This window comes from Arthrobacter sp. BGA-UO-ETr-C19, from assembly GCF_059568005.1.
In genome coordinates this window covers 111,498-168,084 of record NZ_JCAQPC010000008.1, presented here as the reverse complement: position 1 = coordinate 168,084, position 56,587 = coordinate 111,498, and the positions used below count along the sequence as shown (strand labels likewise).

Genomic DNA, 56,587 nt, shown 5'->3' with positions numbered 1-56,587 from the left:
GGCATTCCTGCGCAGACAGTTGCTTTGGTCACGCCGGCCGGCCCCTTTTGCGCGGGAGCCCGGCTTCCCGCAGCCCTTGTCTGGCGGCAGGCCCGGCCATATTGTTTGGACTAACTCCCGGCGGTCAGGCCGTACATTCGTGGGAGGCAAGATGCGCATTGGACTGATATCGGCACCATGGATCCCGGTTCCGCCGCCCGGGTACGGCGGCACCGAACGGGTGGTGGACAGCCTTGCGCGCGGGTTCGCCGCGGCCGGGCATGACGTCCTGCTGGCAGCCCCGGCCGACAGCACCTGTCCCGTTCCCCTGGCTCCGCGGATGCGTCCCTCGGAACCGGCGGATATGGGTTTCGCATTGTCGGAGCTGAGCCACATCATCAGGGCTTACGACGGCATGGCAGGCGTCGACATCATCCACGACCACACCATGAGCGGACCGCTGTATGCCCACCGGCCGGCCGGCGTCCCGGTGGTCACCACCATCCACATCCGCCTGGCGCCGCAGGCTGTGGACCTGTACAGCGCCATCGGCAAGACCACCGGCATCATAGCCATCTCCCGTGACCAGGTCAGCCGGTCGCCGGAAGTCCCGGTGACGAAGGTGATCCACCATGGCATGGATGTGGCGTCCGTTCCGGTGGGCCAGGGGAACGGCGGATACCTGTGCTTCGTCGGACGGATGTCCCCGGACAAGGGCATCCTCGAAGCAATCCACATCGCGCGTGCCGCGGTAATCCCCCTGCGCATCAGCGCCAGGATCCAGGGGCCCGAGGAGCAGGGCTATTTCGACGACGTCGTCAAGCCGGCGCTGGGGCCCGATGTGGAGTTCACGGGGCCGCTGTCCGACGCCGAAAAGTACGAACTGGTGGGCGGCGCGCTCGCGTTCCTGAACCCGATCCAGTGGCCGGAACCGTTCGGACTCGTGATGATTGAGGCAATGGCCACCGGAACGCCGGTTGTGGGGACTCCCTCCGGTGCGGCTCCTGAAATCGTGGAGCACGGCATCACGGGGTACCTGGGCAGCGTTGAACAGCTCGCCGGATTCGCCGCCCAAGCCGCAGGCCTCAGCCGGGAGGCCTGCCGCGCCTCGGTGGAGCAGCGCTTCAGCTCGGCCCGCATGGTGGCGGACCACTTGGCGCTCTATGAACAGATGGTGGGCGGACAGGCTCCGGGGCAGCGGGCTCAGGCCACTTAGCCAGCGGCCGTTGGGAGATACTCGACAGTTTCAGTCAGTGGGTCCCATCGGCGTCGTACTTGAGACCGATCTGGCGGCGGATCTCGTCCATCGCGGCCATGACAGCCACGGTCTCGCTCGGGGGTAGAACAGTGCCCGCGGTGGCGCCTTCGCTGACCAGGCGTTCCATTTCGGCGGCCTGGAACTGCATCCCCCGGCTGGTCACCGGCTGATCGAACTTCTCCAGGACGTTCCCCTGAACGTCGAACACTGTGAAGGGCGTGGGGTTGTACCAGGTGGACTCGATGTCGATCCACCCCTCTGTTCCAATAACCGCTGCCCGGTTGTTTGACGCGGTGTCCAGGGCGCAGTCCACGAGTGCCTGCTGTCCCTGCGCGTATTCGAAGATCGCCGCGGTCTGACGGTCCACGCCCGTTGCCGTCATGGAAGCACTGGCCCGGATCTTCTCCGGAGTGCCGAAGACGTCGATGGCGAAGGAGACCGGGTAGACGCCGAGGTCCAGCAGCGCCCCGCCGCCCAGGGCAGGATCATTCAGCCGGTGGGCAGGGTCCTTGGGGAGGTCCTGGTTGTGGCTGGCCGTGACCTTCCGGATCTCGCCGAGCGTGCCGTCCTGGAGGATCTCGCGGAGCCGGATCATGTGGGGGAGGAAACGGCTCCACATGGCCTCCAGTGCCACGAGCCCCTTGGCCTCAGCAAGGGCAAAGATTTCCTTCGCTTCCCGGGCATTGATGGTGAACGGCTTCTCCACCAGCACGTGCTTTCCAGCGTTCAGGGCGAGTAGCGCGTGGGCATGGTGGTACGTGTGCGGCGAGGCAATGTAAATGACGTCGACGTCCGGGTCCGCAACCAGTGCTTCGTAACTTGCGTGTGCGGTGGGAATGGCGAACTTTTCACTGAACGCCTTGCTCGATTCTGGGTTGCGGGAACCGACGGCCTGCACCGTGAAGCCGTTTTCGGCCAGGTCCTGCGTTTGCAGGCCGGCGATGAACCCGGTGCCGAGGATGCCCCAGCGGATGTGCCCGTCGGAGGTGCCGTTGGGGTGGTTGGTCACGTGCTTAGTCCTTTGCGGGGTCGGAGTTGGCGAGCGGGTAGGCGACGTACGCGAACCGGGTGGAATCGGGCGCCCAGCTGTTGACGTTCAGGGTCCCCTGCCCGCCGAAGAGGGCCCAGGTGTGCAGCGGCGCGTCCCAATTATCCGTGGAGACAAGTACGACGTCGACAGGCAGGTCCGCCGGGTGGCCGTGTGTGCCGCCGGGGAACCGGATGTAGCTGGCCAGCCGGCCGTCGGGGGAGAGATGGGGGAACCAGTCCACGGAGTCGCTCTTGAGAAGCTGCTCCGGTGTGCTGCCGCTGGAGGTGTTCAGCCTGGCGAGCTGGGCGTGGCCTGGCTGTCTGGTGAAGGCCTCCGTATTGAAGTACAGCCATTCGCCATCCGGAGAGTACTCGGGCCCGTCGCAGTGGCCTTCGACGTTCAGCCCGGTACAGGCGCCGCCGCTGGCCGGAACGGTCATCAGCCTGCCCGGCCGGGTGAAATCGCCGGCCTCGATACCGACGTAGGCCAACTCCTGGCCGTCCGGGCTGACGCCGTGCAGGAAGTGGAAGGAACCGTCGTCCTTGGTGATGCGCGTGGCCGGTCCGCCAGCCAGAGCGGCGCGGTAGATGTGGCCGTCGTTGGCGGAGAGGAAGATGTGCTCGCCGTCGGGGTCCAGGACGTGGTCGTTGTTGAGGTCCGGGATTCCGGTGATCGGGACCGGGCTAAGGCTCCGGCTGGCAACGTCGAAGGTCCACAGCTTCCCGTCGCCGTTGAGGACCAAGGCCGCGCCGTCGAGCGTCCAGTTGGGTGCCTCCAGGAGCACGTCCTCGCTGGTGAAGACAAGCTCGCGTTCGCCGGTGACGGCGGCCACCCAGACCTCGCACCGCTGGCCGGGCTGAAGGGTTCGGATCATTGAGCGCTCCTCTCGGATTGCGGTGGTCGGTGGAGTTTTTGTACAGATATCGGCCCCAAAAGGCACTGTTGCTCGCGATATCTGTACAAAAACTCCAAGGGAGAGGCGTGGGGCGTTTGGGCCGGCGGGGTCAGTCCTTGCTGCTGAACGCGGCGTCGAAACTGGTCTGCGACGCGGGGAAGTCGTACTTCTTCAGGGCGGCGAGGGCTTCGGGGGCGCCGTGCAGGCGGTCCATGCCGGCGTCTTCCCATTCCACTGAGATGGGGCCGGTGTAGCCGATCGCGGTGAGTGCCCGGAAGGACGCTTCCCAGGGCACGTCGCCGCGGCCGGCGGAGACGAAGTCCCAGCCGCGGCGCGGGTCGCCCCAGGGCAGGTGGGAACCCATGACGGTGTTCCTGCCGGTAAATCGCAGCTTGGTGTCCTTGCAGTCCACGTGGTAAATCCGGTCCTTGAAGTCCCAGATGAAGGACACAGGGTCGATGCCCTGCCACATGAAGTGGGAGGGGTCCCAGTTCAGACCGAACGCGGGGCGGTGTCCGATCGCTTCGAGGGTGCGGACGGTGGTCCAGTAGTCGTAGGCGATCTCACTCGGATGGACCTCGTGGGCGAAGCGGACCCCGCATTCGTCGAAGACGTCCAGGATGGGGTTCCAGCGGTCGGCGAAGTCCTGGTAGCCGGCCTCGATGACCTTCTCCGGCACGGGCGGGAACATGGCCACGTACTGCCAGATGGAGGAGCCGGTGAACCCGACGACGGTATCCACGCCGAGGGCCTTGGCGAGCCGGGCGGTGTGCTTCATTTCCTCGGCGGCGCGGGTGCGGACGCCTTCGGGGTCGCCGTCGCCCCAGACCCTGGACCCGACGATCGCCTCGTGGCGGAAGTCGATCGGGTCATCGCACACGGCCTGGCCCTTGAGATGGTTGGAGATCGCCCAGACCTTCAGGTTGTACTTTTCCAGCACGGCGAGTTTGGACTCGACATAGCCGGGTTCGTCCCAGCGCCAGGCGTCCAGGTGGTCGCCGGAGACGGCGATTTCCAGGCCGTCGTAGCCCCAGCCGGACGCGAGCCTGGCGACTTCCTCGAACGGGAGATCGGCCCACTGGCCGGTGAACAGGGTGTACGGGCGGGGCATGGTCAGGCTCCTTCGGTTGGGGAGGTGCTGAGTTGGATCAGTGAGCTTTTCGCTGCCGCCGACTCCTCGACGGCGGCGAGGACGCGCTGGACGGCAAGGCCCTCCTCGAACGACGGCGACGGCGCCTCGCCGCTGCCGATCGCGGCCAGGAAATCGCGGATCTCATGCGTGAACGTGTGCTCCCAGCCGATGATGTGGCCCTGCGGCCACCACGCGTCCAGGTAGGGGTGTTCGGGTTCATTGACCAGGATCCGGCGGAAGCCCTGCTCCCGCACGGGAACCGTGGCGTCCAGGAAGCCGAGTTCGTTCAGGTTCTCCAGGTCGAAGAGGATGGTGCCCTTCTCACCGTAGATCTCCAGCTTCAGGGAGTTCTTCTGGCCGGTGGCCACCCTGGAGACCTCGACCGAGGCGATGGCCCCGGAGGCGAGGGTCAGCGTTGCCCAGGCGGCGTCGTCGACCGTCACCTCCTCCGGCCCCTGCTTTCCGGGCCGGACGGAAGTGAAGGTGTGCAGCCGGCCGGAGACCTCGGTGACGGCGTCGCCGAGGAGGAACAGGACCTGGTCGATGGCGTGGGACGCGATATCCCCGAGCGCCCCGGACCCGGCGGTTTCCTTGTTCAGCCGCCAGGTCATCGGTGATCCGGCATCGGCGAGCCAGTCCTGCAGGTAAGCGGCCCGGACATGCCGGACCGTGCCGAGCCGGCCCTCCGCGATCAGCTCCCGGGCGAGTGCCAGCGCAGGGACGCGGCGGTAGTTGAACCCGACCATGGATTGCACACCCCGGGCCCGCGCCGCCTGGGCCGCGGCGGTCATGGCCTCGGCCTCGGCGAGGGTGTTGGCCAGCGGCTTCTCCACGAGAACGTGCTTTCCGGCTTCGAGTGCGGCGATGGCGATTTCGGCGTGCATCCAGCCCGGGGCGCAGATATCGACGATGTCGATGTCGTCCCGTTCCAGGACAGCGCGCCAGTCCGTCGCCGACTCGGTCCAGCCATACTTGGCTGCGGCCGCGGCGACCTGACCGGCGTTCCGGCCTACGAGCACTTTCTGCTCGAAGGCGGGGACATCGAAGTAGGACGCGACGTTCCGCCAGGCGTTCGAGTGGGCCTTGCCCATGAATGCGTAGCCGATCATCGCCACACCCAAGGGGCGTTTGGCTCCCGGCGGCGTGCCGGGTGATTCGTGGGAAGTCATTGGTATTCCTAGAGAGTGAGGGCGGTGGGGTTCCAGTCCTCGGGGAGGGCTGAGGACGCGGGGGCGGTGCTTTCGACGTCGATGAACGTTCCCGATTCCATGGACTCGGAGATTGAGACCATGGTGTCAAGGACGTGGTAGGCGAGGTTGCCGGTGGCGCGGTGCGGGACGCCGGCCCGGATGGAGCGTGCCATGTCCAGGACACCCATGCCACGGCCGTTGGCGGGGCCGGTGGCCGGAATGACCGTCCAGTCCTCATCGCCGGCGCGCCAGAGCCGGACGTCGCCGTCGAAGAAGTTGGGGTCCGGGAGCGAGATGGTGGCCTCGGTGCCGGTGATCTCCACGAAGCCCATCCGCTGGCGCGGCGACTCGAACGAAAAAACGCTGTGCGACGAGGCGCCGCTTTCGAACTGGGCCATGGCCGAGACGTGGGTGGGAACGTCCACGGTGAATTCCTCGCCGGCCTTGGGACCGGAGCCGATGACGCGGACTTCCTTGGCCTTGGACCCGACGGCGGCCACCTTGCGGACAGACCCGAAGGTCTGGACCAGGGCCGTGAGGTAGTACGGGCCCATGTCGAACAGCGGGCCGGCGCCGTACTGGAACAGGAATGCCGGGTTCGGGTGCCATGACTCCGGTCCGGGGGTCTGGAACGTGGTCATGGCGGTGAGCGGCGTGCCGATGTCCCCGCGTTCGATGAGCCGGCGCGCGGTCTGCAGGCCGGCGCCGAGGAACGTGTCCGGTGCGGTGCCGAGGCGGATGCCCGCGGCGTCGGCCGTCTTCAGCAGCCCCAGCCCTGATTCGCGGTCCAGCGAGAAAGGCTTCTCGGTCCAGACGTGCTTGCCGGCGTTGACGGCGGCGGTGGCCACCTCCACGTGGGCGGCCGGGATGGTCAGGTTGACGATGATTTCGACGTCGGGATGGTTCAGTGCGGCGTCCACGCCGCCCCATTCCGGGATGCCGTATTCCTTTGCGCGCGCCTCGGCCGCCTCTTCGAAGAGGTCGGCGATGACGTGGACCTTCAGGTCCGGGAAGACGGTGAGGTTGTCCAGGTACTGCTTGCTGATGTTGCCGGCGCCGATGACGCCGACGCCGACCGGCCCCCGGAGGGAAGACGGCGTGGATGCGGCGCCGCTCATGCCTGCGCTCCTTCGGTGGCCTTTGCGGAGTTCAGGAAGGCAAGCGACTGGGTGATGCCCTCAAAGATGTCCCCGGAGTAGTCGTCGAATTCCACGACGCCGACTTCCAGCGACTTTGCCGCGCCGATGACATCCCAGACCGGGATCTTGCCCTGGCCTGCCGGCTGCTGGGCCTTGGTGTCGGTGTTCAGCGGGCCGTCCTTGATGTGGATGAACTTCACCCGGTCGCCCAGTTTGGTCAGGATCTCCACCGGGTCCTGGCCGCCCACGGCGACCCAGTAGGTGTCCACTTCGAGGACCAACTCGGGGTCCAGCAGCCCTTCAAAGTACTCCAGGGCGGTCTGGCCCTCGATGGTGGACTCCAGCTCCCAGGCGTGGTTGTGGTAGCCGACGCGGATGCCGTATTCGGAGCCTTTCTTGGCGGCGGCGTTGAGCTTGGCTGCGGTGGCCTGGATGTCCTCGGCCTTCTGCCAGTGCTCGGCCGGCAGGTACGGGTCGATGACGGTGGTGATGCCGAGTTCCCTGGCGGCGGCGAAGATTTCGTCCTGGTCCTGGCTCAGCAGCGGCGCGTGGCCGGAGGGGGCGGTCAGGCCGTTCTCCTTCAGGGCGGCGCCGAGCACCTTGGCCGTGGCCACGAAGTTGTAGGGCTCCACCTGCGTGAAACCGATCTCCGCCACCTTCCGGATGGTGCCCGGCAGGTCCTCCTGGATCGCGTTGCGGAGGGTGTACAGCTGGAGTGAGTAAGACATTTCGTTCCTTTGCGGGAGTTGGGTGTTCTCGAAAATGGTTCGGAGTCAGTGGCGGCCTCAGCGGCCGGCGAGGGATCCGCCGATGCCGCCGACGCTGAAGTATTTGTTCAGGGTGGCGAAGACGATGACGGGCGGGAGCATCATGACCACGGCGAGGGCCATGACGGACGACCAGTCCGTCGCGTTCTGCTGGAAGAAGGACTGCACGCCCATCGGGAGGGTGAAGATTTCGTTGGAGCGCAGGAAGACGATGGCTACGAGGTAGTCGTTCCAGGCCAGCAGAAAGGCGAAGATTGCAGTGGATAGGATGCCGGGCAGCGAGTTCCTGAGGACCACCTTGGTGAAAGAGCCGAAGACGGAGCAGCCGTCGATCCAGGATGCTTCCTCGAGGCTGATGGGGATGGAGTCGAAGTAGGCGGCCATCATCCACGTGGCCACGGTCATGGTGGAGCCGACGTAGATGATGGTGATGCCCAGCAGGTTGTCCACCAGGCCCATGCCGGCGAAAAGGATGAACAGCGGGACCACGGAGGTGATGATGGGCAGGGACTGCATCACGAACAGCAGCAGGGAGTAGCCCGAGACTGCCTTGCTGCGGCCGCGGGAGAGGACGTAGCCGGCCGGTGCGGCCACGGCCACGGACACCACCACTGTGGAAAGGGTGGTGACGAGGCTGTTCTGCAGCCACGTCGCGGCGAGGGTCCCGGAGAACACGTTGGCCAGGTTCTCGAAGGTCAGTCCCGTGGCGGTACTGGTCGGTCCGGGGGTGAAGGCCAGGAGCACGGTGACCATGATGGGTACCAGGACGATCGCGGTGATGATGAGGATCAGGGTGAACCGCCACCAGCGGCCGCGCTGGCCCGCATCTGAGAGGGCGCGGCGTTTCGGGTCAGTGTCAGTGACTCCCAGAACCGGGCCGGATTGGGGATGGGCGTGGACTGCTGCGCTCATTATTCAACACTCGACTTTCGGATCTGGCGGTAGAGGAGAACGGAGATGACCACCAGGGTCATGGTCATGAGGAAAGCGATGGCCACGCCGGGGCCGGTGGCGAAGTCCTGGAAGACGGTGCGGTAGGCCAGGACCACCAGTGAGGTGGTGGCGCTTACCGGTCCGCCTCCGGTGAGGAGGTAGATGGTGGGGAAGTCGTTGACGCAGAAGATCGTCATCAGGATCCAGGAGATGTAGGTGGACCGGGCGATCAGCGGAAGAGTGATCTGGCTGAACTGCTGGAAGCGGGTGGCGCCGTCCATGCTCGCAGCTTCGTACACCGTGGTGTCTACCGAGGCCAGGGCTGCGGAGATCATCATCATCATGAACGGGAAGCTGACCCAGACCTTGAAGACCATCACGGTAATGGCGGCGAGGTTGGGGTCCGCCAGGAACAGCGGCGTTCCCAGGCCAAGGTTACGGAACAGCGAGGGGATCAGGCTGTCCGGGGTGGCCACCAGCCAGTTCCACGCGGTGGAGGACACCACGATGGGCACCACCCAGGGCAGGAGCAGCAGGACCTTGAAGGTCCCGCCGGCCGGGATTTTGGTCCTCAGCAGGAGTGCGAGTCCCAGCCCCACCAGCCACGAGCCGAAAACGCCCACGATGGTGAACCAAAGCGTGAACTGCGCCGCTTTCCAGAAAGCCGGGGAGGACAGGACGGTGGCGAAGTTCTCCCCGCCAACGAAGTTGCCTGTTTCGATCAGGTTGCCGTCGTGGGTGGCCTGGACACCGGCATGAATGAGGGGGTAGCCGTGGATGAGGACGAGCAGAATGACCGAGGGCAGCAGGAGCCAGAAGAACGTCCTGGTGGTTTGTGCTGAGAGCTTGCTCTTGCGTTTTCCAGGGGCGGCACCGGAGCCGCCGGGGGAAATTCCCCGGCGGGCCCGGCTGAGGCCGGTTTGAGCTGTAGTGAGTGCCATGGAAGGGACCGCTTACTTCTTAAGGACGGATTCGAGGCCGGACTGGAAAGTCTGCAGCGCGGTCTTGGCATCAGCCTTTCCGGTGATGATGGTCTGGCTGAACTGGTTCAGCGCCTGTCCGCCGTCAAGTGCGGCGAGGTTGGCGTTCAGGGTGTTGCCCTGGGAAGCGAAGGTCTTGGCGATGGGCTGCCAGTCCTTCACGATCTTGACGTTGTTCGGGTCGTTCGCGAACTCGGGGATTTCGGTGATCGATTTGAAGACGGGCAGGGCGGACATCAGCTTCTTCTGCCACAGCTGCTTGAGCTGGCCCAGGTAGTACACGAGGAACTCCTCGGAAGCGTCCTGGGAGGGCGTGTTGGTGTACATCATGATGTTGTTCGGGAAGACGATGGTCGCCTTGTCCCCGTGCGGGCCGGTGATGGGGTCGGCCACCAGGAGGTCGCCGGAGGTGTCGCCCACCCGCTGTGGGACGTTCACCTGGAACAGGCCGAAGCCTGCTTTGCCGTCCTTCCACTGCGCTGACATATTGTCGGTGGTGTAGCTGACGGCGGCAGGATCGACGATGCCGTTGGAAACCAGTTCCAGGACGAACTCCATGGCCTCGACGTTGCGGTCGTTGAGAAGGTCCAGTTCGCCGTCCTTGTTGAACACGCCGCCGCCATTGTTGACCATCATCATGATCATGGAGTGGTTGGCGTAGTTGTTGCCGGCGCCAGCACCGGTGGTGAACCCGAAAGCGCCGACCTTCTTCAGTGCCTTGCCCGCTTCCAAGAGGGACGGCCAGTCCGTCGGCAGGGCAACGTTCGCCTTCTCGAACAGGGACTTCCGGTACCAGAAGACGCGCATGTCCAGCTGCCACGGGACGGCCACGTAGCCCTTGTCCGATTTGAACGGATCCAGGACGCCCGGCAGGAAGTCGTCGAACTGGCCGTTGGCCTTCAGCTTTTCGATCACCTTGTCGGCGTAGGCGATCTGGCCCTGCTGCTCAAACTGGAACGCCTGGAAGCCGCCGCCCGTGGACACGGCGGGACCGGTCTTGGAGGCGATGGCCGAGGAGAAGGTCTGGTAGAAGTTGTTCCACTGGATGATCTGGTAGCTGGCCTTGCTGCCGCTGGCACCGGAGAACCCCTCGGCAATGCCCTTGGCGGCGTCGTTGTATGCCGGGGTGGCCCAAGGCATATCCCAGAACTTGACAGTCCCGCTGGCCCCGCCCCCACCCTGTGATGCGGATCCGCCGCCGCACGCGGCCAGGAGGGGAGCGGAAGCGGCAGCGGCGGCGAAGCCGAGGAATCCCCGGCGGGAAAAGGCGGAGGATGCGATGGAGGGTTTAGCAGACACGATGGTTTCCTTTCAGGATGCGGACTGACAGCGTCCGGACCCTTCTCGACAATGAGTGGATTGTGGCTCTGAAACGGGAATTGCTGTGGTGCTCTCTAGCGGTTGAGTTGGTCAAGGAGGGCAGTGACGGCGGCGAACCGCGCCAGGTCATTGGCCGTTGTTCCGGTGGCGATGTGGGCATGGGCCCTGGACCAGCTGGTCCGGTGCGACGATTCGAACAGTGTGGGAAGCGTCGTCGCTCCCGTTGACGTTACGGCGCGCACTTCTGCCGGCCAGGCAGCTGCGGGGTCCGGCAGGACGACGTCGGCGCGGCCGGCGGAGGTCAGAATCGTGATGCTGGCAGTTGCGGGGAGTGCCGAGGAGAGGATGCCCTGCAGCGCGACGGGCGCGCCACCAGGCAACGTACCTGCCAGGGTGTAGCCGTTGGCGTTGCGCTGGACGGTCCGCAGGTCCTGCGGTTCAATGCCGCATTGCAGCAGGACGGACAGCTGCTCCGTCAGCAGGTGCAGGGGATCCGTGCCTGGAGCGGCGATGGCGACGGAATCGAGCAGGACGGCGTCGGCCAGTGCATCGGCAAAGACGGTGTGGAAGCTGGCTCCGGCGAGGGCGGCGTTTCCTGCCCACGGCTGGTCGAGCACGACCGTGGTGCCGGCGTTGTCCGCCGTGCCCGCGAGTGCGGACACGTCTTCCGCCACGGGGGCCGACACAATGACGCCCCTGGCGCCGTTCCGGATGGCCTCGGACGCCCGTCCCGTCCAGCCGGCGTGACCCGGGACGGCGATGACGTCCGGAGCGGCTGCAGCAGGACCAAAGGAGAGGGGAAGGGAAGCGACTACGGCGGAGACCGCGCCGGCCGCTTCGGCCTTCGGGTCCGCGAATACTGACAGCTGCGTGGTCATGCGTTGACCTCCTGGTCTGCGGCGGAGCTGGCGGCACTGCCAGCATCAACCGGGCTTGTGTCGACCTCTGTGTCAACAAGGCCGACGGCGGCGTCGGCGATGGACAAAGCGAACTCCAAATCGTGAATGAGTGTTTCGGCCGACGGCGGCTGTCCCGTTCCGCGGGCCAGTTCCGCGAGCTTGCGCCATTCGCCCTCGTAGCCGTTATGGCCGAACGGGCCCAGAACCGTCGTCTGCCCGGCTTTCCGGATTCGGGCGACCGCAGAACCGGCGTGGACATAGGACGGAGTGAAGTCGATCTTCAGCGCGGCATCGTTGCCGATTGCTTCGAACACCCAGGACGGTTCCCAGGTGCCGTTCATAGCCGCACGCAGCTCGATGGCCACAGTTCCTGCCCGCAGGGAGATGACGTACCCGAAAGGGCGCAGGATCTCGGCGTGCAGGACCTCCACAGAGGCAAAATCGGGCGTAAAGCGCCGCACCAGGGGAAGATCGTGGATAGCCAGGCCCATTACGCCGCCGCGGAGCATGGCCCTGATGACGTCGGGGTCGGTGAGGTCCTGGGACGGGACGGGAACCCGGCCTACGATCTCGGTGGCGAAGTCCTCAAAGCGCGGGTTGGGCGGCAGGACGATGGAGGAGCGGATGGTGTGGACCTGCTCCGGCAGATCCTCCCAGGCCGCCTCCGCCGCAAGCCAGCCCGGATCGAAGGTGTGCATCGCTCCGACAATGATGGGGACACCGGTTTCGGCCGAGACGGCGGAGATGCCGGCCGCTTCCTCCCCGGTCATCGCGAACGGCTTCTCGCACAGGACCGCCTTCTTGCCCGCCCGGCAGCTGGCGATCACCTGGGCGGCATGGAACTGGTGCGGGCTGCAGATGGCGACGATGTCCACACCGGCATCGGCCAGCAGTTCCTCCATGCTGGTGCTGAAGCGTGCCCCCACCCGGCCGGCGACGGATTCGGCCACGGCCGGATCCACGTCCATGATGTGGCGCACCTCCAGGATGTCGGTGAGCCTGGCCAGGGACGGAAGATGGATTGCCTGTGTAACAGGTCCCGCGCCCAGGATGCCGACGCCAAGGGGCGCCGCTGATTGGTGCTGGCTCGACAAGGTCATTACCTCTTTGTAATCGCCGGAAAAAAGCTCTGCCCGCCGCCCTGTTTCGTCGTGGTGCGGCTCACAGCTCAACCTAGAACCACTTTTGCCGACCGTCAAGCAAAAGTTAGAAAGTTATCGACATTCTTTTTGTCCTGTGACACTCAGAAGCATTCGTGCTATCACTGAAGCCATGAGTCCACGAACGGATAATGGCCAGACTGCGGAGCCGGTTTACGCCGACGGCGCGGGCAGTCTGTCCCGTGCCGGTGACCTGTTTCAGCTGCTCCGCGACGGCAAGGCCCGGACCCGGGCCGAACTGGCGCTGACAACGGGACTTGCCCGCTCCACGGTGGCCTCCCGCATTGATGCACTGATTGCCTCCGGACTGGTCGGCCCCGCAGGTGAGGCAACCTCGAGCGGCGGCAGGCCGCCGTCGCGCTTTGCTTTCAAGCCGGCCGCCCGGGCAGTGCTGGCGGTCGACGTCGGTGCCACCCACGTGATCATCGCGGTCACCGACCTGGGCGGAAACATCCTCAGTGAGCGGCGACTGGCCCAGGACGTTGCAGAGGGGCCGGAAGCAGTGCTCGGACGGATCGTCACCGATGCGACGTCCCTGCTGGCGGAGACGGGACGGACCACGGAAGACCTCGCCGGCGTCGGGATCGGCCTGCCGGGACCCGTGGAGCACGCAACCGGCAGACCGGTGAAGCCGCCCATCATGCCGGGCTGGGACGGGTTCGACGTGGTCAGCTACGTCCAGCGCTCGTTCCCGGTCCCGGTGCTGGTGGACAACGACGTGAACATCATGGCGCTGGGTGAACGTACGGCACACTGGCCGGAGCACGAGAACTTCCTGTTTATCAAGGTTGCCACGGGCATCGGCGCGGGCATCATCAGCAACGGCGAACTGCAGCGCGGCGCCAACGGCACCGCCGGCGACCTGGGCCACGTCCGGGTGCCCCGCGGCGACGACGTCCTGTGCCGGTGCGGCAACTACGGCTGCCTCGAGGCGCTCGCGTCGGGCCCGGCCGTGGCGCACGCGCTGGCGGTGCAGGGCGTTCAGGCAGAGAGCGGCGCGGACGTCCTTCGCCTGGTCGCCGGAGGCAACCTGCAGGCCATCCAGGCCCTGCGCCAGGCCGGCCGGGACGTGGGTGATGTGCTCGCCACCGTGGTGAACCTGCTGAATCCTTCCGTCATTGTGGTGGGCGGAAGCCTGGGACAAGCCGGCGAACACCTCATGGCCGGCGTGCGCGAAGTGGTCTACCGCAGGTCGCTTCCCCTCGCCACCACGCATCTGCGAATCGGCCTGTCCATGGCGGGCGGCCAGGCGGCTGTGCTCGGTGCGAGCCAGATGGTCACCCAGCACGTCCTGTCCCCGACGGTCATCGAAGCCACGCTCCAGGCCACGGGCTAGCCTGCGCAGGCTCCCCGCATGCCAGGTTGGCGGCCGCAGGAAACAAACTTTCACATCCAAGCGAAAACGGAGTGTTGAACATTGAGCATGCAGAAAAACGCACCCCTGAGGGTCGGTGTCGTCGGGATCGGCTGGGCCGGGCGGCAGCACATCGAGGCCTACAAGAACATCGACGGCGTGGAGTTGGTTGCGGTCGCCGCGATGGAAGAGGATCTGCTTAAGAACATCAAGGACGAGTACAGCGTCCCCCATACGTTTGCCCGCTGGGAGGAACTGATTGAGCTGGACGGGCTCGACGCCGTCAGCGTGGCAGTGCCCACCTTCCTGCACGCCCCGATTGCCATCGCCGCCCTGGAACGCGGGCTGCACGTCCTGAGCGAAAAGCCCCTGGCGCGCAACGGCGCGGAAGGTCTGCAGATGGTGGAAGCCGCGCGGAAGGCCGGACGCGTCCTGGACGTGGCCTTCAACCACCGCCGCCGCGGCGACATCCAAAAGCTGAAAGGCATCATCGACGACGGCGAGCTCGGCCGGCCGTACTACGCCAAGGCTTCGTGGCTCCGCCGGCAGGGGATTCCCATGCTGGGCAGCTGGTTCACCAACCCTGCCCTGGCAGGCGGCGGGCCGCTGGCCGACATCGGCGTCCACGTCCTGGACTATGCCCTGCACCTGCTGGGCGAACCCCGGGTCCTTTCCGTCTCGGCGTCGACGCATTCCGAGCTGGGCCCCCGCGGACTGGGCGGCAACGCCCGGTACACCGCCATGAAGTCCTCCCACAAGTTTGAGGTGGAGGACTTCGCCTCGGCGTTCATCCGGCTTGAAGGCGGCGGCACGCTGATCCTCGAAGCCGGCTGGGCAGCCTACCGGGACGAGGAGGACCTGATGGATTTCACCGTCTACGGCACCGACGGCGGCGCGGAACTCCGCGCCGTGGGGGCCTCCAACGTCCCGGTCGCAGACGTCCGGGTCTTCAAGGAAAAGGATGGCGAGAACGCCGACTACGTGGTGGTCGCGGAGCCCGGCCGGGCGCACCAGGCCGTGGTGGAGGACTTCGTGGAAGCCGTCCGCGGCGGTGAGACTGTATGGGGAGCCCACGACGGGTCACTCGCCCTGACCCGTGCCCTGGTGCTCGACGCCTGCTACAAATCCGCCCTCGAACAGCGCGAAGTGAGGCTCTGACATGACCGACAAACTTAACATCCTGGTCTGGAACGAAGGCGTCCATGAGGCGAACAACCAGCCGGAAACCATGGCCGAGATGTACCCCAAGGGCATGCACGGCGCCATCGCGGATGGACTCAACGGTTTCTACCCGGACTCCGGCATCACCACCGCCACGCTGGCGGACCCGGACCACGGCCTGTCCGAGGAGACCCTCGCCGCCACGGACGTGCTCCTGTGGTGGGGGCACGTAGCCCACGGCGAGGTCAGCGACGAAGTGGTGGAGCGGGTCCAGCGCCACGTCCTGGGAGGCATGGGCCTGATCGTGCTGCACTCCGGGCACTTCGCCAAGATCTTCACGAAACTGCTCGGCACCACGTGCTCCCTGAAGTGGCGCAATGAGGGCGAGCGGGAACTCGTGTGGACCGTCCAGCCCTCGCACCCGATCACCGCCGGCGTGGAAAGCCCCATCGTGATCCCGAAGCAGGAGATGTACGGCGAGCTCTTCGACATTCCCGAGCCCGACGACCTCATCTTCATCAGCTCCTTCGAAGGCGGCGAGGTGTTCCGCTCGGGTGTGACGTTCACGCGCGGCAAGGGCCGGATCTTCTACTTCAGCCCGGGCGACCAGGAATACCCGGTGTACCACCAGCCACAGATCCAGCAGGTGATTGCCAACGGCGTGGGGTGGGTGGCGCAGCCCGGCAGGTTCCGCGAGGCACCGGGCGTCAGCAACGCCCCGCGGGACTGGTTCCTGCAGGCACCCTAAAAGAACCCCCGGTTCAGCGCGAACGGACACTTAAGCCCTGCGGGGCCCGCCGATTTTCCGCCGTTAGGGGCGCCGCATGATAGCAATGGGAGTGATGAAACCCTTTTCCCGCTCCCAGCACGCTGACGTCCGCGCCCTATGAGGGACAACATCGGAGCGAAGGTTCCCCGCAGCTGGATCCTGCTCGCGTGCATCGGATTCATTGCCCTCAACATGCGGGGCCCGTTCGTGGCGGTGGCACCGGTACTGGGCCCGATGCAGCAGGAGCTGGGTTTTTCACCCGTTGAGCTGGGCCTGCTGACCGGGATTCCGGTCCTGTGCTTCTCGCTCGCGGCGCCACTCGCCTCGCTGGCCGGGCGCCGGCTCGGCGCGGAACTGGCCATCACCCTCACACTGGCGGGCGTCCTCGCCGGCGTGGCGGTCCGCTCGGCCGGCGGCGGGGCCATGGTGATGGCCGGTACGGTCATCCTGGGCCTGGCCATCACCGTGGGCAACATCGCGGTGCCTCTGATCATCCGGCGGGATTTCTCGCCGCGGCGCCAAGGAGCCGCCATGGGCATCTATACGGCTGCCCTGAACGTCGGCTCGTTTACTACGTCCGTGGTCACGGCGCCGCTGGCCGAGCTGGCCGGCTGGCGGGCTGCCATTGCCGGCTCTGCGGCCTTCGCCATCGCGGCCGTCGGCTTCTGGGTTTTCGCCTCCGGACGCCGGGCCTTCGTCCCCGCGGCCGACGACCGCACCGGCGGCCCGCCTGCGGCCGGCCGCCCGGCGTCGCGATGGATCACGGTGGGTTTGACGGTCGGTTTCGCGGGCCAGGCCATCTCCTACTACGGCGTGACCGCCTGGCTGCCTACCCTGCTTTCCGATGAACTCGGCATGACGCCGGCAGCCGCTGGGGCAGGCTCCTCCCTGTTCCAGATCATGGCCATCGCGGGCAGCCTGGGTGTGCCGCTTGCGGCCCGGTTCATGAGTACGACGGCGGTTGCGGTCACCTTGGGTGCCACGTGGCTGACCGTTCCGCTGGGGCTGCTGTTCGTTCCCCAGCTGTGGTGGCTGTGGTCCTCGCTCGGGGGAGTGGCGCAGGGCGGCGGCATCACCCTCATCTTCATCGCCATCATCAAGCTCGCCCGGGACCAGGCGTCCGCGGGCAGAATGTCGGCGATCGTCCAGGGTGTGGGCTACGGCGTAGCGGCGCTGGCTCCGACCGTGGTGGGCTACGTCCACAGCGCCTCGGGCACCTGGTCCATGCCCCTCCTGGTGATCCTCGGGTCCGTGTTGGCGTTCGTCATTTCAACAACGTTGTCCGTACGGAAGGTGCCCCGCCAGCGCTAGCTGCGCTCCCGCCGTCGTACATTCCCTAAAACTCAAAGCGCGAACTGGCAGCTAACGCCCTCAAACGTGTGTTTTCGGGTCATTAGCTGCCAGTTCGCGCTTCAAGGTGGTTCCGCTGCCGGGCCGCCTCCCCGGATTTCGGGGGTGCTGTTGCGAAGGCGTGACGGCCCGGCGGGCGGAAGTCTGAGCCGGTTCAGACGGCGATGCCTAGGCGGCGACGAGCTCGTCCTCGATGGCCTCGGCTGTGGCGTCGATGCCCTCGCGGGCTTCGTGCAGGTACCGGGCGTAGGCGGGAACCGTGAGGAAGCTGGGGAACTTGTCGCTCAGCGTGACCTCCTCGAAGATGTCGCGGGCATCGGCAAAGCGGTCACCGTCGAAGCGCTCCAGCCGGGCGAACTCCTCGTCCAGCATCTCCTCCACCCATTCCCGGCTGATGATCTCGCCGTGGTCGGTGATGGCGCGGGAGTAGATCCACTGCCACAGCTGGGAGCGGGAGATCTCAGCGGTGGCGGCGTCCTCCATCAGGTTGTGGATGGCGACTGCGCCGTTGCCGCGCAGCCAGGACTCGATGTAGCGGATGCCCACTTCGATGTTGTTCCGGATGCCCTGTTCGGTGATGGTGCCTTGTGTCGCGGCCACGTTGATGAGGGCCCGGTCGTCCGGGGTGACATCCTCGCGGAGGCGGTCCAGCTGGTTGGGCTTATCGCCGAGGACGCCGTCGAACACCTCGCGGCACACGGGCACGAGGTCCGGGTGCGCCACCCAGGAGCCGTCGAAGCCGTCGGCTGCCTCGCGGGTCTTGTCGGCGCGGACCTTTTCGAAGGCATTGGCGTTGGCGGCCTCGTCCTTGCGGTTGGGAACGGCGGCGGCCATGCCCCCAATTGCCATGGCGCCGCGCTTGTGGCAGGCCCGGACCAGCTGCTCGGTGTAGGCCCGCATGAACGGGGCGGTCATGGTCACCTGGCCGCGGTCCGGCAGGACGAAGCGGGGTCCGCGGGTGCGGAAGTTCTTGATGAGGGAGAAAATGTAGTCCCAGCGGCCGGCGTTCAAGCCCGATGCGTGGTCCCGCAGCTCGAACAGGATCTCCTCCATCTCGAACGCGGCGGTGATGGTCTCGATCAGCACGGTGGAGCGGATGGTGCCCTGCGGGATGCCGAGCAGGTCCTGGGCCAGGATGAAGATGTCGTTCCAGAGCCGGGCCTCGAGGTGGTTTTCGATCTTCGGCAGGTAGAAGTACGGTCCCTTGCCCTGGGCCAGGAGGCGGCGGGCGTTGTGGAAGAAGTACAGGCCGAAGTCCACGATGCCGCCCGCGATCGGTTCTCCGTTGATCAGCATGTGCTTCTCGGGCAGGTGCCAGCCGCGGGGCCGGACCACGATGGTGGGCAGCTCCTCGGCGGCTTTGAGCTTGTATTCCTTGCCCTCGGGCGAGGTGAAGTCGATCCGGCGCTCCAGTGCGTCCGTGAGGTTCAGCTGGCCCTGGATGACATTGCGCCACGACGGCGTGGAGGAGTCTTCCATGTCCGCCAGCCACACCTTGGCGCCGGAGTTCAGCGCGTTGATGGTCATCTTCCGGTCCACCGGCCCGGTGATTTCCACCCGGCGGTCCTCCAGCCCGGGCGCCGGGGGAGCGACCCGCCAGTTCGGATCGTTCCGGACGGACTCGGTCTCCCGCAGGAACCGGGGGTCCTGGCCCCGGGCGATGTCCTCACGCCGGGCCCGCCGAGCCCGCAGCAGCCCTTCCCGCCGACCGGCAGTGGCCTTGTGCAGCTGCGCAACGAAGGCCAGCGCATCCGGAGTAAGCACCTCGCCCTGCCGGCAGATGGGCTGGGCGGTGAGTGTTATGCCATTGATCGTGAAGTTGTCGGTGAAGCTGTTCATTTCAAATCTCTCCTCAGAAGAAGCAAGTTCGACGGCGGTGGGGCAACTGGTGCTGGAGGCCGAAAAAGGCAATCCTCCGCGTGCTATTCCCCATGCCCGGCAAGGGCCTCGCAAAGCTCGGCCAAGCCGGGGCATAGGGCCCCTTTTACGCACGCTTCCGGATTGCCTTTCCCTGCCCGAGGCTTGGGCACCTGGGTGCCGGCCGCCGTCGTGCCTTCCGGTGAGTGATAACGACAGCTCACCTTTGGGCTGGAATGGGGTCTAGTGGAACTGGCCCTCTTCGGTCGATCCGACCAGGGCGAGGGTGGATGCGTTCGGGTTGAGCGCAGTGGAGATGTCGTCGAAGTAGCCGGTGCCGACTTCGCGCTGGTGCTTGGTTGCGGTGTAGCCGCGGGACTCGGAGGCGAATTCCTTTTCCTGCAGTTCGACGTAGGCGCTCATGCCTTCGCGGGCGTAGCCGTGGGCGAGGTCGAACATCGAGTAGTTCAGGGCGTGGAATCCGGCCAGGGTGATGAACTGGAACGTGAAGCCCATGGCGCCGAGTTCACGCTGGAACTTGGCGATGGTGGCGTCGTCCAGGTGCTTGCGCCAGTTGAACGAGGGCGAGCAGTTGTAGGAGAGCATCTGGTCCGGGAACTCGGCCTTGACGGATTCGGCGAACTTGCGGGCCAGCTCCAGGTCCGGGGTGCCGGTCTCCATCCAGATGAGGTCGGAGTACGGGGCGTAGGCCTTGGCGCGGGCGATGCACGGTTCGATCCCGTTGCGGACCTTGTAGAAGCCTTCCGGGGTGCGTTCGCCAGTGATGAACTCCTGATCCCGTTCGTCGACGTCGGAGGTGATCAGGGTGGCTGCCTCGGCGTCGGTGCGGGCGATGACGACGGACGGGGTGCCGGCGACGTCGGCGGCCAGGCGGGCCGCGTTCAGCGTGCGGACGTGCTGCTGGGTCGGGATGAGGACCTTGCCGCCGAGGTGGCCGCACTTCTTCTCCGAGGCGAGCTGGTCTTCCCAGTGAACGCCCGAGGCGCCGGCCTGGATCATGGACTTCATCAGCTCGTAGGCGTTGAGCGGTCCGCCGAAGCCGGCCTCGGCGTCGGCGACGATCGGCACCAGCCAGTCCTCGACGGTCTGGATGCCCTCGGAGAACTCGATCTGGTCGGCGCGGAGCAGGGCGTTGTTGATGCGGCGGACCACCGTGGGAACCGAATTCGCCGGGTACAGCGACTGGTCCGGGTAGGTGTGGCCGGAGTTGTTGGCATCGGCGGCGACCTGCCAGCCCGAAAGGTAGATGGCACGGAGGCCGGCCTTGACCTGCTGCACGGCCTGGTTGCCGGTCAGCGCGCCCAGTGCGTTGGTGTAGCCGCCGGTCTTGTGCTCTTCGGTGAGCTGCTTCCACAGCTTCTCGGAGCCGCGGCGGGCCAGCGTGTGTTCTTCGGAGACCCGGCCGCGGAGACGGACGACGTCGGCGGCTGAGTAGTCCCGAGTGACGCCTTCCCAGCGCGGGTTGGCAGCCCACTCGAGCTCCAGTGCGGCGGCCTGCTGCTCGGGCGTCTGCTGGTTGGGCTCAAATGCTGCAGTCATCGTTGATCTCCTTGTTAGCTCCCGGGCCATTCCGGGAAGTTTTTCCGGCCGGCCGTCCCTGCGCCTTTGCAGGTCCGGCCAGTTTCCGGAGGGGTTTTCCTTCGTGACACCTACTTTTCTGCACTTTCAAAGCGCTTTCTAGAGGAAAAAGCTGGAAAGAAATGCACTTCTTCACGTATTCTTCAGAAATGTCGCCTTCAAGCTGGAACCGGGAAGTTTCGCAGCCGCCGTCGTCGCCGCCGTCGGCCGAACTGGACGTCATTGCGCTGGGCCGCCGGGTTCGCCACCTGCGCAAACAGGCGGGCCTGACGCTCGATGACCTGAGTGCCGCCGTCGGGACCGCACCGAGCCAGCTCAGCCTCATTGAGAACGGCAAGCGGGAACCAAAACTCGGGCTGCTGCAGCACCTGGCCGGGGCGTTCGGCGTCGGAATTGACCAGCTGCTGGGAGCCGAGCCGCCCAGCCGCCGGGCAGGCCTGGAAATCGAGCTCGAACGGTACCAGCGCGGACCGCTGTACGAGTCCCTGAACCTGCCCAAAATCCGCATCAGCTCGCGGTTGCCGATGGATGTCCTGGAGGCCCAGGTGGGGCTGCTTCAGGAGCTCGAACGCAAGATGAACGAACAGGTGGCGACGCCCGAGGAAGCCCGCCGCGCAAACGGCGAGCTGCGGGCCATGATGCGTGAACGCGGCAACTACTTTCCCGAGTACGAAGCCGAGGCACAGAAGGTGCTCAAGGAGGTCGGTTACACGACCGGGCCGCTGAGCCAGCACGTCATCGCAGACATCGCAGAGCACCTCGGATTCACCCTCCACCACGTGGGTGACCTGCCGCATTCCACCCGTTCGGTGACCGATTTGAAGAACCGCAAAATTTACCTGACACAGAGTGAGCGGCAGGACCACGACCCCCGCTCTGTGCTGCTGCAGGCCCTGGGGCACTACGTCCTGGGACATGAGACGCCACGGAACTACGGTGATTTCCTGGCCCAGCGGGTGGCGACGAACTATTTCGCGGCGGCGCTCCTGCTGCCGGAGCAGGCCACCGTGGAATTTTTGCAAAAAGCCAAGTCGGCGAAGGAGATCGCGGTGGAGGACATCCGCGACGCCTTCGCCGTGTCGTACGAGACCGCCGCCCACCGTTTCACCAACCTGGCCACCAAGCACCTGGGCATCACCACGCATTTCCAGAAGACCCACCAGAGCGGGATCATTTACAAGGCCTACGAGAACGACGGCGTGAACTTCCCGCAGGACCACACCGGGGCTATCGAGGGGCAGCCGTCCTGCAAGGCCTGGACCTCCCGCGCCGTGTTCGACGTGCCGGACAAGTTCAGCGCCTACAGCCAGTACACGGACACGCCGTCGGGCACGTACTGGTGCACGGCGCGCACGGACCGGTCGGCCAGCGGGCAGTTCTCGCTGAGCATCGGGGTCCCGTACCAGCACGTGAAGTGGTTCCGCGGACGGGAAACGACGGCCCGGGCAACGTCCAACTGCCCCGACCCCAACTGCTGCAAACGGCCGCCGGCGGCGCTGACATCCGAGTGGGCGGGCAATGCCTGGCCGTCCGCCCGGGCCCACTCCCACCTGCTGGCTGCGATGCCCCCCGGTGCCTTCCCCGGCGTGGACGAGACCGAGGTGTACACGTTCCTGCAGGCCCACTCGGGCAGCTGACGGACGCTTCCTTACCCGTGGAGTGACCGGTATGCCCCGGCCGCTGCGGGGTGCAGCGGGATGCCGGCAGTGTTGATGAGGGTCTCGGTGCTGAGGAACTGCACACCAAGGCTGGACTCCGGTATCAGTTCTCCGGCGTAGTGCACCAGCAGGTCCACGGTCCGCTTCACCGTGTCGTGGTCCAGGTCCTCGCGGCAGAGCAGGAGGTTGGCGGCTCCCACCGTCCACACCGCGGGAACCCCGGGGTAGCTGCCCGCGGGAATGAGGACCCGGTCATAGTAGGCGCCGTATTGCTGACGCAGCCGTGGCAGCAGGGCTGACAGGTCCAGCAGCGCCAGCGGCACGTCCTGTTGAGCGGCGGCAATGGCGGCCGTGGGCACGCCGCCCGACCAGAACAGTGCATCCACCGACCCTGCCTTCAGCGCGGCAAGGCCGTCATTCAGCCCAAGGCTCATGACGACGACGGCCCCCGCCGAGGGTCCCGCACCTTCCGCAGATGTGTTCAGGCCGGCCGCTTCGATGAGCCGGGGAGTGGTCAGCGACGTTCCGGATCCGGGCTGCCCCACGGCGACCCGGCGGCCGGCGAGCTGCGAAAAGCTGCGGATCCCGCTGTCTTTCCGCACCACGCAGTGCACGTAGTTTTCGTAGACCTTCCCGAGCGCCGCCACCTTTACCGGCCTATCCGGCAGGCTGTTCCGCTGGGCGGTGGAATCGGCAAGAGCCACTGCAAAGGTGGCTCTGCCAGCCAGCACCTCAGCCAGGTTATCCAGGCTGCCGCCGGTGGGGAGCGCCTTGGCGTGGTCGGCCACCCCGTGCCGTTCCAGCGACGCTGCGAGGAGGGTGGAAAATTCCAGGTAGAACCCGCCCGACTCGCCGCCAGCGACGGTCAGCAGGCCGGGACGGTTCTTGCCGGTGCATGAACTCAGGGCAGGCGGCAGGAGCGCCAGAAATCCACTCGTGAGGCTGGCCTTTAGGACAGCCCGCCGCGGCAGAGTCGCCGGCAGCCCAGCAGCCTCAGGCATCGGGACAGTCCTTCCCGGGGGCTGGCGCGTGAGCAGGGGCACGGAATTCGATCCGGGCCGCCAGGCCCCGGGGTTCGGCTTCAGTCAACACCAGCCGGCCACCGTTGGCAGCAGCGAGCTTGCCCACAATGGTCATTCCCAGGCCGGTGCCGCGGACTGTGGAATGCCGCTGCGCCCGCCAGAACCTGGTGGTTGCGGCGGCGCGTTCTTCGGCGGAAAGCCCTGGGCCGTCGTCGGAAATCTCCACTGTCACGGTGTCCGGATGTACTCGGACCGCTGCCCTCACTGTTGCCGCGGGGGCGTACTTAATCGCGTTGTTGAGGAGTTCTGCAACCATTTGCCCCAGCTCCGCGGGGTGGCAGGCCACCAACACAGGGGGCTGGGGCGGTTCTGCCAGGACGAGCCGTGAACCGGCTCGCCGTGCGGCGGCCCCTGCCCGCTCCACTTCCCCCTGCAGGACGGGATAGGGGTCCACCGGCCCGGGAGGTTTTCCGGAGGGGGAACTGCTGAACGGCCGGGCTGAGTCTTCAGATACCCGGTGTTCGGCCGCAGCCAGTTTCAGCACGCCGTCCAGGATCTCCTCCACGCGTTCCAGTTCTGCCAGGGCGCTGGCCGCGGCGTCATGCTCCCGGGCCGTCTTCAGCTCAAGCTGGAGAACGTCCAGGCGCAGCCGCAGGGCCGCTATCGGGTTGCGCAGCTGGTGGGATGTGTCGGCTATCAGCTGGCGCTGCGATTCGATGCTGGCACTCATGGTCTGCGCCATTGCAGTGAACGACCTGCTCAGTTCCCGCAGCTCCGGCGGCCCCTCCTCCGGCAGCCGTCCGGCCCGCCCAGTTTCCTCAAGCTCGGTGACGGCTGCGTTCAGCCGGTGCACGGGGCGCAGCACCCATCCCGTTAGGCGGGCGGCAGCAAGCAGCAGTACGGCCGCGAGGACAGCCGCGGCAGCAGCCACCACCACCCACCGTTCCAGCAGCTTCTGCCGCGCCGTATGGAGGTCCACGTCCAGGACCACGGCGCCCAGAACCTGGCTGGCACTGCCGAAGGAGCGGGAAATGACTTCTGAGCCGGAGCTGAAGGGCTGCAGCGTGGCGAGGGATGTGTCATTGAGGTTGAGCTGCGCCCGGGTCAGCGCCTCCTGTACATCAGCCCGGTCTTCACTGAGTCCGCCCGAGCGCGCGGTGCCCTGCTGGAGCCGGACCACAATGCCTTCTCCGTACAGTGCGGAGTAAGTGTCCATCTCTCGCTGCAGCCGCGACGTGTCACCGTCCCCGGCCGCGTCATAGGCCACCTGCGCCAGCCGGTTCAGTGAGGCCACCCGGTTTATCTGGAGTTCCTGGGTGAGTTCCCTGGCAGCGGAGGTCAGTATGGTGCCGGACACCAGGAATACCAGCAGCAGACAGAGCACGCTGAGGATGCCGAGAACACGGAGCCTCACTCCGGATCCGCTTCGATCCGGTAGCCCACGCCGCGGACATTGATGATTAAGCCGGGTTTTTGCAGTTTCGCCCGCAGCCCCGTCAGGTGCACGTCAAGTGACCGTGAGGAAGCCAGAAAAGCATCGCCCCACAGGGCGTCAAGGATCTGCTCTCGGGTGACCACGGACCCTGCATGGCGGGCCAGAAGGGCCAGGAGCTCGAACTCGGTGGCGGTCAGCGGCACCGTTTCCCCCGCCCTGCTGGCTGCCCGCCGGTCCAGGTCGATTTCCAGGTCGTCCACCACGACGGTGTGCGGCGTGCTCCCGCTGCTGCGCCGGGCACGCCTGGTGACAGCTTCGATCCGCGCCAGCAGTTCCACGAGCTTGACCGGCTTGACCAGATAGTCATCAGCACCGGAGCGCAGCCCGAGCACCACGCTGCGCTCGTCGTCGCGCGCAGTGAGGATCAGGATGGGGCAGCCGGTGACCTGACGAAGTTTTCGCAGCACATCCAGCCCGTCCATGTCGGGCAACCCCAGGTCCAGGAGGATCACCTCGAACCTGCGGTGGGTCAGGAGCGCATCAGCTCCGCGGGACACTCGCGTGGTCTTATGTCCGGCGGTTGCGACGGCTGCGGTCAGGGCTCCGGCCATGGCGTCGTCGTCCTCGACGATGAGCACTTCCATGGGCATGTCCTTGTACGTTGATGCAAAGCCTGGCTGCTGAATCCGAGCGATCAGTCCCGCGGCAAGACCCGGCCGGTGCGCCCGGCCGCATAGTCCCTTCTGGAGATTACCGCTTTGCCGGCTTTTTCGCCCGCCGCAGGAGCAGACCCGCGTGCGGCAACCGCAAACCAGCCCCGAAACTTAAGGAAGTGTTAGGAAATCCCGTTTCGCGTTGGTAGTGCGCTGGATCACCCCTAGTTTGGATAGGGTCCTCCGCGCTTCCGGGAGGCCGTTCTTGCTAAGGAAGGTTCATTGATGAGCACCCAGCACGCCGCGCCGCTGAATGAGGCAGCACAAACCCGTCGAGCCGTCGGCAACATCCTCAAAGGCTCCGCCGGAAACCTCGTGGAGTGGTACGACCTCTACGTCTACACCGTCTTCGCCGCTTACTTCCAGGCCCACTTCTTCAACTCCAAGGATGAACTCCAAGCTGGCCTGGAAGCGATGGCGGTGTTCTCGACGTCGTTCCTGATGCGTCCCATCGGCGCTTGGTTCTTCGGCCGGTACGCCGACCGCAACGGCCGGAAAGCGGCCCTGACCCTCAGCGTGACGCTGATGTCCGCCGGATCCTTCGCCATCGCCGTGCTGCCCACCCAGGACGTCATCGGCATCTGGGCCATGGTCCTGCTGGTTCTGATCCGGGTTCTTCAGGGATTCTCGGTGGGCGGCGAATACGGTACCAGCGCCACCTACATGTCGGAGGCGGCCACCTCCAAGCGCCGTGGCTTCTTCTCCAGCTTCCAGTACGTGACACTGGTGGGCGGCCAGATGCTGGCACTCCTGGTCCTCGTGATCCTGCAGAACGTCCTGGGCAAAGACATGCTCAACGAGTGGGGCTGGCGTATTCCGTTCGCCATCGGCGGCGTGGCTGCACTCGTCGTCCTCTGGCTCCGCCGGTCCATGGAGGAGACAGTTTCCGAGGAGCAGGTCCAGGCAGCCAAGGCTCCCGCCGCAGCCGGCGAAGCCCAGCCGGGCACCCTGCGGCTGCTGTTCACCCAGCACTGGAAGCCTCTGCTGGTCTGCATCGGCATCACTCTAGGCGGCACGGTTGCGTTCTACACCTACACCAACTTCATCCTGAAGTTCATGAACGATACATCCGGCATCGCCAAGACGGACACGTCCGTGATCAACTTCTGGGCGCTGTTCATCTTCATGCTGCTCCAGCCCGTCTACGGCATCATTTCCGACAAAGTGGGCCGCAAGCCGCTGCTCCTCTGGTTCGGCATCACCGGTGTGCTCTTCACCTGGCCGCTGCTCTCCTCCCTGGCCGGTACCAAGGATCCCTTTACCGCCTTCCTGCTGATGATGGGCGGCCTGCTGATCGTGGGCGGTTACACGTCCATCAACGCGCTCGTGAAGGCCGAGCTGTTCCCGGCCTCCATCCGCGCGCTCGGCGTCGGTCTGGGCTACGCCGTGGCCAACTCGCTGTTCGGCGGCACCGTCCCGCTGATCGGCGCCGCACTGCAGAAGTCCGGCCAAGTGGACCTCTTCTTCACCTACGTCACCGTGGCCATCGCCATCTCGCTGGCGGTTTACGTCTTCTGCCTGCGGAACAAGAAGTCCACCCACTTGGACCACGAACAGGGTCACGCCTGGTCGCCGGACCGCAAGGACGACGATAAGGACCTGGTGGACGCCTAGCGTCCAGGCGCCAAGCTCCCAGGAGAGTACGACGGCGGGTGGCCGGCAACGCGGTTCCGTACGGGGCCGGGCCGGGCCCCGCCGTCGTCGTCTGTCCGGCCCGCGTTCAGGCTGCCCGACTATATTGGGCCCTGTCAGTTGATCAACCTGTCAGCTGTCCCAGACGTTCGCGGGAGTGTGCACTCATGGCCAAGGAACTCGCAGTCCAGCTCATTGAACAACTCCACGCTGCCGGTGTGCAGCGGATCTACGGGATTGTGGGGGACAGCCTGAATCCCATCGTCGACGCCGTCCGACAGACCGGCGGCTCACAGCAGGGCGGCATTGACTGGATCCATGTCAGGCATGAAGAGGCGGCAGCTTTCGCCGCCGCTGCCGAAGCCCAGCTGACAGGGAAGCTTGCCGTATGTGCCGGCTCCTGCGGCCCCGGCAACCTGCACCTGATCAACGGCCTGTACGACGCGAACCGTTCCGGCGCACCAGTACTGGCCATCGCCTCTCACATCCCGAGCAAGCAGATCGGCAGCGGCTTCTTCCAGGAAACCCATCCGGACCGGATCTTCAACGAATGCTCCGTCTACTCGGAGCTCATCAGCACGGCGGAACAGGCGCCGCGGGTGATGCACAGCGCGATCCAGCACGCCGTTGCGTTGGGCGGCGTCGCCGTCGTCACCCTTCCCGGCGATATCGCCGGGCTGGAGGCTACCGGGGAAACCCCGCTGCCCGCAAAGTTCCGGCCCGCCACGCTGACACCGGCACCGGAAAGTGTCCAGGAACTCGCCGAGGCCATCAACGCCGCGGGCAAGGTCGCCATCTTCGCCGGCGCAGGCACGAAGGGAGCCCATGACGAGGTCGTTGCGCTCGCGGAACTGATTGGCGCCCCGGTCGGCCACACGCTGCGGGGCAAGGACTTCCTGCAGTACGACAATCCCTACGACATCGGCATGACCGGGCTGCTGGGTTACGGTGCCGCGGCCGAGGGGATCGAGGACGCGGACCTGCTGATCCTGCTGGGCACGGACTTTCCGTATGACCAGTTCCTCCCCGGCACCCGGACCGCCCAAGTGGACCGCGCCGCCCACCGGCTGGGCCGGCGAACCGACGTCGACATCGCCGTCCACGGCGACGTGCTGCCCACGCTCACGGCCCTGATCCCCCTGCTGGAACGCAAAAAGAACCGCCGCTTCCTCAACCAGATGCTCAAGAAGCATGACCGGCTCATGAACAAGGCCGTGGGCGCCTACACCCGCAAAGTGGAAAAGAAGCAGCCGATCCACCCGGAATACGCGGCCTCGCTGCTGGACCAGGTGGCGGCCGAGGACGCCATCTTCACGGCGGACACCGGCATGTGCAACGTCTGGATCGCCCGCTATATCAACCCGCTGGGCACCCGCCGGCTGATCGGCTCCTACCTGCACGGCTCCATGGCCAATGCACTGCCGCACGCGGTTGGGGCGCAGCTGGCGTACCCCGGACGCCAGGTCATTTCGGTCTCGGGCGACGGCGGCCTGTCCATGCTCCTCGGCGAGCTCATCACTGTGGCCGCGCACCGGTTGCCGGTCAACGTGGTGCTCTTCAACAACTCCACCCTGGGCATGGTCAAACTGGAGATGCTGGTGGACGGCCTGCCGGACTTCGGCGTGGACGTGCCCGACGCCGACTATGCCGCCGTGGCCCGTGCCCTCGGCTTCCATGCCGTCCGGGTCACGGATCCCGCCCGGATCGAGGACGCGTACCGTGAGGCCTTCGCCCATCCGGGGCCGTCGCTGGTGGAGCTCATCACGGATCCGAAGGCATTGTCGATTCCGCCGAAAATCACCGGCTCCCAGGTCCTTGGGTTCGCCACCGCTATGTCGAAGGTGGTCCTGAACCGTGGCGCCGGTGAGGCCGTGAGCATGGCGCGCAGCAACCTGCGGAATATCCCGCGGCGGTAGTGTGCGGGGCGGTAGTGTGCGGGGCGTTAGGTGCGCCGGGCGGCAGGTTCCAGCGGACGACGGCGGGCCGGCCCGCCGTCGTCCGCTCCCCGCCGCCGTAACCAGATCAACGGCAGGGTGACCGGCGCGCCACCCCGGCCTGAGCACACCATCGACTTCAACCGGCCATTCCATTACCAGATCGTGCACGTTGAAACCGGGTTGCCACTTTTCATGTGAACCGTGGCCGACCCCCGCCCCTGACCAAAACCCTTCCTCAGGTCCTGCAGCGAAACCCGGAACCCTCCCTCATGAGCTGAGGATGGGTTTCCGGTTTTGCTGCGAAAGGTGAGGAAGGGTCCCGGCCAAGGCCTAGCGCGGGCCGCCCTGCCAGAGGGCGTCGAACGGGGCGCCGGAGGCCACACGGTTGCGGATGCCTGCGGTCACGAAGTCCTTCGCCGTCCGGGCCGCCTCCAGCGGTGAAGCGCCCTTGGCCAGCTCCGCCGTAACAGCCGCGGCGAGCGAGCAGCCGGCTCCGGAGACTGCCACCTCGCCCACCTTCGGCGCCGTCAGGACCTCGAGGGTTTCGCCATCGTAGAAAACGTCGACGGCGTCGGGACCGGACAGCCGCACGCCGCCCTTGGCCAGCACCGCGGCGCCGCTCAGCTCGTGGATGCGGACTGCGGCGGCCTTGAGGGACTCGACGTCGGTAATCTCCAGGCCGGACAGCGACTCGGCCTCGAAGTGGTTGGGCGTGACGAACGTGGCCAGCGGCAGGATCTCTGCCTTGAGTGCCTGGTCCGTGTCGAGGGCATGGCCGGGCTCCTGGCCCTTGCAGATCAGCACCGGGTCCAGGACAACGTTGCTGAACGAACCCGAAGCCAGTGCGGCGGCCACTGTCGAAATGGTGGCCGGGCTGCCCAGCATGCCGATCTTCACGGTATCCAGCACGGAAGGCGCGCCAGAAGCGGCACCGTAGGCCGCCGTCGTCACCTCCAACTGGTGCGCGATGACTTCCTGGTCCACGGGCACGAAGCGGTGGTTCCAGTCATTCTTCGGGTCGAACGAGACGATGCACGTGAGGTTGGCGATGCCAAAAACGCCGAGTTCCTGGAACGTCTTCAGGTCGGCCTGGGCTCCGGCGCCGCCGGTCGCCTCCGAGCCCGCGATGGTCAGGACGATGGCGGGAGCGGCGGTGGTGCCGGAAACGGCGTCGGGCGCGGTATCGGACGCCAAAGCGGTGGAGTCAAACGCGGTAGAAGTCATGCCCCCATCCTGCCACCGGCCGCGCGCCGCCGGCATTGTGCTCATGAACAGTTTGACCACGACGGCGGGTGGCCGGGCCCGCGGTGACCCTTGGGTCCCCCGGAACGGCAGCCCGCCGTCGTCGTCCCCGGGATTTGGCCGTACGTGTGTCACCCTTCCCGGTGCCGGCCATGGTGGGAGAATGAAGGGCGGTTTCGGCGGCCAGCCGGCGGGACCTGTCCAGTGCTAATACAGCCGGCTTCCATCTCTCTTCGCAGGGACGCAGGCAGCCGAGCGAACCACTACGAATGGAACACCCCATGACCACCGCCCAGTCCTCCATGCCGAAAGCAGCGCCGAAATTCGCCTCGGTAGGTTCCCCCTACTTCGGCATCATGCTTGCGGTCATGGCCGTGGTGCTGATCCTGTCCAACATCGGGGCCTCCAAGGGCGTGGCGCTGGGTCCAATCGTCACGGACGGCGGCTTCTTCCTGTTCCCGCTGGCGTACATCCTGGGTGACGTTATCAGCGAGGTCTACGGCTTCAAGGTGGCCCGGAAAGCCATCGTCACCACGTTTGCCCTGTCGGTCTTCGCCGCGCTTTGCTACTGGGTGATCATCGCCCTTCCTGGCTTCGACGACGACTTCGGCACCGCCAAACAGGCCGCCCTCGAAGGCGCAATCGGCCCCGTTCCGCAGATCGTGCTCGCCTCGCTGCTTGCATTCTTCGCCGGACAGACCATCAATTCCTGGATCCTGGTCCGGATGAAGGCCCGGGCAGGGGAGAAGTCGCTGTGGGCCCGCATCATGAGCTCGTCGGTGGCCGGGGAATTCGTGGACACGCTGATTTTCTGCAGCATCGCGGCCTCGGTGATCGGCATCAGCGATTTTGGCACGTTTGCGAACTACGTGCTGGTCGGCTTCCTCTACAAGACCCTCGTGGAGTTCCTCTTCGTTCCCGTGACCACCCTGGCCATCGGCTGGGTCAAGAAGCGCGAACCCAGCTACGGGGCGTAGGCTCTGCGCCGGCCCGGCATCCTCGAAGCCGCCGGAACCGTGCGAGTTCGCCGGAAGGTTGCGGCGAGTTCGACGGTTTCCGGCGAACTCGCTGCCCGCGAACCCGGGCTCAGAACTTGCGGGGGCGGCTAGCCAGGGCGCGGAGCACACGGTTCTTGAACTGTGCCTCGTTGAACAGGTCCTTCCACTCGACCCGTACGAAGAGCCATCCTTCCTCCGTCAGGGCCTTTTCGCGGAGACGTTCCTGGAAGAACACCTCGTTGGTGGGTTGGAAGTCGAAGTATTTAGCCTTGCCATCAAACTCGAGGGCCACCTTCTCCTCCTTCCAAGCGAAGTCCAGACGGTGCCTCCCGACTCGGCTCAGCACCTCAACCTGCGGCGTAGGCGGCCTGATCTTCAGGCGGAGGATCAGCTCCCGTGTCAGCGTCTCGCCGGGGGATTCCGAACGGGGGTCCGCTGTGGCCAGTGCTCGGCGGAAGGTACGGACGCCCCGCTGCCCGTCCAATGAATCTGCCATGTCCTGCAGTAGGAAGCGGTGGGCACCGAGGCGCAGCGAGTGGTCCATCACGATCAGCGCCTGCCTGTAGTTGAGCATCATGGCGCAATCTGCTGCCGTCCTTTCCAGCGAGGTAACCCGCAGGCCGCCCACCACGGTCACCTCGTGGTCGGAGAACGGGCGAGTATGGCACCTCACATCCTTGCCATGGCGCTCACTGGACGGCTGCACCCGCTGCAGAATGTGGATTGCGTCGTCCACGTTCCAGAGAAAGAGGCGGTGCAGGCGGGCGGCGGAAGTGTGGCTGTAGACGAAGGCGCCGGTCGACGTCGTGCGGGTTCCATGCGCATGCGCGTAAATCAGCTGGCGGCTCCGGACGCGGGCGGACTGGGCATCCCACACGCTTGCACGGAGATAGCAGCCGTAGCGCAGCCGCACAAGGGACCCCGAATCCAGCAAGGACTTGATCGACCGGGAGCCAAAGCCGAGACTGATGAGCTGGTCAGTGCGCCAGAGGTTTCCGGTGGGCGGGAGCACGGGAGCGTTGTTCTTTGGCATGCAACCAGCTTCCGGTGCCGCCGACGATCCGGCGAGGCGCCGCCGTCGCTATGTGGACAACGAGAGATCGCCGGAAAGGTGCGGGATCGCCGTAACCTTCCGGCGATCTGGCTCGTTTCCGGCGAGTTCGACGGCGGCGGCGCGTGGGCGGGTTGGAAACGGCGCGGCGAGGGCGGCGCGGGCCTAGGAGTAGTACCGGCCCAGGGTCTCGGCTTTGAACTCGAAGAAGTCGCCGGAGTCGATCGCCAGCCGGGCGTCGTCCACCATCTTCACCACGAAGCGCTCGTTGTGGATGGAGATGAGCGTGGCGGAGAGCATTTCCTTGGCCTTGAACAGGTGGTGGATGTAGGCCCTCGAATAGTTCAGGCACGCGTAGCAGTCGCAGCCGTCCTGCAGCGGACCGAAGTCGCGCTTGTACTTGGCACCGGAGAGGTTGAAGCGGCCGTCGGGCGTGTAGAACGCCGAGTTGCGGGCCACTCGGGTGGGGGAAACGCAGTCGAAGGTGTCGGCGCCGTTCTCGATGGCCGTGAAGATGTCGTCCGGTTCGGAAATGCCCAGCAGGTGCCGCGGCTTGTTCTCGGGCAGCTCCTCGTTGCACCAGCGCACGATGGTGCCCAGGTTCTCCTTCTCGAGCGCCCCGCCGATCCCGTAGCCGTCGAAGGCCATGGCGCCGAGGTCGCGGCAGGCCTTGCGGCGCAGGTCCTCGTACTGGGCGCCCTGGATCACGCCGAACAGGGCCTGGTACGGCTTGCCCGCGCGCCCGGCCGTGAGCCGGAAGTGTTCCTCAAGGCAGCGGACCGCCCACAGCCGCGTTCGCTCCAGCGACTCCTCCTGGTATCCCCGGGAGTTCTGCAGCGTGGTGAGTTCGTCGAACGCGAACATGATGTCCGCGCCGATCTGGTGCTGGACCTGCATGGAGATCTCGGGGGAGAAACGGTGGCGGTCCCCGTTGAGGTGGCTCTTGAACCACACACCGTCGTCGTCCACGTGGGCCAGGCGCTCCTTGCCGGCGGCCACGGCGTCATCCGGCAGGGGCTGGTCTGGGGATGGCGCAGTCTTCATGTCGATGACCTTCTTGAACCCCGAGCCCAGGCTCATCACCTGGAAGCCGCCGGAATCGGTGAAGGTGGGGCCTCGCCAGTTCATGAACGCGCCGAGGCCGCCGGCTTCGTCCAGGATCTCGGGACCGGGCTGCAGGTACAGGTGGTACGCGTTGGCCAGCAGGGCCTGGGCGCCGAGTTCGGCCATGGACTCCGGAAGGACGGACTTCACCGTGGCCTTGGTGCCGACGGCGATGAATGCGGGCGTCTGGATCTCGCCGTGCGGCGTGGTGATGGTGCCGGTCCGGCCCAGGAACCCGCCTCCGTTGGCGGTCAGCTGCCCGGGGGCAGGGCTGCACGTTTCAGTGAGGCGCTTGCCCACCCGGAAGGAGAACTCCGACTGGCGGGCGGCCGGCACCGGTACAGAAGGGGAAGCTGGTTCAGGATTGGCTGGCACGGTTCAAGTGTGCCAGCTACCAGCGGTGAACCCTCACTGGATGGGTTCTGATGTGGGGTAGTTCTCAGAGCGCCAGTCGTCCCAGAGGGAGCGGATCGTTTCCATGCTGTGGGCGCCGAGATCGTACAGCGAGAGGACCACCATCGAGCCGCCGTCGGGCCTTTTGTCGGGGATCACGGGCTGGTCAGCCACAATCAGCAGGCCCTCTCCGTGCTCCGCGTAGCTGTGTACGGTGAGCCCCACCTGGTGGTTGGTCTTGTGCCAGACCCTGCCCGAGACCTCCTCGCCGGTGCCCAAGGTCAGCGAATACTCCTCGCCGGCGGCAGGGATGTCCTTGAGCCCGAGTTTCTCGATGGCGGAGCCGTCCGCGCCGGGGACGGAGAAGTAGCAGGTGCGGCGCTTGCCGTGGGGATGGCGCTCCAGCGCGAACCGCAGCTGCTGCAGGAAGATCAGCCACCCCTGGGTGATGTCCTCATCCCAGGCAGCCCATTCGGAGTTGTGGTCCACACCGGCGCGGGTGACACTGACCTCAGTTCCCGTGGGCACGGGCTTCAGCGTGAAGACGTCGCCATTGTTGACCGTCAGCGTGGTGTGGTCCGGTCCTTCAACCACGGATTTGCTGAAGTAGATCTCATTGATTTCGCCTGCCAGCTCGTCGGCTTCCCAGCCATGCCATTGCGCGACCTTCGAGGGTTCACGCAGCATCGTCCAAACCTGTGGCGCGTCCGAATTGATCACAACGCTGAGATTGTTCGTCATGGCCTGAATCTACAACTTGGGCGCAACCCGGGCTAGAGGAATTTCCGGTGGAGAACGCGGCAGCCGTACCGCATGGCCGCCTAGCCCCGCACAGACTCCAGTTCGTTGGCAATGCGCCGCTCCAGCTCCGGCGCGCTGATGGTCTGCGATCCGCCGTGGGCGCGCAGGAACAGCAGCGATTCCAGCCGCAGCAGCCGCCACTCGCGCTCGGCCTCGTGGTTGGAGTTGTCGATGGAACGGAAAATCTCTTTGTCGTACAGGTTCGGCTCGTTCAGTGAGCGCTGCCGGACCCGGGCCTGCATCCGCGCCTTGAATGGGTCTGTCTCCTGGTTCTCCGGCGCCCGAAGCAGCTTCTCATACACGGCGGCGCGGTCCTTGTGCCCCGTCTGCCGGCACACGTAGCTGGACAGCGCGAGCGAGGCCTCCACCGACGCCCAGCGACCCGGGTTGCCGTCGAAGGGCAGCACGTTCAGCAGATCGGCCACCGTCAGCGACGCCTCGGCGTCCTTGAGCATGACGAACAGCTCATGCGCGAGGTCGCTGAGGTCCTTCAGGCAGCTGCCGGACTTGGTGTTGATGCCTTTGACCAGCTTGTCGGCCAGCAGTTGCACCCCGACGGAGTCCGGATGGGCCTCCGCCACGGCTTCCACCACGGATTCGGGCGTCCCGGAGGGCTCCGGGATCAGGGCCAGGTCGTCCGCGCTGGGGCCGACCACCGCCGGGGTGGTGGACGGCAGGGGAGGAACGACGACGGCGGCAGGCGCCGTCCGCGCAGGCTCCCCAGCTGTTTCGTTCCCCACTACGGAAAGGGGAGTGCCGGCGTCGGACGCCTGGGCGTCCGCCCTTTCCGCGTCAGCGTCCGTCCCTTGCGCGTCACCGTCCGCCGTTCCGGCACCGTCTGCGATGGCAGCGTCTTCGACGACGGCAGTGTTTCCAGCGGCATTGTCCGCGGTTTCCGGGGAGGGGGAGTCGTCAACCGCGGGTTCTGGGATCCGGACGGACGAGCCGGCAGCGATGCGCAGCGTGCCGCCGCCGGTGAGGGTCGCAAGGATGATGGCAGGGCTGCCGAAATCATCCGTTTCGACTTCCACCGAGTGGATTTCCGCGGACCGCTCGCCGTCCGGCAGGAGAAGGTGGTCGCCCGCCCGCAGAGAGCCCGCCTGCTGTTCACGGTAGGTCTTGGCAGCTGCAGGGTGGTTCATCGGGAGTCCTTAAGTTCTCTTGCGGTCCGCCCAACAGTCTACAAAGGAGAGGGTGCGAAGTCGGGGAGGCACGGGCGCCCGGGCGTCAACTGCCGACGCCGGCGTAGGCCAGGGCCTGCCGCACCAGGGCGCCGCGGCCGCCGCTGAACTCCAGCTGCACGCCGTCGCTGAGCACTTCCTGGGGCGTCATCCAGGTCAGCTCGAGCGCGTCCTGGCGGGGTTCGCATTCGCCGGTCACGGGGATGATGTAGGCCAGTGATACGGCGTGCTGGCGGTCATCGGTGAACCCTGTGTGGGAGGGGGCTGGGAAATATTCGGCCACGGTGAACGGCACCGGGCTGATGGGGAGCTGGGGGAATGCCAGCGGGCCGAGGTCCTTTTCCATGTGGCGCAGCAGGGCAGCGCGGATGGTCTCACGGTAGAGCACCCGGCCGGAGACGAGGGACCGGACCATGGTGCCGTCCTCGTCCGCCTGCAGGAGCGTGCCCACCTCGTTCACAAACCCAAGTGGATCCAGCCGGACCGGCACCGCCTCCACGTAGACCATCGGGAGCCTGCCTCTGGCTTCGAAGAGATCCTCGTCCGAGAGCCAGCCGGGGTTGGGGTCAGGGGTGCGCACGTTCATGAATCATTTTTACCCCATCGCCACCGGTCCGGCCGCCGAGGCGTGAGATCCCGACGCTTGGCGGCGGGCAAAGCGACGAGATCCCGCCAGTCGATTTGCCGCTCTGCGCCGCGTGGACGCTACGAAGGGCGCCGGGCGGAGATCCAGAGCGGAGCCCGCTGTGCCGCCGCGCCGTCACTGTCCGGGTGCGGCACATGGAGGGTGCGCCCGAACGCCTCCTCGGTCAGCGTCACGTCGTGTCCCGCGACTGTGAGGCGGTCCCGCAGGGCGTCAAGGTCCCCGGCGTACTCGAACCCCAGTCCCGCGTGCGCCGCGCCGGTGCCCGGCCGTGCCATCAGCACACCGCCGTTCTTGGCCGTGAAATCGGCTGTTTCGTCGTCGTCCGGGACGGGGCGGAATCGCGCGCCGATGTCCCGCAGCGCCTGGGCGGCGGCTGTCACGTCCTCGCTGAACCAGACTTCCACCACGGCCAGCGCTGGATCCGCATCCGCACAGACGGCCCCGTGGGCGCCCTTGTCGGCGAAGAAGCTAAAACCGTCCGCGCCCGTGATCCGGCAGGAGTCGCCGTGGTCCGCGCGGACAAGCTCAGCGGAGGAGGTCTCCGATTCCGCGCCGGACTGGTTGGTGCGCCGGGCAAACTCCTCAAGGTCGCCGACCTCCACGCCGAAGTGCGTGACGCCGTCCTCGGCAGCGCCCGGTTCGGCCTGGTGCAGCGCCAGCCGGCCCGCTCCGGCGTCGTACTCCCGCCAGGAGCCCTCGTCGGTGGTCTTTATCATCCCCAGGTCGGTGAGGAGCCGCTCCCAGGGCTCAACCCGGGACGTGAAGTGGATGGGGCGGACACGAAGCATGCTCTCTCCTCGAACTCGAAACACCTGGATTCCGCAAACGGCGCCGACATGGCCATGATGCCACGTCTTGAACCGCGCGGCACCGGGTTGAATCACGCACCGCTGGGGGCAGAATAGGCGCATGGCCGTTGAACTCGAGGAACTGCTGGTGCCCGACGCCGCCGCGTGGCGGGCATGGCTGGAATCCCACCACAGCGACAGCCCCGGCGTGTGGCTGGTCCTGCACAAGAAGGGCGGCAACGTCACTGAACTCGATTACGACGCTGCCCTGGACGAGGCGCTCTGCTTCGGCTGGATCGACGGCCAGGTCAAGAAGCGCGACGGTGACAGCTACCTCCAGCGCATGACCCGCCGGGGGGCCAGGAGCGCCTGGTCGGAACGGAACGTGGGCCATGTGGCCCGGCTTGAGACGGAAGGGAAGATGACAGTCCAGGGCCGTGCCGCCGTCGACGCTGCCAAGGCAGACGGCCGCTGGGAGGCCGCCTATTCAGGACCGGCGACGGCGGAGGTTCCGGCGGATCTGGCCGCCGCCATCGCCGCTGTGCCCGAGGCGCAGGCCATGTTCGATGTGCTGACCTCGGTGAATCGCTACGCGCTGATCTACCGCACCAATTCGGTCAAGCAGGCCTCCACCCGGGAGCGGAAGATCGCCGGATTTGTCGAGATGCTGGCCCGCGGCGAGACGCCATATCCGCAGAAGAAGCGCCCGGTGCAGAATTCGGGTGGGTGACCGGCCGAAACCAGGTGTGCGTGGCCCAGGGCATCCTGCTGCGGGGCATCGAAAAGGCCGTCCGCGCTAAAATTGGGAGCAACTCCCAACACGAACGGCGAACATGCAGCGGTACTCCCTACGCACGCTCGGCCCCCGCGGCCGGTGGATTGCGGTGGCGGTGGCCCTGGCTCTGGTGCTCGCCGCGGCCGCGGTGATCGGCCTGGCAGGGCGTTCGGGCGACGGTGGAACGCAGGGCGGTGCCGGCCCCCAGAGCGGTGCCGGACCCCAGAGCGGTGGCACCCAAGGCAGCGGCACCCAGAGTGCAGCTCCGGCGCCCCCGAAGTCGTTCAGCCGGCCGGAGGGCGCCTCGCAGTTCAGGCCGTCCTATCACCTCACTCCGGCCAAGGAGTGGATGAACGATCCGCAGCGGCCGTTCCTGCTGGACGGGGTGTGGCACTATTACTACCTCTACAACGCGGACCACCCCGAGGGGAACGGCACCGAATGGTTCCACGTCACCAGCACCGATCTGGTGCACTGGAAGGACGAAGGCGTTGCCATCGAGAAGTTCAAGAACGGCCTCGGGGACATCGAGACCGGCAGCGCCGTGGTGGACCAGGACAACACCGCCGGCTTCGGCAAGGGCGCCGTCGTCGCCGTCATGACCCAGCAGGACAAGGGCGTGCAGCGGCAGTCACTGTTCTACTCCACGGACAAGGGCTACACGTTCAAGGCCGCCAACGGGAATCCGGTCATGGACAACCCCGGCGCGCAGCACTGGCGTGATCCGAAGATCATCCGCGACGAGGCCCGGGGACAGTGGGTCATGGCTTTGGCCGAGGGCGAAAAGATCGGCCTGTACACCTCAAAGGACCTCAAGGGCTGGCGCTACGTGTCGGGCTTCGAGCGGAAAGGCCTGGGGATCCTCGAGTGCCCCGACCTCTTCCAGCTGGATGCCGATGGCGACCCCGCCAAGCGCACCTGGGTCCTGGCTGCCAGCGCGAACGGCACCGCGGAAGGCCGCACCACCGGGGTGGCCTACTGGACCGGGACCTTTGACGGGACCACGTTCACCCCGGCGGATGACAAACACCAGTGGCTCGACGCCGGCGCCGACTTCTATGCCGCCGTCACGTGGGACGATCCCCGGCTGCCGGAAAACGAACGGATGGCGTCCCGGCACGCGATCGGCTGGATGAACAACTGGACGTATGCCCGGCAGTTGCCCACGACCGACTGGCAGGGCGGTGCCGACTCCATCGTCCGGGACATCCGGCTGAAAACCGTGCACGGCCGGCCCACGCTCGTCTCCACCCCCACTCCCGCCTTGTCCGCGCTGGACGGAGAAGCCAAGACTGCAGACGGCAGGGCGCTGACACCGGAGGGCGCCGGCGGGCTTCCCGCGCCTTCAGGTGGCGCCTACCGGCTCGATGTGACCCTGGAACGTGCACCGGGCGATGACGGCACGGAGGCCCTGCTGAAACTGGGCAACGGCGGCTCGGACTACGCCACAGTGGGCTACAACTTCGAGGCAGGCACGGCATGGGTGAGCCGGGCAGCAGTGGTGCCCGGCGCTGATGCCCTCGGACCTGTGTTCACGGACCGGAGGAGCGCGCAGAGCCCGCCCCGCAACGGCAGCGCGACGGGGAGGGGCAGCGTGGACCTGACCATTTTCGTGGACTATTCCTCGGTGGAGGTGTTTGTGAACGGCGGCGAGCAGACCCTGACGTCGGTGGTGCTGCCCAAGTCGGGCCAGCCGTCAGTCAGTGCAGCCACCGCCGGCGGCAAGCTGACGCTGAAGTCGTTCAAGTACACCCCGCTGGCCACCGTGCTGACGGCGCGCTAGCCACCGCGGCACGGTAGGCCCAGCGGCGCACCAGACGCGGCGCAAAAGGCACGTCAGGCAGGAACGCCGGCGAAACGTCAGGCGGACTCGAGCGGGAACGCCACGGCTTCCCCCACCACGCGCAGGCACAGTTCCGTGCCTGGCTGCGCGATGGATGCGTTCCAGTGCCGGATGGTGATCACTTCACCGCCGCCGGGATAACGGTGGTCGGGCATGGCGCCGGCCAGCTTGGGCGGCACGGCGAGCTTGAGCCGCACGGTGGTTTCGGGGCCGAAGTAGTCGGTGTCCACCACCACGCCGCGGATGGGCCCGTCCTCGGCGATCCGGATCTGCTCGGGGCGCAGCATGAGCTGGACGCGGCCCTGCGCGGGCGGACGCCGGACGGGGATTCCGCCCAGCGAACAGGTGGCCAGTGAGCCCTCCATCCAGGCATCGAGGATCACCGCGTCGCCCAGGAACTCGGCCGTGGCACGGTCCGCCGGCCGGGTGTACACCACAAACGGGTTGCCGATCTGTGCCAGCTTGCCGCCCCGCATGACAGCCACCTGGTCCGCGAAGGAGAGTGCTTCGGCCTGGTCGTGGGTGACGAGGATGGTGGTCACGCCGGCCTCGTTGAGGACCTTGGCCACCGCCCGCCGGGTGGCGACGCGCAGCCCGGCGTCCAGGGCGGAGAACGGCTCGTCCAGCAGCATGAGTTCGGGTTCGCGGGCGAGTGCCCGTGCCAGGGCGACGCGCTGCTGCTGGCCGCCGGAGAGCTGGTGCGGCCGGCGCTTGGCCATGGCCGTGTCCAGCGACACCATCTCGAGGAGTTCGTTGACGCGCGCGTTAACCGCGCGCCGGCCGCCGTCGAGCTTTGCGGCACTGAGTCCGAACGCGATGTTCTGCCCGACAGTCAGGTGCGGGAACAGGGCGCCGTCCTGCGCCACATAGCCGACGTGGCGCTTGTGCGCCGGCTTCCACACGCCGTCGCCCGCCACCGGAGAGCCGTTCAGGGAGATACTGCCGGTGCCCGGGTGTTCAAAGCCTGCGATGAGCCGGAGCAGCGTGGTCTTGCCCGAACCCGAGGGGCCGACGATCGCGGTGGTACCACCCTTGGCCACGGACAGGTTTACGCCCTTGAGGACGGCCTGCGAGCCGAAGTTCTTGGTGACGGCCTCGACCTCCAGGTGGCTGTTGGTGCTTGGCGCCACGGATGGTGAGATCCGCGGTTCCGGAAGCCTGGACGGGGATTGTTCGGTCACTGTCCCGCTACTTTCTTGGACTGCTGGAAGAGCAAATAGGTCATGGGCGCCGAGATCACGATCATGAGCAGGGCGTAGGGCGCCGCGCCGGCATAGTCGATTTCGCTGCTCTTGCTCCAGAATTCGGTGGCCAGCGTCCGGGTCCCGTTGGGGGAGAGGAGCAGCGTGGCGGTCAGCTCGTTGGCGATGCCGAGGAAGACCAGCGCCGCGCCGCCGGCGGCAGCCGGGGCGGTGAGCCGCAGCGTCACACGGATGAAGGACAGCAGCGGAGGGGTTCCCAGGGCCTGCGCCGCCTCGTCAAGTTCCTTGGGCGCCTGGGCCAGGCCGGCGCGGATGTTCACCAGCGCGCGCGGCACGAAGAGGAGGACGTAGGCGGCCACCAGGACGCCCGCCGTCTGGTAAACGCCCGGGACCAGCCGGATGCTGACGGTGACGAAGGCCAGGGCCACCACGATGCCTGGCATGGAGCTGGTGACGTAATTGGAGAGTTCAAGGGCCTTGCTGAACCAGTTGGCGTGCCGGACGGCCAGGTACGCCATGGGGAAGGCGACGACGGTGGTAGCTGCGGCTCCGGCCAGCCCAAAGACGAGGGTCTGCCACAGTGCCGGAACGAATTCGTCAGCGGCCCAGATTTCCTCCCCTCCGGCAATGATCCAGCGCAGCACGAAGAGCAGCGGCAGCCCGAAGGCAAGCAGGGTCAGGGCGAGGAGGGCCAGCTGGGCCGGCACTTGGTAGACGTGCAGGGGCAGGCGCAGGGCCTTGGCCTGGACACCGGATCCCACCCGGGCGTACCGGGCCGTGCCGCGGCTGCGCACCTCGACCAGGAGCAGAAGGAGGCAGAAGAACACCAGCACGCTGGCCAGCATGGTGCCGGCCGTACCGTTGAACGTGGACTGATACTGCACCATGATGGCGGTGGTGAACGTGTCGAAGCGGATCATCGCGAAGGCGCCGTACTCGGCCAGCAGGTGCAGTGCCACCAGCAGCGCGCCGCCCGTCATCGCGATCCGCAGTTGCGGCAGGACCACCCGGAAAAAGGACCGCCAGGCGCCCAGGCCCAGGGACGCAGCCGACTGTTCCACGGCAGGATCCAGCCGGCTCAGCGTCGCCGCGGCCGGGATGTAGACCAGCGGGAAGTAGGACAGGGTGGCAATGAGCACGCCCGAAAACAAGCCATGCAGTGACGGCACGGCGGAAACCCACGCATAGCTGTTGACGAACGCCGGGATGGCCAGCGGGGCCGCGAGCAGCACGGCCCAGACCTTCTTCCCGCGCAGGGCGGTCCGTTCCACAAGCCATGCTCCGCCCACACCCAGGATGAGGCAGAGCGGCACCGTGAGCAGAATCAGGAGCACGGTGTTGAGCAGGAGCTCGCCGACCCGGGGGCGGACAATCAGTTCAAGGGCGGTGTCCCAGCCCGTGGCCACGGTCATGAACACGACGTAGCCCAGCGGAAGGAGGGAAAACAGGGCGATCAGCACGGCCAGGATGGCCACTGTAGAAACGCCGAAAGGCGGGCGGGGGCGCTTGCCCCGGCCCGCCGTCGTCGTGCTTCCGGATGTCTCCGGCGCCGATACTTGCGTGATCACAGAATTAGAGCAGTCCTGCCTTGGTCATCAGCTCGGTGACCTTCTTGGAGTTGAGCTTGGCCGGATCCACGGTGGGGGCCTGAAGTTCCTTGACGGGAACGAGCTTTTCGTTGGCCGGAACGCCGGAAGCGATGGCGTACTCGAAGGACGTGCCCTTCTGCAGGACTTCCTGGCCCTTCTTGCCAGTGATGAACTTCAGGAAAGCCTGGGCCTTCTCAGCGTTCTTCGACGACTTCAGGACGCCGCCACCCGAGACGGAGAGGAACGCGCCCGGGTCCTGGTTCTTGAAGTAGTACGGTATGACGTTCTTGGAGTTCTCGCCGGTCTTGGCCTGGTCGCCGTAGTAGTAGTAGTGATAGATCAGCGCGGCATCAACCTCGCCGGCGTTCACTGCCTTCATGGCGGTGTTGTTGCCCTTGTAGGCCGTGAAGTTTTCCTTCATGCCCTTCAGCCATGCCTCGGCAGCGGCCTCGCCCTTGAGCTCAACCAGGGCGGAGACGATGGCCTGGAAGTCGGCGCCGCTGGGGGAAGCGGCCCACTTGCCCTTCCACTCCGGCTTGGCCAGGTCCAGCATGGACTTGGGCAGCTTGTCCTCGGAGATCTTGTTCTTGTCGTAGACCAGGACGGTGGAGCGGGCGGCGATGCCGGTCCACTTGTTCGTGCTGGGGCGGAACTCCGCCGGAACCTGGGCCACCGTGTCCTTGTCGACGTCGGCGAACAGGCCGGCGTTCTCCACCTGCGCCATTGCGGGGGAGTTTTCGGTGAGGAAGACGTCCGCCGGCGAGGCTGCGCCTTCCTGGACGATCTGGTTGGACATCTCGGTGTCGTCACCCTGGCGCAGCGTCACCTTGATGCCGGTTTCCGCCGTGAACGCGTCCGCCCATTCCTTCGTGAGGCTTTCGTGCTGGGCGTTGTAGACCGTGATCTCGCCCTTGGCGGGGTCGGCGGAGGACGTGCCAGCGGGCGAGGTGCTGGAGCCGCAGGCGGAGAGGCCGAGGGCTGCGGTGGCGGCGATCGCGATGCCGGCCAGCGCGTTGATGCGGATCTTCATCAGAGTGCTTCTTTCTGCAAAAGTCTCGTGGGCGAGGCCCGTCGTGAGCTGGGGAAGTTAGGTGGAGCTCACTCGAAAAACTGTAGGTTAGCCAAACCTAAGCACCAAGCCATAGCAGGGTTTAAGTGATGAGGATCACATCAATTACGGCACTGTTGCGTGTCCTAATTGCTTGGTTGCGGCGCGTTCGCTGCCGCGGCTGCCGCGGCCTCCAGGGCCATCCAGGCCTGAAGCTGGGTGGAAAGTTCGACGGCGGTACCGGCCGGATATGTGCCGCCCGCCGGCCGCTTCGGCTCGAAAGAGAAGATGGGCTCCCCGGCGCGGCCGTGCCTGGCCAGCGGTTCCCCTGCGGCAATCAGCCGCCGGCCGGACCAGAGGGCGCCGGCCGTGCAGGTGACCAGCTCGGCGGCGGTGGTCCGGACGTCCCGCGGCAGCCGCTGGTCGTTGGCGGCCAGCGCCAGGTAGCGGGTGAGGATGCCGGTGAACAGCCCGCCGTCGCCGGTGCCGTCGCAGCGGAGAACCATGGGGCTGGCGGGGCTGGCGGGGCTGCCGGGGCTGGCGGCGGCAGCGCCCGGCAGCGTGAGGTGTGTTGCCACCGCGCGGACCACGGTTGATGCGCGTTCCAGGTTGGCGGTGCCGCCGAGCTCCAGCAGGGCGCCCAGTACGGGCCCCTGGTTGTAGGTGTAGATTGCATCCTCCAGCACGGTCTCCCCGGTGTTGCGGACCCGGATCCCGTCCAGGTAGAGCCCACGGGCGGGGTCGAACAGCCGGGCATCCAGCCAGTCGAGCAGGGCCTGCGCCTTGGCGGTGTTGCCCGTGCGTGCATAGTAAAGCGCCACCGGTGCCGTGGCCGGGGTGTTCTTGAAGTCCCGCTTGGTGCTCCAGAATGTGCCGCCGCCCAGGTCGTCGGTGGATGCCGAGTCGAACTGCAGCGTCAGGCTCTTGCGGATTCTCTCCTGCCGCCGCGGGCTGGGCCTGCGGCTCTCTTCGGCCAACCGCTCCAGCCGGAGTGTGGACAGGGCCAGCCAGGCCATGTCGTCGTAGTAGTGGTTGACGAACGTGAGGAAATTCCGCAGCCGGATCCCGGTGACCAGCCGCGACGCGAGCTGGCCTGCGCTGGGGCGCGTATCGCCGTCGAACTTTTCCGGCGGCCGCCCCGCCCTTCCAAGTTCGCGGAAACCGGCGTCCACCAGGCAATCCAGGTAATGCGCCTGCCACCAGTAGTGCCAGGGGCGGCGGAGGTTCTCGATCCGGCCGGAGGGACGGGCGGTGGCCGCGAGGTGTGTCCCGGGCAGGAAAAACAACCGCTGGCCGAACAGGTGGGTCACCGACCGTGCAGCCTCGTCGGCCCGCTCGGCCCAGGCTGCCGCGGAGGCGGGGATGGCATCCGGGGTGGCGTCGGCATCTGGCTGGGTCATGCGGCCAGCCTAGCGAACTGCCAGCCCGGCCGGCGTGCGGCAGAGGGCGGCGCGGGGTGCCGCCAGGCTGTGAACCCTGCGCCGGGCGAACCGTGCGCCGCGGGATGCATCCGCCGCCCATTTCAGTTAACATTCACTAACTAACGTTCGCGGCCGGGATCCGGATCCGCATCGACCGGTTCCGCATCAAGGAGGATGTATGGAAATCGAGGGTTCCGTCGCGCTCATCACGGGCGGTGCATCCGGCCTGGGCGCCGCCACGGCCCGGCGGCTGTTCGACGCCGGCGCTTCCGTGGTGCTCGCTGACCTGGCCTCCTCAGCCGGTGCCGCGTACGCCGACGAACTGAACGCGGCTGGTCCGCAGAACCTTGCGGGCCATTCTTCGGCTGCCCCCAAGGCGGTTTTCGTTCCCGCGGATGTGACCAGCGAGGAGCAGGTGCAGGCCGCCGTCGACGCCGCCGTCGGCCTGGGACCGCTGCGGATCGCGGTGAACTGCGCCGGCATCGCCACCCCGGGCAAGGTTCTGGGGCGCGACGGCGTGCTGCCGCTGGAGACCTTCCAGCGCGCCATCCAGATCAACCTGGTAGGGACCTTCAACGTGGTCCGGCTGGCCGCCGCCGCGATGGCAGCCACCGAGCCTGCAGCGACCGAGCTCGGCGGGGAGGAGCGCGGAGTCATCATCAACACCGCCTCGGTGGCCGCGTTCGATGGGCAGATCGGCCAGCCTGCCTATGCCGCGTCCAAGGGCGGCGTGGCCGCCATGACCCTGCCGCTGGCCCGCGAACTGGCCCGGTCCCTCATTCGTGTGGTGACGATCGCGCCCGGGATTTTCGAGACCCCCATGATGGCCGGACTGCCCCAGGATGCCCAGGAGTCACTGGGCCGGCAGGTGCCGCACCCGTCCCGCCTGGGCCGGCCCGCGGAGTACGCCAACCTCGCCGCGCACATTGTGGAGAACGCCATGCTCAACGGCGAAACCATCCGCCTCGACGGCGCCATCCGGATGGGCCCGAAGTGAGCCGGACCCAACTGAGCAGTCCCGGGCAGGCGATGCCCGCCGTCGACCCCCTGCCCACCGCTGACTTTTTCGGCTACGAGTCCCTGCTCAGCGCACCCGAGCAGCGGAAGCTGGGCGAGCTGCGGGAGTTCCTGGCCGCGGAGATCGCGCCGTACGCGGGGGACTGGTGGAACAAGGCCGAATTTCCGGAGCACATCCTCCCCAAGCTGGCCGCCCTGGAGCTGAGCACTCCGGCCCAGCGCGGCTACAGCCACCTGTTCGCCGGGCTGGTGATTGCGGAGATGACACGCGTGGACACCTCTATCGCCACGTTTTTCCTGGTCCACCACGACCTCTTCGTCGAGTCGCTCTACCGTTTCGGCTCCGAGGACCAGCGCCGCCGGTACCTCGACGACGCCTCGAACCTCAGGACGACGGGCGCGTTTGCACTGACCGAACCGGATCACGGCTCGGACGTCGCCGGCGGCATGGAGACGCGGGCACGCCGGATATCGAGCCGTACCGGAGAGGCCGACGCCGGCGGGGACTGCTGGGTGCTGAACGGCGCCAAGCGGTGGATCGGCAACGGGACGTTCTGCGACTACCTGCTGGTGTGGGCGCGGGACGAGGCCGACGGCGCGGTCCGCGGCTTCATTGTGGACGCTTCGCTGCCGGGAGTGGGCCGGAGCCGGATCGAGAACAAGATCGCGCTGCGCACCGTGCAGAACGCCGACATCGTCTTCCGGGACGTGCGGGTTGCCGAGGCCGACCGCTTTGCCGGCATCGGCAGTTTCGAGGACACCAATGAGCTGCTCCGCGGCTCACGCATCATGGTGGCCTGGCAGGCGGTGGGGCAGCAGCTGGCCGCATTCGACGTCGCCAGGCAGTACGCCGTCGAACGCCAGCAGTTCGGCCGTCCGCTGGCGAGGTTCCAGCTAATCCAGCAGCAGCTGGTGTCCATGCTGGGCAACGCCGTGGCGAGCATGGGCATGATGGTCCGGATCGCGCAGCTGCAGGAGCAGGGTGCCGGCATGGCGCAGGTGGCGCTGGCCAAGTCCTACACGTCGGCGAGGATGCGCGAAACCGTGGCGATGGGCCGGTCCATCCTGGGCGGCAACGGCATCGTCACGGACTACCGGATGGCCAAGATTTTCGCCGACGCCGAGGCTATCTACACCTACGAGGGCTCGTACGAGATCAACACGCTGATCGTGGGCCGCGCAGTCACGGGAGTCTCCGCGATCGCCTGACGGCCCGTTTCCGCGGCCAGCCACGGCTCGAACTGGCAGCTGATGACCTCAAAACGCGGCTAAGGGGTCATTAGCTGCCAGTTCGCGCTTAGTCGGCGAGGGCGGCCTGCTTCTCCCCGGCTTCGATCCTGGCGTCCAGGCTGTTGTTCTTCACCGGCATGGGGCAGGTGCCGTACGGCGTGAAGGCGCTGGGATAGTTGATGGCCCGGTTGAAGTCCAGGATCACCGAGCCGTCGGGGCGGGGCCGCGCGGTGGAGACCTTGCGCCACTCGTCCGTCAATTCGCCGTTGGTTTCGTCGTGGAACGTGACGGTCAGTGCTCCGAGCTTCTCTTCTTCGGCATGAAGCCGGTACTCGTGATCCTTGCCGGGCAGCCGGAAGACCAGTTCCCCCACGCTGCGGTGCACCCCGTCCACCAGCGGGTTCGCGGTTGCAATCGGAACGTCCTCCGGCTCGGGAAACGCCTCGTACCGTGCTTCAACCACCAAGTCGGGCCGGAAGTCGAAGGTGGGTACGCCGTCGAACTCGGTGAACACCGGCGACTTCGAATCGCGGGTGCGGACCGCGTACCTGTCGGCGCGCATCGCCAGCTCCACCACCACCTGCCGGCCGTCCGCGCCGCCGAACTGCACCCACATGAGCGACTCCTCGTTCGCGAGCACTGCCGTGACCGTCCCGTCCACCGGCTCCCCGGTCTCCACGAACGTCAGCCCGTCGGACGCCGCGGCGGTGAGCGTCGCCGTCGTGCCGTCCGCCGACCACAGTCCGGGGACGAGGTCGACGGCGGCCGGCCGGCTTTCCAGCCATTGGAACGATGTGAGCGTGAGCCAGCCGTGTTCGGCGGCCAGGGCGGTATTGCGGCCTTTGCGGAAGCGGCGCCAGCGCTCCAGCTGGGCGTCTGCTGCGGTGCTCATGTGTCCTCCAAGATGGGTGTCAGTCCGGCCAGCTTAGGGGTCAACCCGGTGCGGCCGGGCTTCATTCCGCGTAGCCTTGTGACATGGTCCTGGACGTTGTGCTCACGGCGCACGTCTGCGTCGCCGTCGTGAGCTTGCTGACGCTGGCGGGGATGCCCGAAGTCCCTCTACAGCGGCCAGCCGTCCCGGTTCAAGGGCGCGACAACATCTGAGACATATTCCCGGGCCGCGGCCGGCTGCGGGTAACATCCCATAGGAACAGTAACCCGGCTCACAGTATCCAGCGCAGTGTACGAGCCAAAGTCGAACACTCGAAAGATAGTTTCCATGGCTGACACTGCAATGAATTCAGAAACAGATCTCGCCGCCGAACTCCGCGCCGACGTGCGCCGGGTCTCCACCCTGCTGGGCGAATCGCTGGTCCGCCAGCACGGCCCCGAACTCCTTGACCTCGTGGAGCAGGTGCGCCTGCTCACCAAGGAATCCAAGGAAGCCGCCCGGGGCGGCGCGGACGCCACCGGCCCGTGGAGCGCCCACGACGTCGTTGCCCAGGTCCGCGAGCTGCTCGCCTCCCTGCCGCTCGAGCAGGCGACCGACCTGGTCCGAGCCTTCGCCTTCTACTTCCACCTCGCCAACGCCGCGGAGCAGGTCCACCGGGTCCGCCGGCTGCGCACCCGGCAGGAGAAGGACGGCTGGCTGGCCAAGGCCGTCGAGGATATCGCGGGGCAGGCCGGCCCGGCGGTGCTGCAGGAAGTCGTCAACGAGCTGGACGTGCGGCCGATCTTCACCGCGCACCCCACCGAGGCCTCCCGCCGTTCCGTGCTGGACAAGATCCGCAAGCTCTCGGACGTCCTGGCCCAGGCCACGGAGGAGGGCACCACCGCCCGGCGCCGGCAGGACCGCCAGCTGTCGGAGATGATCGACCAGATGTGGCAGACGGACGAGCTGCGCCAGGTCCGGCCAACTCCCGTGGACGAGGCCCGCAACGCCATCTACTACCTCAACAGCATCCTGACGGACGCGCTGCCGGAGATGCTCACGGATTTCTCGGAACTCCTCGGCGAGCACGGCGTTGCGCTCCCGGCCCACAACGCCCCGATTCGGTTTGGTTCCTGGATCGGCGGTGACCGCGACGGCAACCCGAACGTCACCGCGGCGGTGACCCATGAGATCCTGCAGCTCCAGAACCAGAACGCGGTGCGGATCAGCATCGCCATGATCGACGAGCTCATCTCGATCCTGTCCAACTCGACGGCCCTCGCCGGCGCCGACCAGTCACTGCTCGATTCGATCGACGCCGACCTCGCGAAGCTGCCCGGACTGGACCGCCGCATCCTGGAGCTCAACGCCCAGGAGCCCTACCGGCTGAAGCTGACCTGCATCAAGGCCAAGCTCATTAACACCGGCAAGCGGGTCGTCGCCGGATCCAAGCACCAGCCGGGCCGCGACTACACCTCCACCGAAGAGCTCATTGGCGAACTCGAGCTGCTGGAACTGTCCCTGCGCAACCATTCGGCATCCCTCGCCGCGGACGGCGCGCTGGCGCGTGTCCGCCGGGCCATCGCCTCCTTCGGCCTCCACCTCGCCACCCTCGACATCCGCGAGCACGCAGACCACCACCATGACGCCGTGGGCCAGCTCATGGACCGCCTAGGTGGTCCCGGCATCCGCTATGCCGAGCTGACCCGGGGCGAGCGCCTCGAGGTCCTGAGCGCGGAGCTCGCCTCCCGCCGTCCGCTGTCCGGCCACCCGATCAAGCTCGACGGCGTCGCTGACGGCACGTACGACGTCTTCCGTGAAATCCGAAGGGCCCTGCGCACCTACGGCCCCGACGTCATCGAAACGTACATCATCTCCATGACCCGCGGCGCCGATGACGTCCTGGCCGCCGCCGTCCTGGCCCGCGAAGCCGGCCTGGTCAGCCTCTTCGGCGATGCGCCGTACGCCAAGATCGGCTTCGCGCCGCTGCTGGAAACGGTTGAGGAGCTGCGGGCCTCGGCGGAAATCGTGGACGAGCTGCTGTCCGACCCGTCCTACCGCGAGCTGGTCCGCCTGCGCGGGGACGTCCAGGAAGTCATGCTTGGCTACTCGGACTCCAACAAGGAATCCGGCGTGATGACCAGCCAGTGGGAAATCCACAAGACCCAGCGCAAGCTGCGCGACATCGCCTCCAAGCACGGCGTCCGCGTGCGCCTGTTCCACGGCCGCGGCGGTTCCGTGGGCCGTGGCGGCGGACCCACCTACGATGCCATTATGGCGCAGCCCAACGGCGTCCTCGAGGGCGAAATCAAGTTCACCGAACAGGGCGAGGTCATCTCGGACAAGTACTCCCTGCCGGAGCTTGCCCGCGAGAACCTGGAGCTGTCCCTCGCCGCCGTGTTGCAGGGGTCTGCGCTGCACCGCACGCCGCGTACGTCCGACGACCAGCGCGAGCGCTTCGGTCATGTCATGGAGACCATCTCCGATGCCGCGTTTGCGCGCTACCGCAGCCTCATCGACCACCCGGACCTGCCTGCGTACTTCCTGGCCTCGACGCCGGTGGAACAGCTCGGTTCGCTGAACATCGGCTCCCGCCCGTCCAAGCGCCCGGACTCCGGTGCGGGGCTGGGCGGCCTGCGCGCCATCCCGTGGGTGTTCGGCTGGACCCAGTCGCGGCAGATCGTGCCGGGCTGGTTCGGCGTCGGTTCCGGGCTGAAGGCGGCACGCGAAGCGGGCAACTCAGCCCAGCTCGTGGAGATGATGCACGGCTGGCACTTCTTCCGCTCGGTGCTCTCCAACGTGGAGATGACCCTGGCCAAGACGGACATGGAAATCGCGGGATACTACGTTGACACCCTGGTCCCGGCGGAACTGCACCACCTCTTCCGCGCCATCCGCGACGAGTACGAGCTCACCGTCTCCGAGATCCAGAACCTCACCGGCGAGAACGTGCTCCTGGATGCCCAGCCAACGCTCAAGCGGTCCCTGGAAATCCGCGACCAGTACCTCGACCCGATCAGCTACCTCCAGGTGGAACTGCTCCGCCGCGTGCGTGCCGAGGATGCCGGCATCTCCGGCGCCGAGATCGACGAGCGCCTGCAGCGGGCCATGCTCATCACCGTCAACGGCGTAGCAGCCGGCCTCCGCAACACCGGGTAGCCCGCACCGGTTCCAAACGCGTCCTCACGTCTCGTCGGGTTTTTCCGGATGCGTCCTCACGTTTGGTCGGGTTTTTCCAGACGCGTCCTCACGTCTGGTCGGGTTTTTCCAGACGCGTCCTCACGTCTGGTCGGGTTTTTCCAGACGCTTCTTCACTCTGTGCGGAAGCGTCTGGCCTTGGGCGACGGGATCTGAGGAAGCGTTGGTGGAATTGGTGCGAAAAGTGAGGGAGCGTCAACTGCCGTAGTGCACCACGATGGTCCGGCGGGGCGTGCTGCTGGGGAAGCCGTCGCCGTCGTCGGTGTAGGCCACGGTGCTCACGCGCACGCCGTACAGGGCCGACAGCTGGGCGTCGGTCAGGAGTTCCGCGGCCGCGCCGGTCCGCACCCCCGAACGGCCCAGCAGGACCACGCGGTCGGCAAGGTGCAGGGCGTGGTCGGGATGGTGGGTGCTGAGGAGCAGGGCCATTCCGTCCGCCATCAGTTCGCGCAGCAGCGTCAGGACACGGGCCTGGTTCTTGAGGTCGAGGCCGGTCGCGGGCTCGTCCAGCACCAGGACGGGCGATCCGGCGGCAATGGCCCGGGCGATCAGGATCAGCTGCTGCTCGCCGCCGCTCAGGGTGGGGAAACGCCGGTCCCGCAGCCCGGCCGCGCCTACCCGCTCCATCGCCTCCAGTGCTGCCTCATGGTCGGAGGGCCCGGGTGTCCGGAACACTCCAACGTGCCGGGCGCGCCCCATCAGGACCATGTCCAGTGCCCGGTAGGCAAAGGCGCTGCCGTGCGCCTGCGGGACGTAGCCGGCGCTCTCGCTGAGCCGGACCGTTCCCTCCTGCGGGTCCAGCAGTCCCGCGGCACAGCGCACCAGCGTGGTCTTGCCGCTGCCGTTCGGTCCCAGTACGGCGGTGGCGGTTCCCGGCGGCACGCGAAAGCTGACGCCGCGGAACACCCAGTCCCGGGGAGAATAACCGAAGCCTACGCCGTCGAGTTCAAGCACCGTCCCAGACCTTTTCGCGGTTCCGGCGCAGGAGCAGGAAAAACACGGGTGCGCCGATCAGGGCCGTGAGGACGCCGAGCGGGATTTCTCCGGCGGTGGCTGTGCGGGCGATGGTGTCCACCAGGACGATGTAGGCGCCGCCCAGCAGGAAGGACACGGGCAGGAGGACACGGTGGTCCGGGCCAACCCACATCCGGGCAAGGTGCGGGATCACCAGGCCAACCCAGCTGACGGCTCCGCTGACCGCCACCGCACCGGCCACGATCAGTGCCACGGACACGAGCACCACCCACCGGAGCGGGCGCGGGCGCACACCCAACGCCGCCGCGTCCTCGTCGCCGAGTGACAGCACGTCGATCCGCCAGCGCAGGGCCACGAGGACGGCGGCTCCGCCGAGGACAGGGATGAGGGCCACCGCGACTTTGGCGAAGGTGGCCGTAGACACGCTGCCGAGCAGCCAGAAGACGATGGCGGGAAGCGTGGTGTTGGGGTCCGCAATGTAGGTCACCAGGGCAACCAGGGCGGAGAAGAAGGACCCCGTGACCACGCCGCCGAGCACGATCATGAGCAGCGGCGTCCCCGCCCGGCCCGAGGTGATCAGGAACAAGGTTCCGAGGGCCAGCAGCCCGCAGGCAAAGGAGCCGCCCACCAGGAGGAACGGGCCCAGGCCGAGCAGCAGCGCCAGGGCACCGCCGAAGGACGCGCCGGCGGAGACACCGATGATCTCGGGGCTGACCAGGGGGTTGCGGAAAATGGCCTGCAGCGCTGCGCCGCCGATGGCCAGGCCGCCGCCCACCAGCAAAGCGAGCAGCACCCGGGGCAGCCGGACCAGCAGCACCACATTTTGTTCGGTGCCGCTGGCTTGAACCGGGATCGGCGCCATTTGTGCGCTCAGGATCTGGACCACGTGATCCAGCGGCACGCCGTAGCGCCCCACCGCCAATGCCAGCACCGCCACTGCGGTCAGGAAGCAGGCACTAAGGGCAATGGGAACGACGACGGCGGGTACCCGCCGTCGTTCCGTCGCCTCTCGTTCCACCGCCCCGCCCGCGGCAGAAGCCGGGCCCGCCCGCGGCAGCGCCGTCCGCACCCGCCTTCGCAACCGTGGAGCGCCGGCCTCATCAAGCATTGAACTGCCGGTAGTTGGCGGACTGCCCGTTCTCCGCGGTCCGGAGGATCTTGTCCAGTTCGGCCTTCGTGAGCTCGTGGTTATACAGGAACCTGAAGTATTCGGAAGCCTTGTCCCGCACCGCCGACCTCTGCTGCGGGAAGGCGATGTCGCCCAGCCAGCGCCACATGAGCGGCGACTCTTGCCCGGGCGGATCCCAGCGGTAGCCGCCCAGCGGGACCTTGTAGACTCGCTTCGTGCGGACCGCGGACACGTTTTGCCACACCGGATCCGAGTAGATGTCCTGCGGCATGGCGGCGTCGAAATTGCCCAGCAGGATGACCTCGGGGTCCCAGCGCAGGACCTGCTCAATGTCCACGCCCACCATGCCGGAACCGGTCAGCGGATCCTTGCCGGTCGGCGGGTTGGAGGCGCCCACCAGCTTGATGTAGAAGTCGTTGTAGCTGTTGGCGCCGGCAACCTTGAGCCCGCCGGTGAAGCGGTTGAAGTACAGGATGCTCGGACCCTGGGACGCCCGCCCGGACGCCAGTGCCTTGACCTCGGCGAGTTCCCTGTCGCTGCGGGCCTTAAGCTCGGTGGCACGTTCGGGCTTGCCCAGCATGGCGGCAAACATGGCCACCCAGGCGTCCACGTCCTCCTGCGTGCCGGAGTTCTTCAGCCCCAGAACCTGAAGGCCGGCCTTCTCGAGGGGCTCGATGAGCTGTGCGTCCGACCACTGGACCACCACGTCCGGGTTGAGGGCCCGAATGCTTTCAACGTTGGCGGTGAAGTCCTGGGTGGCGATGTCGTGCGGGAGGTCCAGGGCGGCGGGAAACATGGCGCCCATGATGCCGTCCCGCATGGCCACCCAGGAGGCGTTGTGCATGGCCGCGAGATGGTCGGCGCTGCGGTCGACGGCCACCAGCAGGGACGCCGAGGGCATCGGGATGGTCACCACCCGCGCCACCGGCCGGGCAAAGGACAGGGTCTTGCCGCGCTGGTCCGTGAGGCTGATGCTGCTGCCCGCAGGGGACGACGGCGGGGCGGTGCCGGATGCGCCGCATCCTGCCAGCAGCGCGGCGGAGCCGCCTGCAATGAACACCTGTAGGGCGGCGCGGCGGTTTAGGTCTGCAGCTGTCATCGTTGACTCCCTGCGCGTGGGTCTTCACAGCATCCGCTTCAGGGGCAGGGCTGTCAACGCGTTGATGAAAGCTGCCCGCGGAGCGTATTCGAAGAATCATTTGAGAATGCCCGCGGAGCGTCGTGTCCGCCTTCTGGTGAAGGACTCGATTCCGGTCCGCCGGCTTCCCGCAATGTCCCAACCTGTCGGTGCTCTCGGCCATGATGATCCTGTGCCTGCATTTCAGATTAAGAACGCCCGCCCCGCCGACGCTGTCCCGCGGGGACGCATGGGCTACGACCTTTCCGCGGACATGCTCCTGCTCCACACCATCCAGACCGAAGAGGCGTTCGAGGAACTGGTGTCCAGCGGGGTGCTCATGCCCGATCCCTCCCGCGTGGAGCCGCTGCATGCAGACGCCTACGGCTGGCTGTATCGGCAGATGGCAGCACGGCTGCCCACGACAGGCGACGGGGCGGTCTGGTTTTGGGCGCAGATTCGACGTCAGGACCTCGTGGAACTCTGCCGGGATTCACGGGGGGACGTGCTTCTGACATGCAAAGTGCCCCGGGAACGGGTACTGCTCTCGCAATACGGTGATTGGCACGCGGCGCTGAACCGGCACCCGCTGATTATTGAGCTCCCCGACGAGAGCGACGAAGCCTACAGTGCCCGGCTGGACCGCATCTTCGAGGAGGTTGACGACCGCGTCCGCGCGGCCGGCATTGCACTGGAAACGGAATACCGGAACTGGCCGGTGGATGTGCGGACGGAGCTCGAGGAAAGCTGGGAGTTCTTCCTGGATCCGGCGAACTACGGCCGCTACGAGTCTTGGCAGGCCACTGTGCACTCCCTGTTTGAGGACGATGTCGTGGAGGCTGCCAGGCTCGTAAGGTGAACACATCTCATCTGGAAAGGCCCACGTGCAGGGCGGCCATCACGAGCCCTTGTCCGCGACATGACCCGGTGCTACTTTCAGAAGACGCTCGCAGAAGGTGGCCACGGGATGGTTATCGGTGGTGCCCAGTTGTTTGTCCGCTATGCCTATCCGCCCAATTCACGCGGGAGCTGCGGGCCGCCCGACAGTGACGCCCTGCTGCATTACGGGCAGTCGGGCGTCACGGACCAGGGACTCCGCGAGCTGGCCAAGGGCTTTGCCGGAGCCTGGCCCTACCTCGAACTGATTGCGGGGTCACACGGCATTGCCGATCCGCTGGACGCCCGGGTGGTGGAGGCCTACTGGGTGGGCAACAGCCTGCTTGATTCCGTTGGCATCACGAACATCGGCAACTCGATGGAGGACAGGTTCCGGGCCCGCACCGGACGGCAGTTCCCCCATCTGGTGGAAGGCGTGCTGGCCGGCGGGGTCCCGCACCACAGTTTCCACGTGTTCGAGATCTACCCGTGGCTGGGCCTGCTCCGCGACGAACGCCGGCACGCCACCGCGCTGAACGTGCTGGACAGGTGCCGGATCCGCTGGGGGCAGGTGCTCGCGGTCTCCGGGGACGACGCCGTCGTGCGGTCGCGGCCGCTGGTATGGGACGGCGCAGCCCTGGACATCGGTGAACCCGTGGTGGAGTCGGCCAAGTTCGCCGTGAACGGAACCGGCTTCGTGGAAGGGCTGGCCGTGGGCGACGTCGTCTCGCTGCACTGGGACTGGGTCTGCGACCAACTCTCCGCCCACCAGCTCCAGCAGCTGAAGCACTTTACTGCCCGGCACCTTCGGATCGCCAACAGTGGAGTCGAGCACCGCGGCGCGGCCATAGCGCTCGAACACTAGCACCAGCCCTTCGACTGCCTATGGCGACTGCGGCGCCGCGCCGTCGGGATGTTCGGGG

48 protein-coding genes (1 of these 48 running past the window's edge) are annotated in these 56,587 nt (G+C 66.7%); 16 read left to right on the top strand and 32 right to left on the bottom strand.

What is annotated here, in order from left to right:
* Window positions 1–151: 151 nt before the first annotated feature.
* Window positions 152–1,195: a glycosyltransferase family 4 protein gene (locus AC57BR_RS03800; RefSeq protein WP_496358426.1), complete on the top strand. Its 1,044-nt coding sequence runs from the start codon at window positions 152–154 to the stop codon at window positions 1,193–1,195.
* Between the two features lie 34 nt (window positions 1,196–1,229).
* On the opposite strand, the gene AC57BR_RS03795 is transcribed toward AC57BR_RS03800, so the two are convergent.
* The 11 genes from AC57BR_RS03795 to AC57BR_RS03745 all read right to left on the bottom strand — a co-directional run bounded on the left by AC57BR_RS03795 (window position 1,230) and on the right by AC57BR_RS03745 (window position 12,622).
* Window positions 1,230–2,246 (bottom strand): Gfo/Idh/MocA family protein, encoded by a 1,017-nt coding sequence (locus AC57BR_RS03795; protein WP_496358425.1) that lies wholly within the window; start codon window positions 2,244–2,246, stop codon window positions 1,230–1,232.
* 4 nt (window positions 2,247–2,250) lie between these two features.
* A complete protein-coding gene (locus AC57BR_RS03790; RefSeq protein ID WP_496358424.1) occupies window positions 2,251–3,141 on the bottom strand; it encodes a TolB family protein in 891 nt (296 codons plus the stop codon).
* A 130-nt stretch (window positions 3,142–3,271) separates the two neighbouring features.
* Window positions 3,272–4,273 (bottom strand): sugar phosphate isomerase/epimerase family protein, encoded by a 1,002-nt coding sequence (locus tag AC57BR_RS03785; protein ID WP_496358423.1) that lies wholly within the window; start codon window positions 4,271–4,273, stop codon window positions 3,272–3,274.
* Window positions 4,274–4,275: 2 nt separating this feature from the next.
* Window positions 4,276–5,463: a Gfo/Idh/MocA family protein gene (locus tag AC57BR_RS03780; protein WP_496358422.1), complete on the bottom strand. Its 1,188-nt coding sequence runs from the start codon at window positions 5,461–5,463 to the stop codon at window positions 4,276–4,278.
* An 8-nt stretch (window positions 5,464–5,471) separates the two neighbouring features.
* Window positions 5,472–6,602 (bottom strand): Gfo/Idh/MocA family protein, encoded by a 1,131-nt coding sequence (locus tag AC57BR_RS03775; protein ID WP_496358421.1) that lies wholly within the window; start codon window positions 6,600–6,602, stop codon window positions 5,472–5,474.
* Window positions 6,599–7,351 (bottom strand): sugar phosphate isomerase/epimerase family protein, encoded by a 753-nt coding sequence (locus AC57BR_RS03770; RefSeq protein ID WP_496358420.1) that lies wholly within the window; start codon window positions 7,349–7,351, stop codon window positions 6,599–6,601. Before AC57BR_RS03770 ends, AC57BR_RS03775 begins: the two co-directional genes overlap by 4 nt.
* Window positions 7,352–7,408: 57 nt before the next feature.
* Entirely contained in the window at window positions 7,409–8,302 is an 894-nt protein-coding gene (locus AC57BR_RS03765) for a carbohydrate ABC transporter permease (RefSeq protein WP_496358419.1), read from the bottom strand.
* Window positions 8,302–9,264 carry a carbohydrate ABC transporter permease gene (locus tag AC57BR_RS03760; RefSeq protein ID WP_496358418.1) on the bottom strand — a complete coding sequence of 321 codons (963 nt, stop codon included), beginning with the start codon at window positions 9,262–9,264 and terminating at the stop codon, window positions 8,302–8,304. The genes AC57BR_RS03765 and AC57BR_RS03760 overlap by 1 nt, the downstream gene beginning before the upstream one ends.
* A 12-nt stretch (window positions 9,265–9,276) precedes the next feature.
* Window positions 9,277–10,602, bottom strand: coding sequence for an ABC transporter substrate-binding protein (locus AC57BR_RS03755; RefSeq protein WP_496358417.1), 1,326 nt, complete (start codon window positions 10,600–10,602; stop codon window positions 9,277–9,279).
* A gap of 95 nt (window positions 10,603–10,697) precedes the next feature.
* Window positions 10,698–11,501 carry a hypothetical protein gene (locus tag AC57BR_RS03750; protein WP_496358416.1) on the bottom strand — a complete coding sequence of 268 codons (804 nt, stop codon included), beginning with the start codon at window positions 11,499–11,501 and terminating at the stop codon, window positions 10,698–10,700.
* Window positions 11,498–12,622 carry a Gfo/Idh/MocA family protein gene (locus AC57BR_RS03745; RefSeq protein ID WP_496358415.1) on the bottom strand — a complete coding sequence of 375 codons (1,125 nt, stop codon included), beginning with the start codon at window positions 12,620–12,622 and terminating at the stop codon, window positions 11,498–11,500. Before AC57BR_RS03745 ends, AC57BR_RS03750 begins: the two co-directional genes overlap by 4 nt.
* A 172-nt stretch (window positions 12,623–12,794) precedes the next feature.
* Here AC57BR_RS03745 and AC57BR_RS03740 point away from each other — a divergent pair, with 172 nt between their 5' ends.
* The 4 genes from AC57BR_RS03740 to AC57BR_RS03725 all read left to right on the top strand — a co-directional run bounded on the left by AC57BR_RS03740 (window position 12,795) and on the right by AC57BR_RS03725 (window position 17,277).
* On the top strand, window positions 12,795–14,018 hold the full coding sequence (locus AC57BR_RS03740) for an ROK family transcriptional regulator (protein WP_496358414.1): 1,224 nt from the start codon (window positions 12,795–12,797) through the stop codon (window positions 14,016–14,018).
* Between the two features lie 81 nt (window positions 14,019–14,099).
* Window positions 14,100–15,194, top strand: a complete 1,095-nt coding sequence (locus tag AC57BR_RS03735) for a Gfo/Idh/MocA family protein (RefSeq protein ID WP_496358413.1) — start codon at window positions 14,100–14,102, stop codon at window positions 15,192–15,194.
* A 1-nt stretch (window position 15,195) separates the two neighbouring features.
* Complete coding sequence (locus AC57BR_RS03730; protein WP_496358412.1) at window positions 15,196–15,945, top strand: ThuA domain-containing protein; 750 nt, start codon at window positions 15,196–15,198, stop codon at window positions 15,943–15,945.
* Between the two features lie 138 nt (window positions 15,946–16,083).
* Window positions 16,084–17,277 carry an MFS transporter gene (locus AC57BR_RS03725; RefSeq protein ID WP_496358411.1) on the top strand — a complete coding sequence of 398 codons (1,194 nt, stop codon included), beginning with the start codon at window positions 16,084–16,086 and terminating at the stop codon, window positions 17,275–17,277.
* 207 nt (window positions 17,278–17,484) lie between these two features.
* Here AC57BR_RS03725 and aceB read toward each other — a convergent pair whose 3' ends face one another.
* The gene (aceB, locus tag AC57BR_RS03720; protein WP_496358410.1) at window positions 17,485–19,155 is read right to left on the bottom strand and encodes a malate synthase A; all 1,671 of its coding nucleotides are present in this window, start codon (window positions 19,153–19,155) and stop codon (window positions 17,485–17,487) included.
* A gap of 261 nt (window positions 19,156–19,416) precedes the next feature.
* A complete protein-coding gene (gene aceA, locus AC57BR_RS03715; protein WP_496358409.1) occupies window positions 19,417–20,733 on the bottom strand; it encodes an isocitrate lyase in 1,317 nt (438 codons plus the stop codon).
* A 161-nt stretch (window positions 20,734–20,894) separates the two neighbouring features.
* Between aceA and AC57BR_RS03710 the strand changes: the two genes are divergently transcribed.
* Window positions 20,895–22,409, top strand: coding sequence for a helix-turn-helix domain-containing protein (locus AC57BR_RS03710; protein ID WP_496358408.1), 1,515 nt, complete (start codon window positions 20,895–20,897; stop codon window positions 22,407–22,409).
* Window positions 22,410–22,420: 11 nt separating this feature from the next.
* Here the strand turns inward: AC57BR_RS03710 and AC57BR_RS03705 are convergent, their stop codons facing one another.
* From AC57BR_RS03705 to AC57BR_RS03695, 3 genes are read right to left on the bottom strand one after another with little or no spacing between them, the layout of a single operon-like run.
* Window positions 22,421–23,431 carry a TAXI family TRAP transporter solute-binding subunit gene (locus AC57BR_RS03705; RefSeq protein ID WP_496358407.1) on the bottom strand — a complete coding sequence of 337 codons (1,011 nt, stop codon included), beginning with the start codon at window positions 23,429–23,431 and terminating at the stop codon, window positions 22,421–22,423.
* The gene (locus AC57BR_RS03700) at window positions 23,424–24,866 is read right to left on the bottom strand and encodes a sensor histidine kinase (protein WP_496358406.1); all 1,443 of its coding nucleotides are present in this window, start codon (window positions 24,864–24,866) and stop codon (window positions 23,424–23,426) included. Before AC57BR_RS03700 ends, AC57BR_RS03705 begins: the two co-directional genes overlap by 8 nt.
* Window positions 24,863–25,531, bottom strand: a complete 669-nt coding sequence (locus tag AC57BR_RS03695) for a response regulator transcription factor (protein WP_496358405.1) — start codon at window positions 25,529–25,531, stop codon at window positions 24,863–24,865. The genes AC57BR_RS03700 and AC57BR_RS03695 overlap by 4 nt, the downstream gene beginning before the upstream one ends.
* Before the next feature lie 294 nt (window positions 25,532–25,825).
* Here AC57BR_RS03695 and AC57BR_RS03690 point away from each other — a divergent pair, with 294 nt between their 5' ends.
* Window positions 25,826–27,214 (top strand): MFS transporter, encoded by a 1,389-nt coding sequence (locus AC57BR_RS03690; RefSeq protein WP_496358404.1) that lies wholly within the window; start codon window positions 25,826–25,828, stop codon window positions 27,212–27,214.
* 185 nt (window positions 27,215–27,399) lie between these two features.
* Window positions 27,400–29,148, top strand: coding sequence for a pyruvate dehydrogenase (locus tag AC57BR_RS03685; protein ID WP_496358403.1), 1,749 nt, complete (start codon window positions 27,400–27,402; stop codon window positions 29,146–29,148).
* 351 nt (window positions 29,149–29,499) lie between these two features.
* Here the strand turns inward: AC57BR_RS03685 and AC57BR_RS03680 are convergent, their stop codons facing one another.
* The gene (locus AC57BR_RS03680) at window positions 29,500–30,393 is read right to left on the bottom strand and encodes a hydroxymethylpyrimidine/phosphomethylpyrimidine kinase (RefSeq protein ID WP_496358402.1); all 894 of its coding nucleotides are present in this window, start codon (window positions 30,391–30,393) and stop codon (window positions 29,500–29,502) included.
* Between the two features lie 299 nt (window positions 30,394–30,692).
* Here AC57BR_RS03680 and AC57BR_RS03675 point away from each other — a divergent pair, with 299 nt between their 5' ends.
* On the top strand, window positions 30,693–31,388 hold the full coding sequence (locus tag AC57BR_RS03675; RefSeq protein ID WP_496358401.1) for a queuosine precursor transporter: 696 nt from the start codon (window positions 30,693–30,695) through the stop codon (window positions 31,386–31,388).
* Window positions 31,389–31,497: 109 nt separating this feature from the next.
* Here AC57BR_RS03675 and AC57BR_RS03670 read toward each other — a convergent pair whose 3' ends face one another.
* From AC57BR_RS03670 to AC57BR_RS03645, 6 genes are all read right to left on the bottom strand, one after another.
* Window positions 31,498–32,442, bottom strand: coding sequence for a type IV toxin-antitoxin system AbiEi family antitoxin domain-containing protein (locus AC57BR_RS03670; RefSeq protein ID WP_496358400.1), 945 nt, complete (start codon window positions 32,440–32,442; stop codon window positions 31,498–31,500).
* A gap of 183 nt (window positions 32,443–32,625) precedes the next feature.
* Window positions 32,626–33,939 carry a tRNA guanosine(34) transglycosylase Tgt gene (gene tgt, locus AC57BR_RS03665; protein WP_496358399.1) on the bottom strand — a complete coding sequence of 438 codons (1,314 nt, stop codon included), beginning with the start codon at window positions 33,937–33,939 and terminating at the stop codon, window positions 32,626–32,628.
* 33 nt (window positions 33,940–33,972) lie between these two features.
* Window positions 33,973–34,698, bottom strand: a complete 726-nt coding sequence (locus AC57BR_RS03660) for an SRPBCC family protein (RefSeq protein ID WP_496358398.1) — start codon at window positions 34,696–34,698, stop codon at window positions 33,973–33,975.
* An 80-nt stretch (window positions 34,699–34,778) separates the two neighbouring features.
* Window positions 34,779–35,900, bottom strand: coding sequence for a DUF6707 family protein (locus AC57BR_RS03655; RefSeq protein WP_496358397.1), 1,122 nt, complete (start codon window positions 35,898–35,900; stop codon window positions 34,779–34,781).
* A gap of 85 nt (window positions 35,901–35,985) precedes the next feature.
* Window positions 35,986–36,525 carry an NUDIX hydrolase family protein gene (locus AC57BR_RS03650; protein ID WP_314196182.1) on the bottom strand — a complete coding sequence of 180 codons (540 nt, stop codon included), beginning with the start codon at window positions 36,523–36,525 and terminating at the stop codon, window positions 35,986–35,988.
* A gap of 119 nt (window positions 36,526–36,644) precedes the next feature.
* Window positions 36,645–37,373: a VOC family protein gene (locus AC57BR_RS03645; protein ID WP_496358396.1), complete on the bottom strand. Its 729-nt coding sequence runs from the start codon at window positions 37,371–37,373 to the stop codon at window positions 36,645–36,647.
* Between the two features lie 121 nt (window positions 37,374–37,494).
* Here AC57BR_RS03645 and AC57BR_RS03640 point away from each other — a divergent pair, with 121 nt between their 5' ends.
* Window positions 37,495–38,103, top strand: coding sequence for a YdeI/OmpD-associated family protein (locus AC57BR_RS03640; protein WP_496358395.1), 609 nt, complete (start codon window positions 37,495–37,497; stop codon window positions 38,101–38,103).
* 103 nt (window positions 38,104–38,206) lie between these two features.
* Window positions 38,207–39,931 (top strand): glycoside hydrolase family 32 protein, encoded by a 1,725-nt coding sequence (locus tag AC57BR_RS03635; protein ID WP_496358394.1) that lies wholly within the window; start codon window positions 38,207–38,209, stop codon window positions 39,929–39,931.
* Between the two features lie 77 nt (window positions 39,932–40,008).
* Here AC57BR_RS03635 and AC57BR_RS03630 read toward each other — a convergent pair whose 3' ends face one another.
* The 4 genes from AC57BR_RS03630 to AC57BR_RS03615 form a co-directional block, all read right to left on the bottom strand.
* Window positions 40,009–41,172: an ABC transporter ATP-binding protein gene (locus tag AC57BR_RS03630; protein WP_496358393.1), complete on the bottom strand. Its 1,164-nt coding sequence runs from the start codon at window positions 41,170–41,172 to the stop codon at window positions 40,009–40,011.
* Window positions 41,169–42,761: an ABC transporter permease gene (locus AC57BR_RS03625; protein WP_496358392.1), complete on the bottom strand. Its 1,593-nt coding sequence runs from the start codon at window positions 42,759–42,761 to the stop codon at window positions 41,169–41,171. Before AC57BR_RS03625 ends, AC57BR_RS03630 begins: the two co-directional genes overlap by 4 nt.
* 4 nt (window positions 42,762–42,765) lie before the next feature.
* Window positions 42,766–43,812 (bottom strand): iron ABC transporter substrate-binding protein, encoded by a 1,047-nt coding sequence (locus AC57BR_RS03620; RefSeq protein ID WP_496358391.1) that lies wholly within the window; start codon window positions 43,810–43,812, stop codon window positions 42,766–42,768.
* A 164-nt stretch (window positions 43,813–43,976) separates the two neighbouring features.
* Window positions 43,977–45,230, bottom strand: coding sequence for a glycoside hydrolase family 76 protein (locus tag AC57BR_RS03615; RefSeq protein ID WP_496358390.1), 1,254 nt, complete (start codon window positions 45,228–45,230; stop codon window positions 43,977–43,979).
* A gap of 199 nt (window positions 45,231–45,429) precedes the next feature.
* Between AC57BR_RS03615 and AC57BR_RS03610 the strand changes: the two genes are divergently transcribed.
* Together AC57BR_RS03610 and AC57BR_RS03605 are read left to right on the top strand one after the other, a co-directional pair.
* Window positions 45,430–46,248, top strand: coding sequence for an SDR family NAD(P)-dependent oxidoreductase (locus AC57BR_RS03610; RefSeq protein WP_496358389.1), 819 nt, complete (start codon window positions 45,430–45,432; stop codon window positions 46,246–46,248).
* 32 nt (window positions 46,249–46,280) lie between these two features.
* Entirely contained in the window at window positions 46,281–47,477 is a 1,197-nt protein-coding gene (locus AC57BR_RS03605) for an acyl-CoA dehydrogenase family protein (protein ID WP_496358550.1), read from the top strand.
* 88 nt (window positions 47,478–47,565) lie between these two features.
* On the opposite strand, the gene AC57BR_RS03600 is transcribed toward AC57BR_RS03605, so the two are convergent.
* Complete coding sequence (locus AC57BR_RS03600) at window positions 47,566–48,390, bottom strand: DUF1684 domain-containing protein (RefSeq protein WP_496358388.1); 825 nt, start codon at window positions 48,388–48,390, stop codon at window positions 47,566–47,568.
* 327 nt (window positions 48,391–48,717) lie between these two features.
* Between AC57BR_RS03600 and ppc the strand changes: the two genes are divergently transcribed.
* The gene (gene ppc / locus AC57BR_RS03595) at window positions 48,718–51,528 is read left to right on the top strand and encodes a phosphoenolpyruvate carboxylase (protein ID WP_496358387.1); all 2,811 of its coding nucleotides are present in this window, start codon (window positions 48,718–48,720) and stop codon (window positions 51,526–51,528) included.
* Window positions 51,529–51,762: 234 nt separating this feature from the next.
* On the opposite strand, the gene AC57BR_RS03590 is transcribed toward ppc, so the two are convergent.
* From AC57BR_RS03590 to AC57BR_RS03580, 3 genes are read right to left on the bottom strand one after another with little or no spacing between them, the layout of a single operon-like run.
* Window positions 51,763–52,521 carry an ABC transporter ATP-binding protein gene (locus AC57BR_RS03590; RefSeq protein ID WP_496358386.1) on the bottom strand — a complete coding sequence of 253 codons (759 nt, stop codon included), beginning with the start codon at window positions 52,519–52,521 and terminating at the stop codon, window positions 51,763–51,765.
* The gene (locus AC57BR_RS03585; RefSeq protein WP_496358385.1) at window positions 52,514–53,650 is read right to left on the bottom strand and encodes a FecCD family ABC transporter permease; all 1,137 of its coding nucleotides are present in this window, start codon (window positions 53,648–53,650) and stop codon (window positions 52,514–52,516) included. The genes AC57BR_RS03590 and AC57BR_RS03585 overlap by 8 nt, the downstream gene beginning before the upstream one ends.
* Complete coding sequence (locus AC57BR_RS03580; protein WP_496358384.1) at window positions 53,643–54,770, bottom strand: ABC transporter substrate-binding protein; 1,128 nt, start codon at window positions 54,768–54,770, stop codon at window positions 53,643–53,645. The genes AC57BR_RS03585 and AC57BR_RS03580 overlap by 8 nt, the downstream gene beginning before the upstream one ends.
* A 211-nt stretch (window positions 54,771–54,981) precedes the next feature.
* Here AC57BR_RS03580 and AC57BR_RS03575 point away from each other — a divergent pair, with 211 nt between their 5' ends.
* Complete coding sequence (locus AC57BR_RS03575) at window positions 54,982–55,647, top strand: DUF3841 domain-containing protein (RefSeq protein ID WP_496358383.1); 666 nt, start codon at window positions 54,982–54,984, stop codon at window positions 55,645–55,647.
* Window positions 55,648–55,755: 108 nt separating this feature from the next.
* Complete coding sequence (locus tag AC57BR_RS03570) at window positions 55,756–56,529, top strand: DUF6390 family protein (RefSeq protein ID WP_496358382.1); 774 nt, start codon at window positions 55,756–55,758, stop codon at window positions 56,527–56,529.
* A gap of 18 nt (window positions 56,530–56,547) precedes the next feature.
* Here AC57BR_RS03570 and AC57BR_RS03565 read toward each other — a convergent pair whose 3' ends face one another.
* Window positions 56,548–56,587, bottom strand: the 3' portion of a protein-coding gene (locus AC57BR_RS03565) for a hypothetical protein (RefSeq protein WP_496358381.1). The gene runs 311 nt beyond the window's last position; the window shows 40 of its 351 coding nt (coding positions 312–351); its start codon lies beyond the right edge, outside the window; the stop codon is at window positions 56,548–56,550.

Bases quoted from the DNA above. Each gene is read 5' to 3' on its own strand.
- AC57BR_RS03570 (WP_496358382.1), top strand. From the start codon at position 55,756: ATGGTTATCGGTGGTGCCCAGTTGTTTGTCCGCTATGCCTATCCGCCC.
- AC57BR_RS03605 (WP_496358550.1), top strand. From the start codon at position 46,281: ATGCCCGCCGTCGACCCCCTGCCCACCGCTGACTTTTTCGGCTACGAG.
- AC57BR_RS03650 (WP_314196182.1), bottom strand. From the start codon at position 36,525: ATGAACGTGCGCACCCCTGACCCCAACCCCGGCTGGCTCTCGGACGAG.
- AC57BR_RS03790 (WP_496358424.1), bottom strand. From the start codon at position 3,141: ATGATCCGAACCCTTCAGCCCGGCCAGCGGTGCGAGGTCTGGGTGGCC.
- AC57BR_RS03730 (WP_496358412.1), top strand. From the start codon at position 15,196: ATGACCGACAAACTTAACATCCTGGTCTGGAACGAAGGCGTCCATGAG.
- AC57BR_RS03780 (WP_496358422.1), bottom strand. From the start codon at position 5,463: ATGACTTCCCACGAATCACCCGGCACGCCGCCGGGAGCCAAACGCCCC.
- AC57BR_RS03580 (WP_496358384.1), bottom strand. From the start codon at position 54,770: ATGACAGCTGCAGACCTAAACCGCCGCGCCGCCCTACAGGTGTTCATT.
- AC57BR_RS03615 (WP_496358390.1), bottom strand. From the start codon at position 45,230: ATGACCCAGCCAGATGCCGACGCCACCCCGGATGCCATCCCCGCCTCC.
- AC57BR_RS03660 (WP_496358398.1), bottom strand. From the start codon at position 34,698: ATGACGAACAATCTCAGCGTTGTGATCAATTCGGACGCGCCACAGGTT.
- aceA (WP_496358409.1), bottom strand. From the start codon at position 20,733: ATGACTGCAGCATTTGAGCCCAACCAGCAGACGCCCGAGCAGCAGGCC.
- AC57BR_RS03620 (WP_496358391.1), bottom strand. From the start codon at position 43,812: ATGAAGATCCGCATCAACGCGCTGGCCGGCATCGCGATCGCCGCCACC.
- AC57BR_RS03745 (WP_496358415.1), bottom strand. From the start codon at position 12,622: ATGACCTTGTCGAGCCAGCACCAATCAGCGGCGCCCCTTGGCGTCGGC.
- AC57BR_RS03680 (WP_496358402.1), bottom strand. From the start codon at position 30,393: ATGACTTCTACCGCGTTTGACTCCACCGCTTTGGCGTCCGATACCGCG.
- AC57BR_RS03785 (WP_496358423.1), bottom strand. From the start codon at position 4,273: ATGCCCCGCCCGTACACCCTGTTCACCGGCCAGTGGGCCGATCTCCCG.
- ppc (WP_496358387.1), top strand. From the start codon at position 48,718: ATGGCTGACACTGCAATGAATTCAGAAACAGATCTCGCCGCCGAACTC.
- AC57BR_RS03765 (WP_496358419.1), bottom strand. From the start codon at position 8,302: ATGAGCGCAGCAGTCCACGCCCATCCCCAATCCGGCCCGGTTCTGGGA.
- AC57BR_RS03705 (WP_496358407.1), bottom strand. From the start codon at position 23,431: ATGCCTGAGGCTGCTGGGCTGCCGGCGACTCTGCCGCGGCGGGCTGTC.
- AC57BR_RS03675 (WP_496358401.1), top strand. From the start codon at position 30,693: ATGACCACCGCCCAGTCCTCCATGCCGAAAGCAGCGCCGAAATTCGCC.
- AC57BR_RS03685 (WP_496358403.1), top strand. From the start codon at position 27,400: ATGGCCAAGGAACTCGCAGTCCAGCTCATTGAACAACTCCACGCTGCC.
- aceB (WP_496358410.1), bottom strand. From the start codon at position 19,155: ATGAACAGCTTCACCGACAACTTCACGATCAATGGCATAACACTCACC.
- AC57BR_RS03690 (WP_496358404.1), top strand. From the start codon at position 25,826: ATGAGCACCCAGCACGCCGCGCCGCTGAATGAGGCAGCACAAACCCGT.
- AC57BR_RS03635 (WP_496358394.1), top strand. From the start codon at position 38,207: ATGCAGCGGTACTCCCTACGCACGCTCGGCCCCCGCGGCCGGTGGATT.
- AC57BR_RS03725 (WP_496358411.1), top strand. From the start codon at position 16,084: ATGAGGGACAACATCGGAGCGAAGGTTCCCCGCAGCTGGATCCTGCTC.
- AC57BR_RS03695 (WP_496358405.1), bottom strand. From the start codon at position 25,531: ATGGAAGTGCTCATCGTCGAGGACGACGACGCCATGGCCGGAGCCCTG.
- AC57BR_RS03645 (WP_496358396.1), bottom strand. From the start codon at position 37,373: ATGCTTCGTGTCCGCCCCATCCACTTCACGTCCCGGGTTGAGCCCTGG.
- AC57BR_RS03600 (WP_496358388.1), bottom strand. From the start codon at position 48,390: ATGAGCACCGCAGCAGACGCCCAGCTGGAGCGCTGGCGCCGCTTCCGC.
- AC57BR_RS03760 (WP_496358418.1), bottom strand. From the start codon at position 9,264: ATGGCACTCACTACAGCTCAAACCGGCCTCAGCCGGGCCCGCCGGGGA.
- AC57BR_RS03800 (WP_496358426.1), top strand. From the start codon at position 152: ATGCGCATTGGACTGATATCGGCACCATGGATCCCGGTTCCGCCGCCC.
- AC57BR_RS03610 (WP_496358389.1), top strand. From the start codon at position 45,430: ATGGAAATCGAGGGTTCCGTCGCGCTCATCACGGGCGGTGCATCCGGC.
- AC57BR_RS03655 (WP_496358397.1), bottom strand. From the start codon at position 35,900: ATGAACCACCCTGCAGCTGCCAAGACCTACCGTGAACAGCAGGCGGGC.
- AC57BR_RS03770 (WP_496358420.1), bottom strand. From the start codon at position 7,351: ATGTCTTACTCACTCCAGCTGTACACCCTCCGCAACGCGATCCAGGAG.
- AC57BR_RS03710 (WP_496358408.1), top strand. From the start codon at position 20,895: ATGCACTTCTTCACGTATTCTTCAGAAATGTCGCCTTCAAGCTGGAAC.
- AC57BR_RS03640 (WP_496358395.1), top strand. From the start codon at position 37,495: ATGGCCGTTGAACTCGAGGAACTGCTGGTGCCCGACGCCGCCGCGTGG.
- AC57BR_RS03775 (WP_496358421.1), bottom strand. From the start codon at position 6,602: ATGAGCGGCGCCGCATCCACGCCGTCTTCCCTCCGGGGGCCGGTCGGC.
- AC57BR_RS03670 (WP_496358400.1), bottom strand. From the start codon at position 32,442: ATGCCAAAGAACAACGCTCCCGTGCTCCCGCCCACCGGAAACCTCTGG.
- AC57BR_RS03750 (WP_496358416.1), bottom strand. From the start codon at position 11,501: ATGACCACGCAGCTGTCAGTATTCGCGGACCCGAAGGCCGAAGCGGCC.
- AC57BR_RS03740 (WP_496358414.1), top strand. From the start codon at position 12,795: ATGAGTCCACGAACGGATAATGGCCAGACTGCGGAGCCGGTTTACGCC.
- AC57BR_RS03585 (WP_496358385.1), bottom strand. From the start codon at position 53,650: ATGCTTGATGAGGCCGGCGCTCCACGGTTGCGAAGGCGGGTGCGGACG.